Source organism: Pseudoalteromonas sp. L23, assembly GCF_021728455.1.
GTDB lineage: Bacteria > Pseudomonadota > Gammaproteobacteria > Enterobacterales > Alteromonadaceae > Pseudoalteromonas.
Genome location: NZ_JAKKCW010000001.1, coordinates 1 through 57671 on the forward strand (window position 1 = coordinate 1; position 57671 = coordinate 57671).

48 protein-coding genes, 1 other RNA gene and 1 pseudogene (1 of these 50 running past the window's edge) are annotated in these 57671 nt (G+C 41.3%); 12 read left to right on the top strand and 38 right to left on the bottom strand.

Annotation, left to right across the window (positions count from 1 at the left end; genetic code table 11):
- Nucleotides 1-375, top strand: a 375-nt coding sequence (locus tag L3V43_RS00005) for an integrase core domain-containing protein (RefSeq protein ID WP_237123921.1), incomplete at its 5' end; no start/stop codon positions are given.
- A gap of 39 nt (nt 376-414) precedes the next feature.
- Here L3V43_RS00005 and L3V43_RS00010 read toward each other — a convergent pair.
- Nucleotides 415-603, bottom strand: a pseudogene (locus tag L3V43_RS00010) (LysR family transcriptional regulator); the annotation flags it as partial.
- A gap of 105 nt (nt 604-708) precedes the next feature.
- Here L3V43_RS00010 and L3V43_RS00015 point away from each other — a divergent pair.
- Together L3V43_RS00015 and L3V43_RS00020 are read left to right on the top strand one after the other, a co-directional pair.
- Nucleotides 709-1575 carry an MBL fold metallo-hydrolase gene (locus tag L3V43_RS00015; protein WP_237115959.1) on the top strand — a complete coding sequence of 289 codons (867 nt, stop codon included), beginning with the start codon at nt 709-711 and terminating at the stop codon, nt 1573-1575.
- On the top strand, nt 1569-2189 hold the full coding sequence (locus tag L3V43_RS00020) for a DsbA family protein (protein ID WP_237115958.1): 621 nt from the start codon (nt 1569-1571) through the stop codon (nt 2187-2189). Before L3V43_RS00015 ends, L3V43_RS00020 begins: the two co-directional genes overlap by 7 nt.
- A 146-nt stretch (nt 2190-2335) precedes the next feature.
- Here the strand turns inward: L3V43_RS00020 and L3V43_RS00025 are convergent, their stop codons facing one another.
- Nucleotides 2336-3811, bottom strand: a complete 1476-nt coding sequence (locus L3V43_RS00025) for a serine hydrolase (protein WP_237115957.1) — start codon at nt 3809-3811, stop codon at nt 2336-2338.
- Nucleotides 3812-3893: 82 nt separating this feature from the next.
- Here L3V43_RS00025 and L3V43_RS00030 point away from each other — a divergent pair, with 82 nt between their 5' ends.
- Nucleotides 3894-4427: an XRE family transcriptional regulator gene (locus L3V43_RS00030; RefSeq protein ID WP_084204354.1), complete on the top strand. Its 534-nt coding sequence runs from the start codon at nt 3894-3896 to the stop codon at nt 4425-4427.
- Nucleotides 4428-4581: 154 nt separating this feature from the next.
- On the opposite strand, the gene L3V43_RS00035 is transcribed toward L3V43_RS00030, so the two are convergent.
- From L3V43_RS00035 to L3V43_RS00045, 3 genes are all read right to left on the bottom strand, one after another.
- Entirely contained in the window at nt 4582-5355 is a 774-nt protein-coding gene (locus L3V43_RS00035; RefSeq protein WP_237115956.1) for a hypothetical protein, read from the bottom strand.
- A 172-nt stretch (nt 5356-5527) separates the two neighbouring features.
- Complete coding sequence (locus L3V43_RS00040) at nt 5528-5899, bottom strand: hypothetical protein (RefSeq protein ID WP_039497169.1); 372 nt, start codon at nt 5897-5899, stop codon at nt 5528-5530.
- Between the two features lie 316 nt (nt 5900-6215).
- The gene (locus L3V43_RS00045) at nt 6216-7895 is read right to left on the bottom strand and encodes a hypothetical protein (RefSeq protein WP_237115955.1); all 1680 of its coding nucleotides are present in this window, start codon (nt 7893-7895) and stop codon (nt 6216-6218) included.
- 536 nt (nt 7896-8431) lie between these two features.
- Between L3V43_RS00045 and L3V43_RS00050 the strand changes: the two genes are divergently transcribed.
- Entirely contained in the window at nt 8432-9304 is an 873-nt protein-coding gene (locus tag L3V43_RS00050; RefSeq protein WP_174170049.1) for an abortive infection family protein, read from the top strand.
- Between the two features lie 21 nt (nt 9305-9325).
- Entirely contained in the window at nt 9326-10234 is a 909-nt protein-coding gene (locus L3V43_RS00055; protein ID WP_174170048.1) for an ion channel, read from the top strand.
- Between the two features lie 9 nt (nt 10235-10243).
- On the opposite strand, the gene gmtX is transcribed toward L3V43_RS00055, so the two are convergent.
- From gmtX to L3V43_RS00120, 13 genes are all read right to left on the bottom strand, one after another.
- Nucleotides 10244-10606 (bottom strand): gamma-mobile-trio protein GmtX, encoded by a 363-nt coding sequence (gene gmtX / locus L3V43_RS00060; RefSeq protein ID WP_237115954.1) that lies wholly within the window; start codon nt 10604-10606, stop codon nt 10244-10246.
- Nucleotides 10607-11359: 753 nt separating this feature from the next.
- Nucleotides 11360-11782 (bottom strand): hypothetical protein, encoded by a 423-nt coding sequence (locus L3V43_RS00065; RefSeq protein WP_237115953.1) that lies wholly within the window; start codon nt 11780-11782, stop codon nt 11360-11362.
- Between the two features lie 134 nt (nt 11783-11916).
- A complete protein-coding gene (locus L3V43_RS00070; protein WP_237115952.1) occupies nt 11917-12552 on the bottom strand; it encodes a hypothetical protein in 636 nt (211 codons plus the stop codon).
- A 33-nt stretch (nt 12553-12585) separates the two neighbouring features.
- Nucleotides 12586-16584 (bottom strand): hypothetical protein, encoded by a 3999-nt coding sequence (locus L3V43_RS00075; protein WP_237115951.1) that lies wholly within the window; start codon nt 16582-16584, stop codon nt 12586-12588.
- Between the two features lie 117 nt (nt 16585-16701).
- Nucleotides 16702-17496, bottom strand: coding sequence for a hypothetical protein (locus tag L3V43_RS00080; protein ID WP_237115950.1), 795 nt, complete (start codon nt 17494-17496; stop codon nt 16702-16704).
- Between the two features lie 442 nt (nt 17497-17938).
- Nucleotides 17939-18532, bottom strand: a complete 594-nt coding sequence (gene cas6f / locus L3V43_RS00085) for a type I-F CRISPR-associated endoribonuclease Cas6/Csy4 (RefSeq protein WP_237115949.1) — start codon at nt 18530-18532, stop codon at nt 17939-17941.
- Nucleotides 18529-19551, bottom strand: coding sequence for a type I-F CRISPR-associated protein Csy3 (gene csy3 / locus L3V43_RS00090; protein ID WP_237115948.1), 1023 nt, complete (start codon nt 19549-19551; stop codon nt 18529-18531). Before csy3 ends, cas6f begins: the two co-directional genes overlap by 4 nt.
- A complete protein-coding gene (locus tag L3V43_RS00095; RefSeq protein WP_237115947.1) occupies nt 19551-21602 on the bottom strand; it encodes a type I-F CRISPR-associated protein Csy2 in 2052 nt (683 codons plus the stop codon). The genes csy3 and L3V43_RS00095 overlap by 1 nt, the downstream gene beginning before the upstream one ends.
- Nucleotides 21603-21605: 3 nt before the next feature.
- On the bottom strand, nt 21606-22301 hold the full coding sequence (locus L3V43_RS00100) for a hypothetical protein (RefSeq protein WP_237115946.1): 696 nt from the start codon (nt 22299-22301) through the stop codon (nt 21606-21608).
- Nucleotides 22291-22782 (bottom strand): TniQ family protein, encoded by a 492-nt coding sequence (locus L3V43_RS00105; RefSeq protein ID WP_237115945.1) that lies wholly within the window; start codon nt 22780-22782, stop codon nt 22291-22293. The genes L3V43_RS00100 and L3V43_RS00105 overlap by 11 nt, the downstream gene beginning before the upstream one ends.
- Before the next feature lie 90 nt (nt 22783-22872).
- Nucleotides 22873-23163 carry a hypothetical protein gene (locus L3V43_RS00110; protein WP_237115944.1) on the bottom strand — a complete coding sequence of 97 codons (291 nt, stop codon included), beginning with the start codon at nt 23161-23163 and terminating at the stop codon, nt 22873-22875.
- Between the two features lie 20 nt (nt 23164-23183).
- Complete coding sequence (locus tag L3V43_RS00115; RefSeq protein ID WP_237115943.1) at nt 23184-24989, bottom strand: ATP-binding protein; 1806 nt, start codon at nt 24987-24989, stop codon at nt 23184-23186.
- An 18-nt stretch (nt 24990-25007) separates the two neighbouring features.
- Nucleotides 25008-25310, bottom strand: coding sequence for a helix-turn-helix transcriptional regulator (locus tag L3V43_RS00120; RefSeq protein ID WP_237115942.1), 303 nt, complete (start codon nt 25308-25310; stop codon nt 25008-25010).
- A 298-nt stretch (nt 25311-25608) separates the two neighbouring features.
- Between L3V43_RS00120 and L3V43_RS00125 the strand changes: the two genes are divergently transcribed.
- On the top strand, nt 25609-27876 hold the full coding sequence (locus L3V43_RS00125; protein WP_237115941.1) for an ATP-binding protein: 2268 nt from the start codon (nt 25609-25611) through the stop codon (nt 27874-27876).
- Nucleotides 27877-27894: 18 nt separating this feature from the next.
- Here L3V43_RS00125 and L3V43_RS00130 read toward each other — a convergent pair whose 3' ends face one another.
- From L3V43_RS00130 to L3V43_RS00160, 7 genes are all read right to left on the bottom strand, one after another.
- Nucleotides 27895-30231, bottom strand: coding sequence for an AAA family ATPase (locus L3V43_RS00130; RefSeq protein ID WP_099032022.1), 2337 nt, complete (start codon nt 30229-30231; stop codon nt 27895-27897).
- A gap of 171 nt (nt 30232-30402) precedes the next feature.
- Nucleotides 30403-31416 (bottom strand): TniB family NTP-binding protein, encoded by a 1014-nt coding sequence (locus L3V43_RS00135; RefSeq protein WP_237115940.1) that lies wholly within the window; start codon nt 31414-31416, stop codon nt 30403-30405.
- 2 nt (nt 31417-31418) lie between these two features.
- Nucleotides 31419-31952 (bottom strand): Mu transposase C-terminal domain-containing protein, encoded by a 534-nt coding sequence (locus L3V43_RS00140; protein WP_237123922.1) that lies wholly within the window; start codon nt 31950-31952, stop codon nt 31419-31421.
- A complete protein-coding gene (locus L3V43_RS00145; RefSeq protein WP_237115938.1) occupies nt 31859-33259 on the bottom strand; it encodes a DDE-type integrase/transposase/recombinase in 1401 nt (466 codons plus the stop codon). Before L3V43_RS00145 ends, L3V43_RS00140 begins: the two co-directional genes overlap by 94 nt.
- A complete protein-coding gene (locus tag L3V43_RS00150) occupies nt 33249-33878 on the bottom strand; it encodes a TnsA endonuclease N-terminal domain-containing protein (RefSeq protein WP_237115937.1) in 630 nt (209 codons plus the stop codon). Before L3V43_RS00150 ends, L3V43_RS00145 begins: the two co-directional genes overlap by 11 nt.
- Nucleotides 33879-34008: 130 nt before the next feature.
- Nucleotides 34009-34105: signal recognition particle sRNA small type (ffs, locus tag L3V43_RS00155), an RNA gene on the bottom strand.
- A gap of 146 nt (nt 34106-34251) precedes the next feature.
- The gene (locus L3V43_RS00160) at nt 34252-35130 is read right to left on the bottom strand and encodes a DUF3014 domain-containing protein (protein WP_138581350.1); all 879 of its coding nucleotides are present in this window, start codon (nt 35128-35130) and stop codon (nt 34252-34254) included.
- Between the two features lie 554 nt (nt 35131-35684).
- Here L3V43_RS00160 and L3V43_RS00165 point away from each other — a divergent pair.
- The 3 genes from L3V43_RS00165 to L3V43_RS00175 are packed head-to-tail and all read left to right on the top strand — an operon-like array spanning nt 35685 to nt 38624.
- Nucleotides 35685-36824, top strand: a complete 1140-nt coding sequence (locus tag L3V43_RS00165) for a patatin-like phospholipase family protein (RefSeq protein ID WP_045964207.1) — start codon at nt 35685-35687, stop codon at nt 36822-36824.
- Between the two features lie 33 nt (nt 36825-36857).
- A complete protein-coding gene (locus L3V43_RS00170) occupies nt 36858-38036 on the top strand; it encodes a beta-propeller fold lactonase family protein (RefSeq protein WP_237115936.1) in 1179 nt (392 codons plus the stop codon).
- Between the two features lie 6 nt (nt 38037-38042).
- Complete coding sequence (locus L3V43_RS00175; RefSeq protein WP_102057099.1) at nt 38043-38624, top strand: GNAT family protein; 582 nt, start codon at nt 38043-38045, stop codon at nt 38622-38624.
- An 83-nt stretch (nt 38625-38707) separates the two neighbouring features.
- Here the strand turns inward: L3V43_RS00175 and L3V43_RS00180 are convergent, their stop codons facing one another.
- Nucleotides 38708-39919, bottom strand: a complete 1212-nt coding sequence (locus L3V43_RS00180) for an alpha/beta hydrolase-fold protein (protein ID WP_102057100.1) — start codon at nt 39917-39919, stop codon at nt 38708-38710.
- 115 nt (nt 39920-40034) lie between these two features.
- On the opposite strand from L3V43_RS00180, the gene L3V43_RS00185 reads away from it, so the two are divergent.
- Nucleotides 40035-42125: a winged helix-turn-helix domain-containing protein gene (locus L3V43_RS00185; protein WP_237115935.1), complete on the top strand. Its 2091-nt coding sequence runs from the start codon at nt 40035-40037 to the stop codon at nt 42123-42125.
- Between the two features lie 250 nt (nt 42126-42375).
- Here L3V43_RS00185 and L3V43_RS00190 read toward each other — a convergent pair whose 3' ends face one another.
- The gene (locus L3V43_RS00190; RefSeq protein WP_235366689.1) at nt 42376-44346 is read right to left on the bottom strand and encodes a monovalent cation:proton antiporter-2 (CPA2) family protein; all 1971 of its coding nucleotides are present in this window, start codon (nt 44344-44346) and stop codon (nt 42376-42378) included.
- A gap of 153 nt (nt 44347-44499) precedes the next feature.
- Here L3V43_RS00190 and L3V43_RS00195 point away from each other — a divergent pair, with 153 nt between their 5' ends.
- Nucleotides 44500-45396, top strand: coding sequence for a GGDEF domain-containing protein (locus L3V43_RS00195; RefSeq protein ID WP_102057103.1), 897 nt, complete (start codon nt 44500-44502; stop codon nt 45394-45396).
- Nucleotides 45397-45430: 34 nt separating this feature from the next.
- Here the strand turns inward: L3V43_RS00195 and L3V43_RS00200 are convergent, their stop codons facing one another.
- The 11 genes from L3V43_RS00200 to bamA all read right to left on the bottom strand — a co-directional run.
- Nucleotides 45431-45778 (bottom strand): hypothetical protein, encoded by a 348-nt coding sequence (locus L3V43_RS00200; RefSeq protein ID WP_206471036.1) that lies wholly within the window; start codon nt 45776-45778, stop codon nt 45431-45433.
- Nucleotides 45771-47078, bottom strand: coding sequence for a tRNA lysidine(34) synthetase TilS (gene tilS, locus L3V43_RS00205; protein WP_237115934.1), 1308 nt, complete (start codon nt 47076-47078; stop codon nt 45771-45773). Before tilS ends, L3V43_RS00200 begins: the two co-directional genes overlap by 8 nt.
- An 85-nt stretch (nt 47079-47163) precedes the next feature.
- Nucleotides 47164-48120 carry an acetyl-CoA carboxylase carboxyl transferase subunit alpha gene (gene accA / locus L3V43_RS00210; RefSeq protein ID WP_010606782.1) on the bottom strand — a complete coding sequence of 319 codons (957 nt, stop codon included), beginning with the start codon at nt 48118-48120 and terminating at the stop codon, nt 47164-47166.
- 16 nt (nt 48121-48136) lie between these two features.
- Nucleotides 48137-51628, bottom strand: a complete 3492-nt coding sequence (dnaE, locus tag L3V43_RS00215) for a DNA polymerase III subunit alpha (protein WP_237115933.1) — start codon at nt 51626-51628, stop codon at nt 48137-48139.
- Nucleotides 51629-51630: 2 nt separating this feature from the next.
- Nucleotides 51631-52224, bottom strand: a complete 594-nt coding sequence (gene rnhB / locus L3V43_RS00220) for a ribonuclease HII (RefSeq protein ID WP_010606780.1) — start codon at nt 52222-52224, stop codon at nt 51631-51633.
- A complete protein-coding gene (lpxB, locus tag L3V43_RS00225; RefSeq protein WP_010606779.1) occupies nt 52214-53368 on the bottom strand; it encodes a lipid-A-disaccharide synthase in 1155 nt (384 codons plus the stop codon). Before lpxB ends, rnhB begins: the two co-directional genes overlap by 11 nt.
- 72 nt (nt 53369-53440) lie before the next feature.
- Nucleotides 53441-54214, bottom strand: coding sequence for an acyl-ACP--UDP-N-acetylglucosamine O-acyltransferase (lpxA, locus tag L3V43_RS00230; protein ID WP_088530226.1), 774 nt, complete (start codon nt 54212-54214; stop codon nt 53441-53443).
- Entirely contained in the window at nt 54214-54666 is a 453-nt protein-coding gene (fabZ, locus tag L3V43_RS00235; RefSeq protein ID WP_010371351.1) for a 3-hydroxyacyl-ACP dehydratase FabZ, read from the bottom strand. Before fabZ ends, lpxA begins: the two co-directional genes overlap by 1 nt.
- Before the next feature lie 10 nt (nt 54667-54676).
- Nucleotides 54677-55720 (bottom strand): UDP-3-O-(3-hydroxymyristoyl)glucosamine N-acyltransferase, encoded by a 1044-nt coding sequence (gene lpxD / locus L3V43_RS00240; RefSeq protein WP_102057106.1) that lies wholly within the window; start codon nt 55718-55720, stop codon nt 54677-54679.
- A complete protein-coding gene (locus L3V43_RS00245) occupies nt 55720-56238 on the bottom strand; it encodes an OmpH family outer membrane protein (RefSeq protein ID WP_102057107.1) in 519 nt (172 codons plus the stop codon). Before L3V43_RS00245 ends, lpxD begins: the two co-directional genes overlap by 1 nt.
- An 11-nt stretch (nt 56239-56249) precedes the next feature.
- Nucleotides 56250-57671, bottom strand: partial view of an outer membrane protein assembly factor BamA gene (gene bamA, locus L3V43_RS00250; RefSeq protein WP_010606775.1) — the 3' portion only. Its footprint extends 1050 nt past the window's final position; only the last 1422 of its 2472 coding nucleotides appear in the window; its start codon lies off the right edge, out of view; it ends in the stop codon at nt 56250-56252.

Sequence of the window (57671 nt, forward strand, 5' to 3'; positions counted from 1 at the left end):
CTGGCGATTGAGGTCGATACAAGCTTAACTTCTGAACGAGTTATTAGAACACTACAACAAATTATTGCTTGGCGAGGAAAACCAAAGCAGATTAGAGTGGATAATGGTCCAGAATTTACTTCAACGGCACTTGAAGATTGGGCAATGAAAAATGACATCAAGTTGGAATTTATAGAGCCAGGCAGTCCTTACCAAAATGGTTTTGTGGAAAGGTTTAACCGAAGTTACCGTGAAGAAGTGCTCGATTTATACTTGTTTGAGTCACTGCAAGAAGTACGTGAAATCACTGATGAGTGGTTAGATATTTATAATTATGAGCGACCTCATGATTCACTTGGCGATATGACACCAATTGGCTATCTTGAGGCTGCATAAAATTCTATGAAATAGCTGTACTAAATTGGGTGGAGTTACATCCCCAGCTGTCGTTAAAGACACTCTTCTCGTGGTGCGATGTAATAAACGAATGTTTAGCCAGCTCTCCATTGCTTCAATGTACCGAGTTACCATAGGGCGAGACATATCTAGCCTGTCAGCCGTCGCGGTAAAGCTACCCGTGATTGCAACGTCGGCAAAGACCTTAGCAGCGATGAGTTTATCCATTCATTTGCTCGATTTATGAAACAATGATGTTTAGTTTGGCATGTTTTTCTGAGCCTATCAATTTCATATTATCTGCTCCGTACTAAACCTATTGAGGCAAAAGATATGAAACACCTAACGTTGATAGCAGCATCGACTTTATTAGCAAGCAATGCGATGGCAGCAAACACCGCCCCACTTACACTGGATGTTTATAACGCTGACAAAAACAGCTTCCACGTTAACTCAACGCTGGTGATTGGTGAGAGTGAAGTAATGGTCGTAGATACAGGTTTTACCAAAGCGGATGCTCTACGCATAGCAGCCAAAGTACTCGACAGCGGCAAAACCTTAAAGACGATTTTTATCAGCCAAGCTGATCCGGATTATTATTTTGGCGCGGAAGTGCTACACACTTTATTCCCTGAAGCTAAGATCCTAACCACAGCGGCCGTAAAAGCAGTGATTGAAGAAAAACTCGCGGGTAAACTAGCATTTTGGACACCAAAAATGGGGGAAAATGCACCTGTTAAGCCATACATCCCCACAGTTGTAGAGGGAAATACACTCTTTGTAGATGGGCACAAAATAGAGATCCACGGCACGCAATTTGAGCTGGCACACCGCCCCTACTTATGGATCCCGTCAAGTAAAGCGATTCTGGGCAATGTTGCAGTCTACGGTAATGTGCACTTATGGATGGCCGATGCGCAATCCCAACGCAGTCAACAAGCGTGGAGTCGCCAATTAAAAGAGTTAAAAGCATTGAAGCCAGAGGTTGTAATACCTGGCCACATGAAAGCAGGCACCAAACTTGATGCAAGTAGCATAAGCTACTCGCAGCAGTATTTAAGCGACTTTAGTCAGGCAAAAAGCAGCAGCAAAAATAGCGCTGAACTGATTGATAGTATGTCTGCACGCTACCCTGATGCAGGATTACCTATGGCGTTGGGTATTGGTGCTAAGGTACATATGGGAGAGATGAAATGGTAAAAGTGCACTACTTCTTCGACCCCATGTGTGGCTGGTGTTACGGTGCGACTTCACTGTTGGATGCGATTGCAGCCAACAGTGACCTCAAGCTTGAACTGCATCCTGGAGGTATGATTGCCAACCAATCTATAGAGAAAGCGTTCCGCAATCACATTCTCACAAGTGATGCGCGTATAGCCAGCATAACAGGCGCGCAGTTTGGCAAAGGTTACACCCAAAGAGTGAAGAGTAACGATCCGATGATCCTTGACTCATACATCACCGCTCGTGCCATCATAACCGCTGAGCAATTGGGCATAGCGCCACTTAACATGCTTAAAACTATTCAGCATGCCCACTATGTAGAGGGCAAAAAGGTTAACCGAACTGAAGTCATAGAAGGACTCGCGGTAGAGCTTGGGCTAGATAAAAACCACTGGCAACGAGCTATGCTGGCAAACCAAGGGGCTGAGCAAACAAAAATCGTGCAAAGCCGCCTATTAATGCAAAAGCTTCAAGTTACTGGCTACCCAACCCTTATCCTTGAAAAGCATGATACGTTCGTAAAGCTTCCGCATACTGCCTATTACGGTAAGCCCGATGCTTGGCGCCAGCTAATTGATGACTATATATAGTATTTCTATGACAAGCTTTGGGGTTGAAATTAGAGATACTGTTACGCTAATGTGAGCCCCAAAAGGGGCTGCTGGCATATCCGCTACACAACTTTGACGTTGTCACACCAATTTGCATTTAGATTGCCACTAACCTTGCCTCTGAATTACCTAACTTTTTGGAATTGCCAATCCTTTAATTCGATAACGGACATGCTTTTATCAGCGGTTAGTTCGTAGAACTTACCCGGTCTAAGTTCTACTATAAATTCATTATCTGCTTGTCCACTGTAAATCTTGCTCTGTAAATCCCCCCAAGCAAGATGTAAATCGCTGTCTCTCTGTTTAATAGTCAACCGTCCAACTTCCGTGTTTTCGTATACACCTTCAAGTAATGACTTAAGCGAAGGTGATATGCTCCGGCGTTTTGACAAGTCTTCTCTTCTAGCAGCAATTTCTGCCTTTGCTTTCTCGACATAAACAGCAAGATCAGTCATCTCCTCTTGATGGAATTCAATAAGCTTACTCACATCTTGATTAGTTAACATTTTATAAGCGATTTCAGTTATTCTGCCATTTAACTCATTTGCAATGAGCCCACTTTCGTTATGAACAACAACGACACCAAGATTTTTTTCGGGAGCGTAAGATACTTGAACAGAAGCGCCATCAAATCCCCCTGTGTGCATTAACACACTTTCACCAGCGACTTTTGAGTGCATCCATCCCCATCCATAGCCGGAAAAATAGCTATCAATATCACTAACCAGTAGTTGTTGAGACGCTCTTACAACCGACTTGGGAAACGCTGAGCGCTCTACATTTATTGGTAGCAAGTGGGTTATCAACTTACCCCAATCATTTGGTCTGGCAAAGATACCCACTGAATACAAAGTCGCATTGTTTTTATTCATATAAATCTCAGATTGACCACTTCGAAATTTATATGAATATGAGCTTGGAATAGGCCAATTTTGCAATCTCGCTTGGTCAACATCTGCTGTTGAATTTTTCATTCCTGCAGGTGAAAGCACTAGCTCTTTAATCGCGTTGGGCCATCCTCCTTCATAGTTCTCATCAAACCATATTGCTAAAAGATTGTACCCAAGGTTTGTGTAACCAAACTCACCTTTTTTAATTTTCGGGTGCGGTTTTAGCGAGGAAACAAAATGAAGTCGTTGCTTTTTGTCATGGTTTCCTGTGTAAGAAAAAGTCCATGTCATCGCGTCATTTGTTAACCCAGAGCGATGAGACAATAAATCTCTGACTGAGTAGTTGTCAGGATTGATATAAGAAAACTTAACGTTTGGAAATAGCTGCCTCAAGGTAGAGTCCTTAGAAAGCAAACCTTCTTTTTCAGCCTGTAATGTCGCCAGCCCCATTATCGCTTTAGTTGTCGAAGCGAAGTAGTAAACCGAATTTGTATCGACAGGGATCTGCTTTTCAACATTCGCCATACCAACGTGAACTTCGTGAGTAATTTGACCATCCTTAATCAATACAACGGATGTTCCTGAAACCGACTTAGTCATGGATTTGGCTTTAACAATAAAGTTGTCTAAAGGCGTATATTCTGACGCTACACTGACCGAGCTGATGAAACAAAGTAAATAAACTAAGCAAAAAAAAGTTTTACTAGCCATGTAATTCCCTTCTGAATAGATAAGTACTGCATTGTGCGTTATAGTGTACACAATATCACTGTACGCAATAACGCACAACATAATGAAAGTTAAATCGGAAATTTCCAAAAACCTAGGTGTTAGATTAAAAGACATCAGAAAAGAGAGAGGCCTAAGCCTAGATAAATTGGCCAACATGACCGGCATCTCCAAGGCGATGTTAGGACAAATTGAAAGGTTTGAGTCTAGTCCAACAGTTGAATTATTGTGGAAGTTGGCGCAGGGTATTGGCATAGAGTACACAGTGTTACTTGATCCGAGCGACCCGCAGAATTCGAATAACTCTATCAACCAAGAAGGCTCTATATTTGCTCCTGTTTATTCATCTAACGGGTGCAAAAATACCGAGGTGTTTGTCATTTCTCTCATTCCAAATGATGAACACTTAAGAGAGCCGCATGATAATGTTGCCGAAGAACTTGTTCATGTTCTAGAGGGTCAACTTGAAGTTTTTTATGACGGTGTTTGGCATCTCCTTAAAACTGATCAGAAAACCAAGTTTAGTGCTGCGCAAAAGCATGGTTATAGAGCTTTAGATTCTGCTACAAAGTTTATTAACGTCATAGTTTATAAGTGAATTTCATTTTAACGAATTTTTGCCGATTGACTTTAAACAAGCAGTCTCTGATATTTTAGACTCTGAAGTATTGTAGTGTGCGTCCGCTCATCACTATCTTCAACTTTTGAGCGTCATGCAAAATGTGAGACTTACCCACGCTATCAATACTCAATTACACATTTATGTTAATTCTAGGATATATTGCCTCGTTCATTTTCATTGCAAACAGCATTGGGTGGCTATTCACTTTGTCCTCAAGTGTATGATAATCCTGACCAAAGCCCGTATCATGGAATTGGTTTTCGAAGCTTTTACTTAACTCATTCAACCTAATATTGCCATAAAGGTCCTTTGCTTCGATGCCTTGCCGATCTGCACCAGAGAATCGAACAATTTGCGCAAGTCCTTCATGTACCTGTTCATAGGCATTTTTTAGCTTATTGTTTTCGTTAATTATAGATTCAAGATCCTCACGCAATTTACCGTCTACACTTCCACCAACGAGCTTTAGTGTGCCATCTTCCTCTTGCGATAAATCTAAAGAGCTCAAATCAATTCTTGGATTTAAGCTACTTTGTTCTTTTTTAAATTTTTCAAACTCGCTTAAGGTGGTTGCAAACGCCTCTTGCGTCTCTCCCATCACTTTATAATTTTGTTTGCTAATCTCAAAAGTTTCTTGTTTTAATTTTTGGATTTCTTCTTCTGTTAATACTGGCGTATTTTCGGCTGACAATGCCGCAGCGTTCATCTCCTTCTTTGGTGCTTGAGGTTCGATGTTATGCGCCTTAGCCTCCTTTTTAGCGGTTAAGTTACTGGCTAAATTGACCTGCGAATTAACTAGTGGTGAATTAATCTTCACTGTTTCAGTCCTTGATAGTGGTAAATGTCTGATGTAGAAAACATTAACATTTGTGTTGATTTTCTCAAGGAGAAAAGAAAACAACATTTGTAACCGCTTTTAAAAGACTAAAATACTGTATAAGACATGCTGGCATAGAGAAAGTTAACTCTATGCCACTTTAATGAGGAAGTTAAGGTATAGGTCAGCAATGATATTTTCACTACACAAACCAGATTTTGGTGACAAAAAACTGCCTTACTCTTTTCAATATTAACGACTAGACAATTAAGAAATTAATTCTTCGTAATTCGTCATCATTAGGCGAACTTCTATATCCCATTGCTGACACATCTATTTCGCTTTGGTTAGCATTTACTGCAAGGCTCTTTACACCTTCCTGAGGATCTTTAATACTCAAGATTTCCAAAGTACCGAGTACGTTACCGCTGTCTCCGCCAATAAAATCAATATCTAACTCACCATGGTGGCCTGTTTTAGCGACCACCTTAAAGACGCCATGTTCACCTCGAGGGATTACTTTACCATCAATTGAACTGCCATCACCCTCAACCCAAGAGTCTCGAGTGACTTTCGTAGTAATTGATTGGTTTGTTCTATTCTTAATTGTGACATTCGCTGGACTGGACATAAACAAACTCCTTCTTTCGAACTTGTGCTTGAAGGCCTTCCCTCAAGCTGCGTACAAAGTATAGAAACGAAAAATGAGTGAGGCCATTACAGCGCATTACAAAAAATACTGATGGGTTTTGCCATTTTTTTACCCAGTGATAAGCGGATAACAAATTTGTACAACAACGCCACAACGCGAAATACATAAATAGGCTGACTGAAAATTGCCCGAAACAACGACTAGTTAGTCCCATTGAATGCTATATACTCTGGGCCATTGAGTTCTAAATTTACATTGGATATTAGCTAAATGATCCACGACAATGCTTTACTTGTTACAATGAATTCATCATGGTTTCAAGATTACTCCATGTAACTGAACCACTTAGACTAATTTCTCCGACACCATTCAATGAATCTATATTCATTCTTACAATTTTAGATAGTTTTTCTTTTCTATTATTAGAATCAACTACGTCACTAAATTTTAATATTCGTGCAGCTAGTGGTGGCAACTCAAAGCCATATGGGTTAACTGGGTTAGACTTAAATACGGACTTGGCACCAGGTTTCGATGAAAATATCACAGCATTGTTTTGTTGGCGGTACTCAAATCTGCTCCCAATTTGCCGCATGACCTTCCCAATATCTGACAGCTCATTTGTGATCAGCGCACTATCACCAATATAGTAAAGTTCAGTTCCTTCCTTATCCCCTAATAGCATGCTAACCCTAGTAAGGGCATCAGCCATCTCATCATTTGGGTAACATGCATCGATCATTAGTGTGAAAGGTACGTTTGCCATTGACAGCGCATTGTATAGCTGCTCTACAAGAATAAGGCCATCTCCCGACTCACTAAGTGAAGGGCTATAGCTCTGTGCAGCTCGTTCCGCGTAGTCTTTATTTACATTACCTTGAAGTAGTACGATTTCTCCATTAGGTAAAGAAAGGGCATGCCCTGTGTAATATACCACTAGGTGCTCTACAGGATTCTCAAGAAGCTCTAGTGTCAGATCCACCGTCCAATCCAATAACTTATCATCACTGATCGGCATTTGTTTGGTGCTATTCAGTTGCTTTACAAAAACTGGGTCATAAGATTCAAAGAATTGCCGCATCAAAAGAGAAGCTTCTGTAGATTGCGGTATATCTAACGACCGAAAGTTAGCGTAATGTGCATTGGCAATTGTAACCACTCCAAATGAATTGTTCGTTTTTCGTTCTTGAACAGGGTTTTCATTACCGATCTCTGCCACTCTTCTAGAGCTCAACTCATTTAGTACTAACGCACCTTTGTCAGATAAATCAGTAGCAACATAACTTGCTTCCATCACTTCATAGGCAAATACGATAGGCGAATTAATAGAAAATGATATTTCTTTTCTATCTTCAATATTATCTGAAAAGTTAAATGAGCCAAGTCTTGCTTTCTCAACTTTATATCCAGTTTTAGACATATCAACTAGCGTTTTGACACCAGACTCATTTAGCGCGCGAACCACGTACTCAACGACACCAACATACGCGCGACTTACAATAATTGGCTCTATATTATTTTCCATAGCCGCCTGCACTAAAACATTTTTTGCAATTTTCTCCTTCAATGCACCAATTGGTAATTCTGCAATAAATGCATCTTTAATATTAAGAGTTACTTCCAATTGTCCATCATTAGAAAACGTATTATTAAACAAGCTGCTTTTTCCACCAGCCTGAACATTGGACATATCGTTAACAACTGCTTCTATAGTAAATTGTTCACCTCTCAAAATAGATTCATCATCAGCATCACCCGAGCTGTAAACCATAAATGATGAATTGCTTGGGGATAGTATTGAGCCCGGAAAGCGAGCATGTTTTGGAGGGAGATTTAACAATAATTTGCTTGGTTCGACATTTACAGCAGAGGCAATTGCTTCCTTTAATGTTTTCTTTTGTATATCTCCAATAACGAAAACAGCAATGCCAACTACTGCGGTTATAAAAACAACAATTGCGAGTGATTTTTTCATGTTGGTCCCATAAATTCCTATTCACCTGTTGTAGCTCCAAAGCTACTATTGAGAAGTGTTTTTGATTGCATAACAACCGTAATCAACGAGCTATTGGGCTATTATCTATCTTTAAATCGTCTTGTTTCCATCCATCTTATACCTCTACCATTTGCTCTAAATAATTACTTTTACAATGTTTACATTCACTCTACAATCTTATTCTAGGACAAAAACGAGTAAGTGGGAGGAACAACAGCAATTGGCAGAAGAGACCGAGCCGTTATATGACCCAGTTTATGGATTTCAGCAAAACCCACGCTATAAAAGAAAACCGACACGGGCTTTTAGGGATTTTATTGACCTAAACCCCGCGCCAAAACAATACGAAACAAGGTGGTTTAGGTGTCCATTTTGTTTTCATGTTTGGAGCCGTTCAAGTGAAGATGTGCCATACTCCAAGAAACTAACTGAATGCTCTCATTGCACTTCATCTGTCAAAATAGATTAACTTCTGGCAGCCTTAATTACATTACAAACTCAAGGCGTTATACCAAATGAACAAACAGATACCTGCCCCGCTTATCGCTGTATCAGTAGATGCTCTGTCAAACTTAGAAACTCACGCATCTATGGATTCTCTATTCATGTACTCCAACGCTCCTGGAGAACCGCCTGAAGGTAGTAAGTCGGTCAAAGCCCTTGAGTGGTTAAGAAGAGTCAATAACCAGTCCAATGAACCTTTAGATATTCTGGGTAAGCTCATAGAAAATTATATGGAAAACCCTGATTATCAATCAGAATACACCGAGGTAATGCTTCAAAAAGTTGAAAATAAAGCTTACAAGTATGTTCAAAATATTAGGAAATGTTTGTCTAAATATGGACTTGAATATCATCAAGGTGGTCTTATTTTAGATGGGGCTAGTGCTCCGATAAAGTCTTTATCTACCATCATCAGAAACCGAGACTTACCAGCTATCAATGCAGAATTCGACAGGGCTATAGAAAATTTAGTTCGTGACCCAAGAGAAGCAATATTGGCAGCTTGCAACATACTTGAAGCAGTCTGTAAGACTTTTATCGAAGATGCGGGCTTAGCTATGCCTGCTAAAAAAGACCTACAGGGAGTTTGGAAAGTCATAAAAGATGAACTTGGCTTTGATATTAGGCAGATTCAGGACGAGGACCTAATTCGAATCCTGAGTGGGTTATTTTCGACAGTTAGTGGTATCGGAGCCTTACGAACTCATGCAAGTGCCGCGCATGCTGAGGGAAGAACTCGCTACAATATAAAACCTCGTCATGCTCGACTAGCAGTACATGCAGCACATACCGCAGCCGTGTTCATTATAGAAAGCTGGGATGAGAAAAATTCAAAAAAAGCATTAAATCATACAAAAGTTAAAAATATCAAACCCACACTATAATTAGTATTTAAAGGTGTTTAATTGAAAAGTCCTATACGTTGGTTTAGCTACTATCTGATATGTGTACTTCTATTTGCGGTCGTTTACTGGCTGCTGTGGTTGCAAAAGCCAGATAGATTCATCATCAACCCCCAACTAAACGTGCATCCCTTTCAGAATATTGAAAGCTTCCTTTGGGAAGATAGACCACATTACCAAACTAGCTTCCAAGTTGATTTGTATACGTATAAAAGAAATTACGATATTTTCTATACAAAGTTACGAGAAGCTGAACTGCAAATCCTAGATATTGAACATCAACTGAAAATTTTGGAAGACAGCCTAGTTGCTCTAGATAACAAAAGAAACTCTGAAATTGATAACAACTTCAGACTCTATGATGAGAAGAAGCTTAAACCGTTTAGAAATACTGAAGAAGCTATCCAAGTTCAGTTGGATATTCTTGAGAAAAAGCTCCCGAAAGAAATAACTACAGAAGCTGATTTAGATATTTTAAAAGAACTAGGAAAGAAAAGAGTTGAACTCGCACAAGCAAAATCAAAGACGGCGAATCAAGCATACTTAAACTCCGAGAACCTCCTTCAAAATTTGGCAGGCTTTATGTCCAATGAAACTTGGGATGAATATAGAAAAGCATCTGATACCAAAAAGAAGCTTTTTCAGAAACGATATGACTACGAAAATATCATTAGTGAAACTCGTAGAAAAGCAATTGATGCATTAAGGGATGATATTCAATTGGTGAGAAGCAGGGTTAGCTTTGTCGACTTTGCGTTCTTCAGCATAGGGATCTCCACAACGACCACATTTGGTGATCTAGTAGCGAATGATTATTTAACCAAGCTTCTAGTGAGCATTCAGCTACTTACTTGTCTTGTAATTATTTCAATCTTTTTAGGTGCCGTAATTAAAATGTATAAATTGGGATGAAAGCTAAATTCAAAGTATCTTTTTAAGCCTATTCACATACCCACGCTTATAGATCTCGTTTCCCTCAGCATCTTTGACTTGTCCAGTTGGCATAACTTCCCAGTCTTGTTTATTGAAAAACGCATCAGAAATTGCGGCTTTAATAGTTTCAACTTCCAGCGGTACCAGTTGTTTGTTTTCAAGTGTGGTGTTGGTTTTATCGCTTTTGGTTCTGTCTATAAATAAGTCAGAGTTGGCTTTTAATGTATTGAGCTGATCACGGTATTTATTACGTTCGGCAATCAGTGAGCCTACAACAGCTCTAATCACTGGATCGTCGATAGCATCGAGAATATGTTGGTCGTTGCTGTTCAATAACGGCTTTTGGCGCACTGAGAGTGGCTTTTTACACGTCGCGCCTGCTAGCCTCAATTAATTGCTGAAAATGCTTTCCTGTGCGATTACGGATGGTTTGCGTTGATGGACCGCCTTGTTCTTTTGACAACCGCCCGATCGTTGCCATGGAGAAGTCGAGAGGTGTTATTCTACTTTGTTGCTCAAGCTCTAAGTTCTACACAATTAAAGTATTGCCATGGCTTTTGCAAGGCTCTTTGCTGGCATTAACCATCAAGTTAGCTGATAGCCCATTAGCAGCGACATAGTATCGCTCATGTTTGATCTGTGATTAATGGCCGTGATTTTCTTTAAGTCATCTTTTAAGTCTGCAAATACTTCTACGTCATCGCAAATTAGGATCAGCTGCCTAAATTTAGGTTCTGTGTCTAAAAACTAAAAATGGTGATATATCTTGCGCGGAGCCAAGCACAATCACTTTGTCTTTGCGGGCGTGGCTAACACGGCAACTAAACCAACTTGTACGTATGAGTTTTAGAAGATTAGTAGAGAAAGTACCATTTGATCTAGTTAACTGAGATCTAGCATTTAGTTGGATTTATAAAGGAATTAGTATAGTTTTGGTAACTATGAATAAGACTTATACTTCAAACAGCAAATATTGGAGCTTGTAGTATAAGTTTGCATAAAGGCGTCACCTTTACTTCAATGACTTAGCATTTTGATGGAAGTATAACTTTGCATAAAATTGAAGTAAAAGAGTGTAAAAAGTGACCACATCCGTCCAATACGTTAATTAGTAAAGCTTAATAGTCTAGCTATTTTACTGAGCCAGCCTGCTTCTCCATCCTTATTTGTTTGGTTAGGTGCTTGTATTGCTTGACGACGTATAAAGATTGGGGCTTGAATTTCTGCTAGATATTTACGTGCGTCCAAATATTCATTGAACTCTTGAATATCAAAATCACGTACTATCTTCCGTTCCTGCCAAAACACTTTCCAGACATTATTTTCATGGAGGAAATATAGCCCATCATAACCATCCCGAGATGTATTTACGAAGTTACCTATAGGCCTTTTTGACTCCCACTCAACATACTCTTCCATGGATAGATCGAACATAGAAACAAGATTACTTTCTCCATACTTTTCGCATAGCTCGCGATAGCTAAGCTTATCCAAGTATTCATACTGTTTTGACTTGCTCAATTTCATGGAACACCAGGCCGCTAAACAATGAGGGGTTGTAAAATAGCATACCTTGTAAGGTTATTGTTTACCAACATTCACCCGAATAATCGGTCAGAATAAGTATGAGTGACTTTAAATAATTAATACTACATGTCAGCCTACCCTAAAAGCCCTTTATCCAGTTTTTTTACTGCACTTATTGCGTCAAAGACATCCGATTCTAGCAACCTATCCCATATATCCAAACAAATATTTACGGCAGCTTTATCTTCATCTTCAGTCGCTTCATCATAAAGCCTTTGAAGAACTTTAATTAACGAAGAATAATCAATACTTAAACTCTTAAGCTTGCTACCCTCTGTTAAATTAACTACAAGCTTTAATAAGTGATCACTATATTCAGTTATAGAGCCAGCTTGGTTTTCTAATTGATTAAACAGCTCCCATAAACAATGTTTGGCAGCACTTGATTGAGCAAATATTTCAAAGAGATCTCTTGTGTTATGTTTTGTCCAATAGTGTTCTGCGCCTACACAACTTCCTACAGTCTTTAGTATATCCTCGCTATCACAATTTAAAAACGCTGTATAAGCTATTATTACTTTATCTATTATATCGTGATACTTATCCTCTGTTAGAAACTGCCGAATAACTGATGCACAGCCTTCTTTTAGGATGTTTTCACCATTGATAACTAAATCAATTTCTTCTTGAAATAAATCGTCGAAGAACCAACGAGCATAAATCTGACGTGCGGCTTCTTTCTTTACATCACCGTATGGTGATTTAATCATCCGTAAAACCAAATCAACATATTCCGATTGTCTTTATTCCTCGAATCCACTGTTAAAAAAGTTGAATGCACCACGAGCACAAGCCATGCGAAGGTCTTTGTTACACAACTCTAAAAATTTGCCATTTGCATACCCATTATCGTAGTTAAGCATAGACAGTAATAAGTCAATCGCGGTTATATTGACAGCTGGATGAAAATCATTAATAGCTGCCTCTATTAAATTCTTGTTATTGATAGCAAAGCCTTTATCTTCCCAAAAAATATGTGAAATGCCTCTATACGCTATTCCCCTCGTACAGTTGATAGCGTTACTAAATAATGTATCAACATCAGCTTCTGCAGCACTATCGCTTTTCTTTATTTCTCGGACATTAAGCTTATCAAAACAAGGATCTGTAGCAGTTTGAGCAATGTTAACTAATAGAGCTATAGTACTTTCCGACAAACCATCTTCAGATCTGCTTTCAATTAAGCGAGCTAGAGAGCGCTCATTATTACTACTTCCAAAGTGCTCAATCACTCTCTCTATCAGCTCCATGGGACATTGTTGCCAATGTTCACGAAAACCTTCTGATATCTTACTCTGATTTGTTTCAGTCAGACCCCAATAAAAAGCTTCTATGAACTCTTTATCTATTTCACAAGGAAGTGTTAATGCCAGGTTGGCGAATCTAATCGGTTCATTTCTTACAGCATTATCCAGCGTTCTAGCAAACTCTTCAGTACTGGACTCAATTGTACATCTTTTCCCATTTTTGAACCTATACCTATTTTTATTGATACTATCTCGGGGGCTTGTAATTAGGTTAAACCAAGATTTGTCTGATAGATTATTCGGGTGAAAAATAGGTGACGTTACCGCATAAATGGATGAACTTTCTCGTATACAAAAATCGTCTTCCGAATACGAGTCAAATTTACGATTCAATACTGATATGAGTTGTTTTGTTTTATCATTCGTCCTTTGTAAAAATAATTTAGGCAGTAAAAAATATTGGGTTTCACCCCAGTAGTAATAATACAATCCTTCGCGTCTAGCTTCCAACCGCCATTTGATTTTGTCTATCGTTAAGTTTGGTTGAAAATAATAAATTTCATTTTCCAATGCGTTAAACGAAGAATAAGAACAATGTTCTGAAAATTTTTCTACCAACTTACCAGGCAATAGCCACTTTGGTTCTGTGTAGGTATTACCACAACTGAGTCGAGTTTTGGGATACTCCATCAGCCATTCGATAGCTAAGTCTGAATACTCAATAGAAAGGTTTAGCAAAAGGTTGGCTAATAAATAGTTCATTACAGGACTGGTGTTATTCAAATATGGGCGCATAAGATCAAATAATACTTCTGGCTCACGCGCTAACTCCTGTCCAGATAGTTTAACAATTGAAAATACACCATGTGTAAGGCAACTAGCTGGTTCATAGTTTGAGTACCGTTCTTTATGTAGCCACTGATAAACTATATCTCCACCATCTAAGTCACCCACACACTGATTGATTGATGACAATAAAACGCTAAGTGCTGTTTCAGGGATTAGCTTGGCAATATTTGAGATTTCATCAATTTCCATCGATGACCAATTGTCTCGTCTAGAAAATGACTCTAACTTCTTTACTCCTTGAGAGTAACTAGGTAGACAAAGAACATCTTTATAGTGACTTAGCATTAATTCAATTAAATTTAACGCTCGTTCAGGTTCTTTCTTCGATAGAGATTTCCAATCAATAAAGCCGACATTACAACCCAGAGACAAAAGCCGTAATCTCAGATTAAACATTTCACTGGAGTCATCTTCAATGTTCCAGCACAGAGCTCTGTATACTCTGCTGTTCCATGTACGAGATCTACCAACAAAGTGAGAGAGTTCTCCCAAGACCACTTGAGGTTCGTCTTCAGCGATTGAACTTAAAAGGTTTAATGCTCTGTCAATTAGTACTTCGTCAGTACCATTTAACCACTTTGAAATAACACCTTTTTCAGAAAGGTAATTAATAATACATTTATTTTTGTAGCAAGTGTTGTGGAGAAACCTCGAACGCAAATTTGATTGTTCAAGAATTTCGTCAACTAACAATTTCGCAGGCTTTGTAAGCTTATTAATTTCTTTTATCGTATTCAGAGTTAGGTATTTTAAGTGAAATCTAATTTCGTCACTATTTAGAATAGCTGACGAGCACTCGCAAAATGCACGCTGATCCGAATCTAGAAGCATATTCAAAGCGTATTTCAAGTGCTCTCTCTTGGTTAATGTTTGATTACTACTATCACCAATTTCTGTTAGTAAGGCCGATGCAGAGCTTATTCCTGCATTGAACAATTTTAAGCCAACTTGGTAATCAAATAATGCTTGATGGCGGAAGCTTATATTTTGACCTTGCTTAGTCAAAACGCCAACAGACAGTAGCGCATCTAAGGCTCTTTGGGTGCCAATAGTTAAAGTATTTGCAGATATAGCTAACCGAAACTTGCTTGTCATTAAAACTACTATTTCATCTATAAGGCGCATAGCATCGCGTTCATCTATATCGAAGCTTTTGACTATGCTAATTCGGTCTTCCCAATACTTTTTTATTAATTCAAGCTTGTTACTAAATAATGGAGCAGATAGTGTTCTATTAGCGATTGTAAGGTAGATACTTAACCACAATGGAATTTGCAGTATCCTTTTTTTTTCTTCATTTAGGGAGCCATACTTCTCGAATGGCGAGACTAGCCATTCCACGATATTATTGCATAAACGAGGAATGTAAATTATTCCCAAATCACCTTTAAGGCTTGAAACCCAGCTAGATAAAGCAACGTCCTCATTCAAGTCAAAGCTCCGACAAGCGAGCACAATCGAAACGCCTACACCTTCTTTTCTTAACAACAGTACTTGTCTAACGAGTTCTTGACAGACTTGGAGTGCGTTATTGGAGTGTCCCGCGGTCCACCTAATGACGTCAAGCTGATCTAAGATAATGACAACTTTTTTCTCACTAACAAACTTACTAAGACTTAGAACGGGAGAATACGGAAAGCCCAGAGACTTACCAAAGGAATCGGCATTATTCTCTGGTCTTTTTCTGTCCAGCCTTACTGGAACGCTAATTATATCCTGTTTACAAAGCTTTTGATGGAGTTCAAATAGTAAAGCACTTTTTCCCATACCAGCTTCAGCCTGAATTAAAGTAACAGCATGTTGTTTTAAAGATTCAAGCACGTGAACGACTTTATCAAGCCTTGAGACAAGTTGATTAGCTATTAGAAATGGTTTTACTGAGTCTTCAAAATCACTCGATAAACGCTCTATTACGGGGACAATTCTGCTGTCACCTGGAATGATTCTTGTTGAAAATCCACTAGACCTGAGATCATTAAGTAAGTCTTGTGCTGTAATCTTTTGCCTTAGACGATTATTTTCAACGACATAGTTTTTGAGGAAGCTAACTAGCTTTGTTGGATTCCCTAAGAACAAGTTACTGGCTTTGTCTTCTAATTCATTTTTTGTATATTGATTTATGTTGTACGGTATGACTCTAAATCTCTGTAAAAAGTAAATTGCTTTTTGAACATCTGAGTCAATATCAGTGTTTAAATTTAAATAATCGCAGATAGAAGTAAAAGAGTTTTTACGTTCTTTACTCGCGTTGATTTGATGACTAATAAAATCTTTTGGAATTCCGTTACAATTATCTGCGCTGTCATTTAAATCTGAAACTAGTTTGCAGGAAAGCGGGGATACGAGATGGAATTCAGTAGCCCCCCTCTCAATCTGAAATTGTGCGTTACTTAGTATATTCGACTGATTTAGCTGAGATAAAGTCCAATACTCACGGTTTCCACTACCAGCTTTGCATTGGTGATGTTCACACTGACCGTTATGTAAACCAGCGATAACATCAACACCAATTTCGTCTTCTCCTATTGGCTCTACTGTTAACCAGGCAATTTTTTCTTCCAATAAACGCAGTAACTGATAAGCGATCCAATTTGCTTCATATTTATTTCCTAGCTTTTCTGCATAACCGCCAGATTCTAGTGCCATGATAATACCCACTTTCCTTAAAAGTTAATTTACTTCATCTTTTGAACAAATCGCATAAGTAATTTGTGTACCACCGTAGCAAGGTATCGTTGCCAATATTCTATTGATCGTATCACTTTACACACCCAATGAATTAGTGGGCGTTTGGGAGAAGGTTTCGCTCTGTAGGATTTCGGAGTTAATTTTATAAAATACAGGCTCTAAGAAGTCATCTAACTGCTCAAAGTCGACTAGGTTATCTCGATTAGCCCCCTCATCAAGTAGCGCCTTACATTGTTTGAAGTCTTTTTTTGAGCAACTTCTAGCAACTAATAAAATATCAGCTTCAAGTCTTTCAAAAACAATGTCTAGAGCTTCTTCGTTCATCATACTTGAACACTCTTGAACTAGCTGTTTTTCCTGTTCCTGTCCTAAATTTTCATCTGATAGAACATTTAGGTTTTTTAAATATTCATCGACATGAGGAATGAGCAGTTCCAATTGATCATGCCCTTTCAACTTATACGCAAGAATAGGGTTTATAGTAGCAAGTTCACTTAAAGCCTTTTCATATGGCTCCAATAGCCTAACCTTGATATCTAGTTTTTGAGAATTTATTAAATTGGTTAAATATTGAATTATAAGCTTTTCAAATTGCTCATTCAGGCTGTGATCTTCCCAACCGGTTTCGTTGCTAACTTTCCTTAGTTTATTCTGCGAATACACCATGTATTTCTTAGCAATAGTGCGAGGGTTAAAAACGGTCTTTAGTAGTGAATATCTAATTTCTAGTAATAGATACAACACTACTCTAGCGCTCTTTTTCCTATCTTGCATTACTTTGAAAAAATACCCCACAACCCCAAACAAGGTTGTTAGAAAGATCCCAAAGAGTGTTATCAAAGCAGCAATTATTTTCCCATCAACTTCCATTGATTCTCCTGCAACCCCAACCCATATACAAAGCTTCATAACATTGGCGGGCGCTCCTAAAAAACACCATATTTACATAAAAAACAAATATGGCAACCAAAAAGCACGAATTTGTAACGCGCTAGTTGTATGTAAAACAAAAGCCCCAGTAAATTCTGGGGCTTTTAAATTGGCCTCTGCCTTTTCGGCAGTTATATGTCATTCGATGTGGTTGTTTACTTCCTGGCCTAATTTCAGCTGCCTATTCGGCAGGTCACAATACATCACGCAGATGCAGTACCAGGTTACAATTTCCAGCTGCCTATGCGGCAGGTCACTATTAACGTTAGACCAAAACTTTATAAATTCCATACGATTAAACCTACTTTCGGCTAATAACCTTTGCTTTACCAACGGCTCGTAACTCTTTGATATACAGCAGCACTCCTAAAGCTATTGATATTTAAAAGCTTAACAACGGAACACTGCCTTTGTGCTCTTCGTTTGTTGCAAAGCCATAGCTGTTAAAAGTGTTTTGTATTGAGACTGTTGGCCCTAACCTTAGATGCAGTACAAAGTCGTTTTGATTGCTTTTGCTGGCGATAGGGATTTTATGAAATGCACTAATTTCTTTATCGTCCGGTACGTACTGCGGTATGTATTCTTCACCTCTGGCTTCGGCTCTGCGTTTTGCGCGTGCCATTCGGCGGCGTTTTTCGCCCATAAATAACTTATCCAGACTGTGGTCACGGATAATCTGTACTTCAGGGGCATCGACTGGTACTGGCTTTATAGCAGATATTTCAAACAGCTTGTCGTGGGCCATCATTTCAAAATAGTTTTGCTGACTTAGGTTTTTAAGTGCGGCTTTATCTTCACTTACAAAAGCTATCTGATTGCCTAGGTGTTTGTCGGTCCATTTGGGGAAGCTGACACCAATGTGGTTGCAGCTTCGTTTGTTCATAAATCCGTGTAATATGCCAATGCAGCGGCCTGCTAATAGGGTTACATCACAGTTTGTTGGTAGGTAAGTAATGGTGAAATATGCTCGGCTCATTCTTTGGTCCTTTGGAATAATCCACCTTTGATTAAAACGGCTGCTATATAGTGAATATGGCTGGCTTGCTCTTGGTTTTTTAGGCCGTTTTGCTCCATTTCTTTTACGTATAGCGCGACTTTTTGCAGCAGTGAATAAAAGTCTAAACGGTTGCTTGGTGCGCGTCTGGCAATCACGTTTTTGTAATCTGCGCCGTATTCGTGAATTCTTAGCCGCTTGTTTGCGTCTTCATCGTACCAGTCATCAATCATTTGAATGGCAGCCCCCACCTTTTGTGAGTGAAAGCAGGCTGCGTCTTTACCCGCTACTTGGGTGTAAGCGTAAGCTCTTGCTACGTCATCGTTTTCTGCGAACGATTGGCTTGGATAAATCTCCTGCCCAAAGTAGGTGCCGAGCTTGGCGGTTACTTCTAAAAAGCAAAAGCTATATGGGTCTTCTAGCCCTGTTTGGATCACTTCTGTGAGTGTATGCAACGCGTCTTCAGCCTCGCGCCATTTGCCATCCCAGCGCAAACGGTTGGCTTTGCTGATGCTGATAGGTTCAAACCCTTCGCCAACTATCTCTAAATCTACATTAGGTGATGCTTTGTTTCGCCATAGCCACTCGCACATGAGAATATTTTTAGCATAGCGCTTTGCCAACTCCCCAAAGCCACCATGCTGCTTATAGGTGTTCATAAACCGCGTTAGCCAGTAACTTACTTTTGGTTCACCACATACGTTAGGTTCTAGGCTGTTTGCTTCTACTCTGAGTGAAAATCGGCAATAGAGTTGTTGCACCGTGGGCGGCACATAGCAAAGTTCTATGGTGTGTGGATTACCAAAGGCTAAGTCTTGCGGGGCAAGTTCTTTGGGGGTGGCTTCATTTTTATAGGCTTCGGCGAACCCTGACTTTTGACCTCGGATCTTTTGCCGTTCAATTTGTAATGGTTCAAAATCGCTTTCTGGCGTTTTATAAAAAAATACCGCCTTACCTGGCGAGAGCGAGCGGGTGTATGAGAGCTGGCGCGGGAGTTTCATTAGTCGTACTCAAACTTGGCTTTTTTCATAAGCATAGATGCTTTTTTGCAATGCATGGCCCAAAACCCGTGATTTAAAAAATGCCGAGCGCCAGATAGCCGAACTGTGACCGCATCAACACATTCAAGCAACCCAATAACAGGCTCAACATAGCAATGTAACTGGGTGATTGAGCCTTGCCTTGGTTTTGGTTCTTCAAGAGCTAAGTAACCCAGTGCAGCTGGCCGCATAGTAGGTCGCAGCGTTAACTGCTCAGCCAGTTCCTCAAAACTGCTTACCTCGACCGAGGTTGGATAAAGCCACGAACCACCTTTAGGTAACGAGCGGATGCGCTCAAACAATGCCAGTGGTTTTGCATAGACTTGGCACCAATCAACTTGATCATATAACGATGGTGGATGGAGCGTGCCACCCGCATAGCGCGATGGAAATGCCGCTTTCAGCAGGTTTTCAGACAAGTCGTTGGCAACAGCTTGATTGTTGGTTTGCACCCTAAACACCAAGTCAAAACATATATCGCACTTAGGTATTTGCATAATTGCTGAACGCAGCGGCACACGCTTTTGACCGTCTTTTTTGAGTTTGTTGGGCTCTGGCAACTGCTTGTTGTTGTGCAATTGATACGAGCGAATATACACAGCCACACCAATCACATGTACGCCACTGCCTAACAGCTTTTGCAGCTTGCGTTGAAATTGATGCCCCAAACCTTCAAGCGCGGTGATTGACGGCATACCCATTAAGTAAGCATTCGGCATTGCCTCGGCGTTGTAGACTCGCAAATTCTGACAATGCACGTACTGAATATGCCCGGCCTCAAGCTCGTCCTCTTGGTTATTTTGATGCGATAGCACATAGCTAAGTTGCGCTTTTAAAATAGGCATTAGTTCTGGGTGATAAGCGTAACGCTTTAAGTATTTCAGCCCACTCATTTGCCTGTTTAACTCTTGGCTTAAAACAAGCTCTAACAGCTTGTATTCTTGCGTGGCTAAAAGTTTTACTGGTTCAGAGTCTGAGTCATTTACCGTTTCGTTTTGCGCCAACTTTATGAGCTTTTCTAACCAGCCATAAAGTGCTGTTCGTAACGCTTTAGTTGCCGCAATACGTGCCAAGCGCTTTTGCCTCAACGTATTAAACGGCTTTGACTTTGATAGCACCAGCAAAGCCTCACTCACTGTTTTGCTATTAAATGCTGCCACATTAAAAAGCCGTTGCTCATCTTGGCTGTAGTAGTCGTTAACGGTTGCAGAGCTGTAGGTTTTGGCAAAGTATTTAAGCACGTTCACTCTACCGCCCTGTGCGCTTGGCAGCACTCCCACATTTGCAGAGCGATTGTGTTCAATGATCCCACGTTTAAGCAAACCGCTGCGCGTTGCCATTTGCAGCGCAGCTAAAACGGCATGGCTCACAACGGGCGATACGCTCAAATAGTCATGTTCAATTGGAATAAGCAACTGAGGGGTGTAATTACTAATTTGATCTGGGAGCTCTTCACTGGGGAGCAGTGCAGAAATTTCCTCACAAACTGCTACCACATCTCTTTTCAATAACCCTAACTCTCTAAACTGCGCTATCCATAAGCGCTCTTGCTTTGCTAGCATTTGCGCCAAACATACAGGCTCCCCATGCCAAATAAATCCAGTTAAAAACAACTTCGCCTTATTGATTTTACCGCTGTCGTGCGACCAGCCTAATTGCATTGGGTAACTGGCGCTGCTGACTACCCCAAGCCCACCATCAACTACTTGCGCCAATAGCCTTTGGTGGCTGACTCGAATATCAGGGTATTTTAAATTATGAGTGTGATACCATTTTACTTCATCAATACAGGTTTTAAGGTGTTGCTCATCACGCAATGCGGCTTTGGCGGCACTTACACTCATTAAGTCTTTTATGTCTTTTCTCTTGTAGGTGAGGTTAATTAAAATCACCAACGCTTGAGGCTCACTCCCTGTAATATCAACATGTTCAGAGTATGGGGCAAATGCCGCTCGTAGCGTTTGGGTAAGCTCTTTGCTTGAGGTATTTTGAAGTAGTGTGTGCAGTTCCATTGATCACCATGGTGGTACAAATTGTTGTTGATTATTAGGCATGTTCGGTGCAAAAGACTGCTGTAGTTCAATAACCTGCCTGAGGTAAAACACGTTATCGCTCGGCTTTAAAAACGTATTCTTTTTAGGTGGTTGAGCTACTGCCAAAAAGCCCTCTTCGTATAACCTAAATACTTGCTCGGTACTTGTGCCAAGAATTACGGCCGCATCGAGCATTGAGAGTAGTAGATCACCTAAGTTTGGGTGTTTTTTCTTTGGGTTTTGCTCAACGAGCTTGGTTAAAAATGCAATGATGGCCAACTGCACCGTGTTGTAGCCTTGCGAGCCAGCGCAGGCCAGTTTGCTGTCTTTAAGCAAGCTACCAAATACATCATTAAATGGTGTGTGGTTAAACGGTCTAAGCTGCTTTACTTTAGCAAGTTCAGCGGTATTACTTAGTTCATCCTCAAACCCACTGGGCCAGTTAGAAAAGTAGCTTACAAACAACTCGCTAAACTCATCGTCATCATAGCTGATAGATTGCCACTGGCTAAACCAAGCCAGAAGCCCAACGAGCTTTGCAGCAGCATGACTTGCAAGGGCATTTGCCAATTTTAAATCTGCTTGATTTGCCTTTGGGCCTTGCTTGATTGCAGCACCACACTCACACTCTAAAAACGCCTCAGGCGCTCTGTAATCAATTTCAGCATCACATTGCACATATTCTAGTTAATTGCTGATTATGCTTATGACAGGCTTTATAGACTCTTAAATGCCAAAGGTAAGGTATGTGCGCATCTTGCTTTAAACATTCGGTGCAAACAGGAACCCCAGACTTACGAAGCAACTGACGAGGCACCAATAACCCACCACGAGAAACCGCCGTAATAGCACCAAACTGTGTATTACTGCGGAGCCAACACAAGTTAAGCAGCTCAGACGCTTCAACCCCTGCTAGCTGCGCAACCAACCGCAGCGCTCGAACCCGAAAATTACTCGATTGCGATGCCTTATATACATCAACCGATTGCAACTCGTTTGGAAAAGCCCCCTCCAGTTCGTGATCTTGCGTAACCAACCAATCCCACAAAATATCGGCCATATCAGCAAAACCAAGGTAACCATTGTCTTGTGACAAACGAAACAAGTAGCTTTCAATGGTTTCATCAGAGTAAGGAGTTGTTTGAGAAAGGAATTGCATTTAAAACCTAAACTAAGGAAAACTTAGTTTAGGTTTAGCTGAATACTTATTTATTGCAAGTCGAAATGTCACTTTAATTAAGGAAATAAGTTACTTGTGTTCTCGCCACTCTATTAATGCTGATTGAACATCATATGCCTGTCTAAACCCTTTAATACACCGGCTTTCAAAGTACTTAGGGTTGTACCGAATACTATCCGCAAGCTCATCGATATATTTTTTACCATTTTCAGTGTAACGAGCAGCTTCTGCATTTGATAACTTAACTTCCAAGGTAAAAACCCCAACCGTTCCAGCTATAACAGATATAAAGTGCTCATCACCGCACCGAAATAAGAGCCAAGACATATGCTCTTCGTCTAGAACTACCACTTTTTTCATCGTTGTACTCATTATGCCAACTAGCAGTTGTGTGCCTCAATAAACGCCCAGATCTTATCGCAAAGGTCTCTTAATTCTGGAGTCAATTGCCAATCATCAGATTCATTCATCACTTCAATTGCTGTATTGCAAAACTTAACTTTGTCTTTGATAGTCCCCGAATCGTCCTTATAGAACTTTCTTTTGGTACCACTATTGTTAGTAACATACGATTCCAAAATAGCGCCAACCCCACGCGTTTCAGATTTAAGCTTATCTTCTGTCAGGTTTTTGAAGTTATCAATATGGCATCCATCTCTGCCTCTAAATGTTCCCCAACGCCGTTTGGCCGTTTCTACAAATGGGTTAAACGGTATATAGTTTTCAATTTCTTTCCATTCTAATAAAAGGAAATTGTCGCCTAAGCTAGACTCAAGTGCTTTAACTCTATCACCTTTGCCATCAATATCAGCGTCAGCGATTAACAGTATATTTTGCGATAACTTTTTTGCTGGTGTTTGTGCATCACTTCCACTCTTATCTGAGCTAAAATCCCAGTGAGTAATATTGCTTCCCTGATATTCGGTAAACACATAGTGCAGGTTCTCATGCAAACTTTTTAACTTGTTAGCTCGGTCCTTATCGTCAAGCTCTTCAATATATTTTTTAAGGTATGTTCGCAAATAAAGCTTATCTGTAACGCCTTCAACCCAAATTGAGCAATTAGCTAATAGCACGGAGGAAGCTCGCACTCCCAACTCTGACAGTACATCACTTAATTCCAATGCTGGTTGAACTTTCGTTTCTCCGTTGATGCGTGAAACTCGCTGTATTGAAACATCATCACGCTCCTGAGCTAAGTCTAAAAAGTGATTTGAATGAGTAGTCATAAAAAACATATGCTCTTTGTGCTTAGCAAATGTTTCTATCAATGTGCGCTGCAATCCGGCATGAAGATAATGTTCAGGTTCCTCTATAAAGAACATAGTCGGTTCTTCGGCCATAAACACTTTAAACGTCAAGATGATTATCGACTGTATACCATCGCCTAAATCGTAGATTGGTCTATCTTCATCATCACCCTCTTTAACATAAACAACATCCTTATCGACCATAGGTACGAGCGATATGTCGTTACCGAAAAAGAAGTTTTCAGAAAGGTATCTTTCGAAATCACGTACTTTTTGTCGTTTGTCATGAGAACCTAGCAAATGCTCCTTCAAATCCTCATACAAACTATGCCCCGTAAATATCTCTCCACCTTTAGATGATGTTGAAAAATAATCTTTAGCGGTTCGAGCCTCAAAGATGTCCTCCTCTGCTACTTGCCTCAAGCTTCGTAATGTCGGTATATAAACTTTAGGCCAGTTTCTGGTTTGATATTCAACTGTGAATTTTTCCACTGACAAAGCAAAACGTGAGTCAACCCACTTGATGAAATTTGATCGAAATTCCTCTTCATCAACTCTTCGTGTATAGGCTGAATTATGCCTTGATTCTGAATACACAGTAGCAATCAAAGTCTCAAAATTATTTGGCTGGCTTTTAATCTTTTGAAGGCAATGTTTTAACTTGCCTAAATGAATATACTTGAGAGTAAATGGCGTATGAGCTGTAGAAGATTTTTCTAAGTAGTCTAAAAGCTCATCGGCTACATACCTTATGTTTAGTTCTGAGATATCGTAAGTCCAACTTTCTCGAGCTCCTGTAAAAAGCTCTCTCAGTTTTCGGCTTTTACCTGAGTTGTTAGGACCAATAAAGAAGTTAATTTGACGGGTATTTTCCAGTTGCCAAAGCTCTTCATCAACTTTTCCGATTCTCTCTATTAAATTTGTATTGATTTCCATATTCAATTTGATTCACTATTATTTTTTAGAACCTAAAGCTTTGAGTAACTCTTTTTGTTCTTCTTCTGTAAGTTTACCGAGTGCACGTATTAACTCAGCTAAAGTATTATCTTCACAATAAAAATAAGCAACCGGCACGCCTAACTCATCAGCGATTCGCTTCATGGTTGTAAAGTCTGGTGCATGCTTACCTTTTTCGTACTGGTTCATTCTTGCGCTGGCCGTGTTGGGCTCCATACCTAAAGCAATACCTAGCTGCTGTTGCGTGTACCCAGCGGCTTTTCGGGCTTCTTTTAGGCGTAAGGGCGTTGGTGATTCCATGAGTACCTTAGCTACTAACTTCAATAGCTAAGATTCTCTTAGTATAGCGGCCACTTTGGTACTAAGGAATACTTAGTTTAGTTGCAATGTCTCCACGTAAGATTTAGAACAAATCGCTACCAGTAATAAAGTTAGGTTGATTAATGCCAGAAAGAAACCGTGCATATTTGAAAATACAAATTACATCACAGCGTGATTTACTTCCTTCTTTTAACTAGTTTTATTTGTAAAATCATAAGGTCGATGTCATAAAGTTAGTCTGCGGCCGTTTTCTCGAAGACTAAGGGAGTATTACCAGATGACAAACCTTGCTAATTTATCACATATTGATTTTGAGGAATTATGCATCGACATCATCCAAAAAGAGACTCAAGAAAGGTTTTCTTCTTTTGGACCAGGAGCTGATGGTGGCATTGATGGCCGACATTCAAAAGGCGATAACTTAACTATTATACAGTGTAAGCATTACATACGCTCAAACTCGTCCGACCTAATAAGAGCCGCAGCAAAAGAGTTACCAAAAATCCATAAATTGGGAGCTAATAAATATATTTTCTTAACCTCATATTCATTGACTCCCGCCCTAAGTGATAGGCTTCAGGGCTTATTTTCTCCATACATTGAGAATGTCGAAATCTGGGGTGCTGAAGATATTCAGAGTGCTCTTAGAAAGAATCCAGATATCCTTAAATCACATATAAAATTATGGCTCACTGACTCAGCAATATTGGACAAGATCCTTCATTCGGGTTTAGAGAGTTTTACCGCTATCACTAAAGAAGAAATTATCGAAGAGTCAAAAGTCTATGTGGTGAACCCAAGCTACGATGATGCATCTACTATTTTAAACGACAAAAATACCCTCGTGATTTCGGGTCCTCCTGGTGTTGGAAAAACGACCTTGGCAAAAATGGTATGTTACCAATACCTTAAAGACGGCTGGTCCTTTCAAGCAATAAACTCTCTAGAACAAGGATATGCGAGAGTTCATGAAACAGAGCCGACAATTTTCTTCTTTGATGACTTTCTTGGCAAAATTGAACTCAATAGGAAAGCCCTAGTTACCCACGAATCAGCTTTAGCAACTTTTGTCAGAAAAATCCAAAGGTCTAACAACTCAAAATTTGTTCTGACCACAAGGTCACATATTTACGAGGAAGCAAGAACTTTATCTGACAACATAGACAGCCAGAGGTTTGAACTATCAAAGTTTGTTCTCAATGTAGGGCTTTATACAAGAAAGATAAAAGCACATATATTATTCAATCATTTATCTATTTCTGAAGTTAGCTCGGAGCATATTTCTAAGCTGTTAGAGGATGATTGGCTACGCCAAATTATCGATCACGAAAACTATAACCCACGTGTTATTTCTCACATGTCTAGTGAGAACATTGCACTACCTTCACCTCAAAACTATCCACAATCAATCTTGTCAGCACTTGAAAATCCGAGCTTAATTTGGGAAAAGGCTTTCAAACAGCTACCTGTTAACTGTCGACATTTATTGATTACGTTATTTTTTTGTGATGAGTACCTCGGAACTGAAATAGAAGATTTAAAAGGTTGTTACATACCACTGCACAGATTGTTATCTGAGCATTATTCCACTCAACAAAAACCAGGTGACTTTGAAGAAGCAATTAAGGTTCTGGAGTCGGGGTTTATTTCAATCTCAAATACTAAAGTAAGTTTTGTAAATCCGTCAGTTCAAGATTTTTTAAAAGCCCACCTAAAAAACGATGAGCTAATATTTCTCGTTTTAAGCAGCGCTACTCGCGTGAGGTTTGTGCAAAAGGTATGGCACCACATTAATTTCCTCTCTACGCAGAACCTACTAAATCTAAAAGCTAGTACGTTTAAGTATGAAAGCTTGTTCCCACTGTTTCTTTCATCACCTGTTTCCTTAGTAGAACAAGAAAATGAGTACACTACCTATAAAAACTATGATCTCTATCTTTCAGATAGAATTAGCCTACTTCTTAATATATTTTTTGACACCTCAGAGATAAAGATCATCGACGCGATCACATCATTATTACTTTCAGACAGTCTAGCTCTAGATGTTTCCCGTGACTCTAGAAACCTTCCAGAAATACATGCTGACATATTGGAAATGGAAGATATCAGTAGCCAACAGAAAATAGCGTTACTTAACTTAATTGAGAACAAAATATGCCATTTGTTGAGTTTGAACATGGACATAGAAGATCTCGTATCTACTATCGAGTATTTATATGAATTCATGCCCGAGTCTTTCACCAGTAAAGTCCAAGTAACCATTAATAGTTTAATTTCTGATGAAATACTAAACGTAAAAAACGGCCATGCATACTTGGAAGATCTGTACGATGTAGATCTATACCTTGAAAGTTTCAAAAAAATAACTGATATAACAAAATACAATACAGATGATATCATCACGTTTTTAGAATCTATGGCCGTTGAAATGGAAGAAGCTGAGAATACAACGAAGAAATCATCAAACGTCCAACGCTCGGATCATATGCTCAAGAGCTTTTCTGACACTGAAATGAAGAGCTTGTTTAATAGTCTTATAAAGTGAAACTTAATAGCCCCCTGATTACATGCGGTTATAAATTAAATCCATCATATCATTTGCCGTATTGCGCACGTCTTCAATGCTCATTTCCATCAATTCATGCATTGGCGGGTTGAAAGTTGTTCTAAATGAATGGATTTCATTAGCTACTGACTCAGAAATAACACCATTATCTCGAAGAGTGTCAATGCAAAATGAAAAATCGCTTTTCATTGTTGCTCCACTAGCTCTCAGTTGATCTTTATATCGATGGCGTAGTTCAGTTTCCAAGAATGGTCGAAGTATTAAGATTTTGTTCTCTTGGGTTTCATTATTGATAAACGCTGTAATTTCGTTATATGCATCATCATGTTCTGTTGCTGTCATCTCCGCTTCTGTAGTAGAGACAAATTCCGATCCATTCGCTGTTTTAACTATCTTTAAGGCACTTGTATTTGCAAACTTTTTTATAGCTTTTGCAGCCATACCTCTGTAATGAGTGGTTATGAACAACTGCTTTATAGATGGCGAAATTTCATAAAGTTTATTCAAAATGCTAGAAATTCGCTCATTATCAAAGCTAGTCACGGGGTCGTCCATAACTAATATCGCTTTAGCTTTATCCTCGGCTGAAAGCTTGTTGATTTTAGCTAAGTAGATGCATAATGCTAAAGCGCGTCTATCAGACTCGCTGAACAAACAGTTCATCTTGTCTCTAGGAATTGCTGTTTCGTTGAAACTAACCTCTAGGTCATAAACTATTTTCTTACCACCGTTGTTTTGCTTTTTGCTAATGTTGAAGTTTCGAGACCCCAGGCTCCGAAACAGTATGTTAATCTCATCAAAGTAGCTATTCAAAAATGCTTCTTGGGAATCTTCCAACATTGTTTTGTTATTATTATATGCTTCTTGCTCTTGTTTAACTTGAGAGTCGAGAGTTCTATAAATTGCACACGTTGCTTCTAATGTATGTCTCAACTTTTTATTTTCTAACACTTTTTGGTATGTATATTCATTTTCTTTCGCCCTTGATAAAACGACTGAATCAAGGCCATCTTTAAATTCAGTTAGCTTCTCGTTAATCGAATCAATTACAACTTTGTATGATTCTTTAGCTTCATTAAATGATTCAATAGCCAACTGAAGAGGTGAAAAGTCAATTACATCGACAGAGTTATATGCTGCTTCGAGTTTAATGTTTAGCAGTTTTAATATGTGAGGCTTAAGCTCATCATGCCTCTCGATAAGTTGCTCAATAGTCGACTTAATTACTTCGAACATATCATCAATAAGTGAGGTCAACATCTCTATTTCCTCTGTAACGGATTTTTCAGGGTATAATTCGATTATTCTTTTGTTTTCATCATGAAGCTGATAAATGGCTTGCTCATCGATAGAAATCAATTGCATAGTCAGTAGTTTAGTAACGTGTTCTTTGGTGTCTTTTACGAAATTGATAAACACTTCATTGAAAGCAACTTTATAGCTATTGATCAGCTCTAATGAACTCCCTTCAAGCTCTTGGCCACAAAACGGGCAGTTTTCATTTAAATGAGTTAAACCACTTGAAGCCCATCCTTTAAAGCCGCTTTGCACCTTTAGATGTTCCATGTGCTCTTTCACTAAGGCTTTCGCATCTGTATGAACTTCTTCCATACTCGTTGCTAAACATTCATTGATGTCATTGCTTATCGCTTTTATATCAAAACCAATGGAAATCTCTTTTAGATTCTTTCTAGCTTTAGATTGGGTGACACTGCCAATTTGTATTGTTAATGATTCTTGCTCAGCAATAGATGCAGCAATTGCTGCATCCAGCTCTTCGATAGTTTCTGATGGAAGTGTGGATACAACAAATGCTACTACATCTGTGATTCCGCTAGTTTCAAGCTCCGTTTTAGCGTTTTTTAAATTTGTTCTTGTAGTGGCTAGAGCTTCTTTTTGTGTTTTGAGACTTTCAAAAAGTTCGGTACTATCTTCACCTAAAATAAAATTTGAAATATTTTCTGAATTTTCTCGGTTATTGACGGTTCCGCTTATTACATTTCGATGAATGAAGTTATGGTCAAAGATGTAGAGGTCACAATCCGCAGGTAAAGCAGGTCCCCAAGCTTCGTTTGAAAATACAGAGATTGGTGCGTCATCGAATTGAAATTCGACGTTCATAGCATTTGCTACTATGCCAGGACTTGGTATTGCCTTCCGATCTTTGATTAATTCAGGGTTATTTGAAGCTAAGGAATAGAAAATATCGCATAGTGTACTCTTACCATTACGATTTTCACCATATATTATATTGACGTCAGAAAATTGTATACCGCCAGCTCGCGCACTATGATAACTACCAATTCCTTCAATTTTTCGTATTCTTCTTAACATTATAATTTCCGTATAGTAAATAGTGGTAGGTGTCACACTACATATTCATATGGAAAAAGAGTCGTATATTCCATACTTTCAGTTATGACGGGTACGCGTGTAGAGTCATTTATTGCTGAAGTTCTTTAAAATGTAGATCGAAGATTGAAAAAAGCAATTTTCATAAGCGTTTCACTTCTTCAACAACTGCACCAACGGCACTTTCTCACAAAACTGGGTATCTATAAATGGGTCTTCATCTTGAGGCCCGTCGGGTTTAAAAGTGGAATACTGTTCCACCTCACAGCCTTGAATTTCATTAACATTCATCTCAAATACATTGTCGAGTTCTGGCCGCCATGCCTTAAACGCGGAACTTAAACATTGCTTGTTTAGTGTTACAGCATCGCTTATTAGCGCTTCAGTAAGTGCTGAGTCTAAGAAGTTTTTCAGCTTTCGAAGGCAACCATTTGAAATGGCAAAAAGTGATAATGCGATATCCAAATCCTCAAAACGAGGTTTGTCTGAAAATGGCAGTCGATTTGCAAACCCTTTAAGAACACGAATAAATAGTTGAAGCTCTTTTTTCTCTGAAATTTTAAAGTAAGGAATAAAACGGCGAATAAAAATACGTGATGACCACTGAGGCTCATCGGCTATTTGATCTATCCAAGGCATACCGACTAATACAATGGAGATTCCTGCTTTTTCATTGATGTATTTAAACTGGTTCGCAATGTCTCGACGCTTTTTGCCGAGGTTGTTTTCAACAAGCTCTTGAAACTCATCAATAATAATTAACTCTGTACCCGAGCGCTTTAATTGCTCAACTAAACTTTCAGCCAGCGCTATCTCATTGCCGTGTTTAAGTCGTTTGCTAGATTTAGCACCAAACTGTCCTAGGTCGTGTAGCAACTGCTTTAAAGTGGATTCAATTGATGGGTTACTCGGTATGCGGCTCAGCAGTACAGGTACTTTTCGCCTACCATCAGCAAAGTGCGGTGGGTTGTTATCGTAATAGTGTTTAATCAATGCCGATTTACCACACCCAGTATCACCACTTAACATCATGCACGGCTTTTCACCTGCAAGGTCGTGATGCAAACGCAGCTTGTCGAAATCATTTATGATGGTCTTTGGTATAGTGTATTCAATAAACACCGCTTTGAATTGATTGAGTTTTGCCTTTTTAGCTTCGGTCAGCATAACTAAAACGCCTCAAGATCTGAGACAAAATCATCCCAACTATCATCGTCTTTTTTAGGCTTAGTGTCAGCGGGGGTTGGTTCGGCTTGCTTTGTTTCAGGCGTTTTAGCAATGGATTTGACTTGAGTGTTGTCTACGCCCTGTGCCCGAGCAATTGCTTTGGTGCCAGTGACTTTGGTTTTTGACCCTACGTTTTTAAGCTGTCGCGCTTCTTCTTTCACTCGCTCATCAATAAATTGCCGCGCCTTGGCAAGCCCCAATAAATCTACTTTGCCTTGAATATAGTCTCTGTGAAACTTAAGATGGATTTTATGCCTGATCAGAGACAAACCCATTGTATAGCCCTCTGAGTCAATGCTTGGCACTTTTATATAGTGCTCTAACGCATCTAGGTAGACGTATACATACGACAGATCATCTGGGTTTATTTTAACCTTAACCTTTATGCTCTTTTTGGGGCTGTATCGCTTGCGGTATAAAGAGAGTTCGTCACTGTCGTAGTTAATATGTAGATTCTTAATGCCCCCTTTGCGCAATGTTTTCTCTTTCGCCATGCACATAACAACATCAGCTTGTCTGTATCTTGTTCCGTTAACTGTGCAGGAGGCAGTGCAGCAAACCCTTTGTTCCAGTCTTCATGGGGGATATATCTAAATCTCGCGTCAGCGGATTGATGATAAACATCAACAATCCACTTATGAAACAACATGGTAAAGGTACCAAAACGCAATATGGCATCTTTTTTCGGGTTATAATCGTGCCTTGCGAGCATGTTTGAGAATGTTTTACCGGGGAATGGCGAAAGCATCATTTCATTAATGGTTTTAAAAAACTGCTCAACAAAGGGCTTAAGCCAAGGTTTGCCAACAGGGTTATAGCTAATATTTACGCCAACCTCTTCACACGCAAGCTCTAATGACTGACACCAAAATTCGGCACCATTATCAACCACTAAAGTTTCTATCTTTCCACAACACGGCCATTCATTGACGACTTCTGGATAGGTACTTTTAAGATAGCTTTTTGGCTTCATTGCATGACTTATCGCTCTGCGCACAGCATCGTAACCAGGACTCTGAAAACCTAGGTAAAAGCCAACAACGCAGTGGCTATAAACATCAATGAGCAAGGTTAAAGTTGGTCTTCCCAATGGCACATCAAGTTCATCGTCCAATAGAATGAGATCCAGTGGTGTATGGTCTATTTCAACACGCTCAAGCACTCTAGTGGGCCTTTTATGGCTCATCACTTTGTTGTATTCAATGTCGGCTAAGCGTTTACCATAGCGTTCAAGCATCACCTCATACTGAGGTAGGTTATCAATGCGGTTTTTAAACGCTTTATAGGTAAGTGGTTTTAGTGGTTCATCTAACACTTTTTCATTTTCTAAAACGATTTGGTCACAATAAAAACGGTGTGCTGATGCTACATTCGGGATTTCTTTCGTCAGATAACGTGTGAGGGCAATCTCAAAAAATTTGTCTGTATCGGTGCGGGCTTGGCGGTTGCCCTTGCGATGATGCTTTGGGATCAAAGCATGAATGTCTTCTTCGGCTTTGATATAGTCCGCGTGCCAACCAGCAACTGTACGCCACTTTGGCTTTTCTTGTCCTGGAAAATCAGGCATTTCAGCCAGTAGTGGTGCTAAGTTTTTCTGCGTCCAACCACCAACTAAACGCTGTTTAAGCCACTTGATATACTTAAGCCGAGCAAGTGTGGCATCTTGCACTTCCTTGGGTAATGACTCTAAATCACGAGGTTGAGGGTTAGGCTCTTCCGGCTTAGCGGTTTCAGCTAACTTTTTCGGTGCTTCTTCAAAGCTAAACTCGTCTTCAAACTCCATCAGCCCAAATCACCGACTCTAAAGTAAGTTCTGTGTTTAAGTCTGAATTAACACTGCCTAATGACAATAAGCGATAAACCGAGGCAAGCACCTCTCCAATGGAGGCTTTTAGGGTCATCACCAAATCTTGAATAGTGAGTTTTCGCCACTGATTAAGCAACTGAATAATGGAAAGCTGAAGATCGGTTAAAGACTGAAAGCCAGAGTAACGATGAAGCAACTTTAAATTGTCTAAAGCTGGATAAACACGAATTTGCTTGTCGGTAACTAATATCAGCTCAATGCCTAATTGTTCTTTGGCAACCAGCTGTTTTTGCGCAAAGCGAGCTCTAAATTCAGGATTTGATATTTTACTAAAGGGTTTAACTTCAATAAGTTTTTGCGGCTTTTTATGGTGCGTTATCAAAAAATCAGGAGTGTACCCGCAAACCTTGCCATTGAATTCATATCCAAATACTAACGGTTGAGCCTCAAAGGCTTTTATTTCACGAGAGTATTCAAAGTGAAAGCACGCATCGAATTCTAAGGATGATTCAACTAAGCAAGTGGCTTTGTTCTTTTGACTTGCGAACTTGTAGAGGTTTTTGACTCTGGAGCGACTTATTTTGTGCCTTATCATAACCATCACCGAATATGTGAGACGATTTAAAAGTAGGCTATGCAGGGTTATATTTCAATTTTTATGCGGGGTTTTACTACAAATTTGCAGACTTACACTTCAAACAACACTTGGAGTGTTTGGGTGGCAGTCTTACCAGCCACATCCCGGCACACAAGTCATACGCTGTGGCTGCTTCGTTCCCGACCTGACCAGATTCACGTACTATTGTTGCGAGAGGACCAATAAGACTACCATTGAGGGCCTTGTTTGGCGCGGGTAGAATTATCTCGAAGATTGCAGGGGGATGCAAGGGAAAAGTCAAAAAGCTTGGCTAACTGGGTGATGTTTAAACAGTTTGCCAAGCTTTTATGGGTTTTATGAGACTATGCGCTTATTTGTTCAACGCTATTTTGATTTCTTCTAGACGCTTTTTCACTTTTTTCATGTTTTCAGGGCCCATTCTTAAAAACTGTTTTTGCGCCGGAGAAAGTTGCTCCCATTCTGCATAAGCATATTTATAGGTAACTGAGTCTTTTACCAAAGGCAGTGCGGTGTCTGGAATGGGTGTTGCCAACAACTCGTCGATTGCATCAGTTAACGTGCCGTTGAATGCATCTCCTTCGTAGCCTATTTCTTCGTATGCTTCTTCAAACAATGGTTTGTATTGGTCATATAGTCTAACCACTTGCGCGGTACTCATGGTGTCGAACATGGCGACATAAGGTGTGTAACGCTCGTAGCTGTTAGGATCGGTAATAATAATGTCGTCATCAATTACGCTAAAGCTATCTTGCGGCTTCACCACTGGTGCGTGGTTTTCTGCCACTTTACCTTTTGCCAGGTTATCTACATAAACCACCGTACGGCGGATCACATCGTCGTCTGCCAGCAATTTTACCGCTTGATTAGAAAGATAATTCGATACCGCTTCTTTAATTTCAGTATCACTTTGTGAAAGCGGCGGTAGTGTTACTTCAGGTTCAACTGGTTCTACTTGCTCTGGCTCGATTTGCTCTCGTTGCGGTGGCAAGGTTACTTCAGGTTCAACCACTTGCTCAGGTGGTGTTTCTCTTGCGGTATTGACCAGTGGAGTTTCTGTTTGTTCAGGCACAACAATGTCTTGTTTTACCTTTTGGTTTTCCGTCGATGGAGTGTCTTTTTGTGCTAGCACAAACACAGCCACAATAATCAACGCTAGTACAACTACTGCGGCAAATAACAACTGGCTGTTAGAAGGTCTTTTATTACCTTCTTGATGATTCTCTGACATGGGGACTCCCTCTTCGTCATTGTTGATACGCGTTAATGTAAAACTATCACCAAATACTTGACTAATAACTTAATGCGCGCTGAAACCCTAAAAAAATGCGTTGTGGTGCAAACTCTGGCTACACCTTGTTCAAACATTTGATCTTAATAAAAATACTTGAGCACCGAACTTAAGTTCAGTACATTGAAGTTAAGCTAAATTGCCACTTTATTAAATACAAAATCGCGCCAATTAGCGACTAAATTAAACCGCTAGTTTGTTAAAATTTGTTTGTGCCACCATAGCGCTTTAGTGCTTAAATTTCAAAATAATAGCCTGATATGTTGCGCGGGTATGTGCACTCAGACAACTTGGGTTTTAGCTAGGTTCAACTAGAATAAATAATACAACCTATAAGCGGCTTAAGGGCAAAGTGGCACTTTACTACTAAAAATAACGCATTTACTGGAGTTATCAACTCTTTGCACCTAAAGCATTGCAACATCAACAAAGATAAATAACGCATAAAAAGACCAAATTTAAATTAAGCAAATTTAACTGCAGGATGGCCTCTTTTGAGAAAGCATAGAACGAGTGATAAAAAAATTGCCTTACTACTGACTGGAGGTGGTGCAAGGGCCGCTTATCAAGTTGGGGTATTAAAGGCGCTTGCGCAAAGTATGCCTCGTACTTCTCCCCTCCCTTTTGAAATCATTACTGGTACCTCTGCCGGCGCAATTAACTCGGCGGGAATTGCCTGTTACGCATCTTGCTTTCACCTTGCGGTGAAAAAAGTGGAATATATTTGGAAGAACTTTAGCACCGATATGGTGTACAAAAGCTCGTTTACCGGTGCATACGGCCATTTATTTGCCAATATGATGCGCAGCTTTCAAGCGCAATACCTTAATCAGCCACCAGCCAGCTTGTTAAATAACTCGCCGCTTCGAAAGCTGCTGGCCAATGTGCTTGATTTAAATCGCATCGATCATAATCTACACCGCCATTATCTTGATGCCATCGCGATTACGGTTTCGAGCTATTCTACTGGTAAATCAGTGGCGTTTTATCAGGCGAACAATGCTGAGCCTTGGCAGCGCTCAAAGCGCGAAGGTGTTCCGGGCACAATTTCGCTCGACTTACTCATGGCAAGTTCGGCTATACCTATGGTGTTTCCAAGCGTGCGCGTTAAGCATCATTACTATGGTGATGGCTCTATCCACCAGCTCTCCCCACTTAGCCCTGCCATTCACTTAGGTGCGGATAAAATCTTTGTGATTGGTGTTGAGCAGCCTAAACTACCACAGCCGCTCGGTTATGAGCCGCATTTTCCAGGAATGTCTGTGGTCGCCGGTCACCTACTAGACAGTGTGTTTAGCGATACCTTAAATTCAGACATCGAACGGCTCGACCGCGTCAACCGTACGGTAAGCTTGCTACCGGCCAGAGAAAAGCACAAAGAGCTTAGACGAGTAGATCATATGCTCATCAAGCCAACGGTTAATTTTAATGAAGTCGCAGATCATTATTACGAAGATATGCCGTTGGCAATCAAGCTGTTACTCAGAACCATGGGGGTTAAAAAGCATTCTCCGTCGAGTTTAACGAGTTACTTGCTGTTTGAGCGTACTTATACACAAAAACTCATTGAGCTTGGATTTGAAGACGGCATGAACCGCTTGGACGAAATGAGAGAGTTTTTGGAACTCAAATAAGATTTACAATAATAAAAATAGGTAGTGAAAAAGATGTATAAACCTACTATAAGTGCACTTCTGCTTATCGCACTTGGGTCAATTTCATTTAGCGCACACAGCCAAACGTTCGACGTTGTTCAAACCATCCAAAATAACACCGCAGGGTTTAGCGGCTTAGATAATCCAAGGCAGCTGCGTTTTAATCACCTAGGTACGCAGGCCGTTGCAGTAAGTGGCGACGATAACGCAGTGGTTACATTTTCGCTTAATGCAAATAAACAGCTAGTCCAAGATCAACTCTTTCAATCGAGCGGTGCGCACCCGCTTTTACTTACTGGCGCATCCGATGCGGTATTCGTAAATAGCAATCTCATTCTTAACACTAGCTTTTACGATGGTGCATTAAATGTGTTTGCAAAAGATAAAGCGGGTAAGTTTAACCTTGTGCAAACCTTTTCTGACGAAGTGTCTTACAAAGTGGTGTTTGATCCAACCAAAAATGCCTCAGCTCATGACACCCTTGGCTTGTTTGCACCTTGGAAAATTAGTTTAAGTGGCGACAAGCGCTATGCATTTATCCCAAGTTATAAAAGCAATACCATCACTGCTTTTAGGATCACGCCTACAAACAGCGTGACGTGGCTCGGCCCTATTGATAGCGCTGAGCAAACTGATATGGGTGGGCCTGTGGATGTGCTAGTAAGTAAAGAGGCTAACGCGCTTATCGTTGCAGGTTATGAAGGCGATGTCATTACGCTGTGGCAACAGACAAAAGGTACTTATACTGTTAAGCAGCGCATCGTTAAAGACGACACTAACCTGCTCGCACTCAGTAAACCACAAGCCTTGGTTGCAAGCTCAGATTTCACTGTTTTTTATGTTGCTGCGGCGGGCAGTAACAGCATTTTAGCCTTTGAGCGTCAACAAAACGGCCAATATCATTTGCTCCAGACCATTGATGCAAACCAAGTTGGCAAGCCACTTAACGGTGTCTCCTCCTTGTTACTTGCTGCTGATGGCAAAAGGTTGTTCGCAGCCTCTGAGAGTAGCTCTGGTATTGCAGAGTTTAGCGTTACCGCAACAGGCAAGCTCACACATATCGCAACTTTTGATGATTTGACCAATCCCTTAGCCAATATATCGGCCTTGGCTTTTGTAACTGACCCAAATCACTTAGCTGTATCTCTTGCAAAACAAGATACCATCAAAATACTCAAAATAAGGAAGTAGTAACGCATGTGGCCAACTAATAAACCACTGATAGGACACCATGTCACCCTTGAACCATTATCAACAACCCATGTTAATGCGCTGCAACAAGCAGTAAAAGATGGTGAAGCTTGGAAGCTTTGGTATGCCAATGTGCCCAATCCAGACGATATGGAACGCTATGTTAACACTGCGATAAGCCAAGCATCTGAAGGCAACCTTGCGTATGTGGTAAGGCTAAATAGCAGCAACGAAATTGTGGGAACCACCCGCTATTACAATGCAGATATAGCCAATCGCCGTGCCATGCTAGGCTATACTTGGTACAGCGATAAAGTGCGTCGAACAGCGGTTAACACCGAGTGTAAGCTTTTGCTGTTACAGCAACTTTTTGAAGATTTTGACGCCATTGCCGTGGAGTTTAGAACTCACTTTTTCAACCATGCCTCTCGCAGTGCCATTGAGCGACTTGGCGCCAAACTCGATGGTATCTTGCGCAGCCACCAGATCGGTAGAAACAGCGAGCTAAGAGACACTGTTGTGTATTCGATTATCGCCTCAGAATGGCCCACCGTTAAGCAGCATTTATTGAGCAAGCTCGACAGATAGGTAGTAAAAGCATAAAAGATCGCAGGGTGAACCTGCTCCTACTCCGTGTTGTAGGAGACGCTTTACGCGGCGATCTGTATAGCTTACTGCACAATTTTACTTTTTGCTTGAGCTATCATACTTTCAAAATAATCATATACTGACGGGTCGTCGACTTGCTGTGCTTTCGCAAGTTGCAAGGCGTGATTAAAGCTTTTCAGCGCCTTGTTATACGCTTTATTCTCTAAATATCCATGGCCTAGGCTTGCATGCGCATAAGACGAGTCGGGATAACGCGTGACAAATGCATTTAAAGTCGCAAGTGCAGCGTCTAGACGTTTATGGCTGGTTTGCGCGTCAGCAAGTGCTCTGTATATAGACTCTGGCACTAACACATCAAACTCATAGCGCTTAGAGAGCTTTAGATAATAATCTTCAATATCAGGGATATGCGCATATTTTCCTGCTTCTTCATTAAGCTCAAAGTAAAAATCATCAAAAAGTTTCGTTAATCCTTCATAGAGACTTGGGTAAAACGTAGTTTGATGCGTTTCCAATTCTTTGAGGCTAAATTGCCAATTTACTTCTTTTGATCGAAGTGCTTTCAGGTTTGACGCAACTCGCATACCGTTGGTGTAAAAGTCGCCACCTTCCCCAGCGATACTAATATACAGATTGCGACGTAAATCATGAGCTGAGTTGCTAAGTGCTTTAAACTGCTGATCGAGCTCTTCCTCACCCCACCAACCTGGCGGGCTAATAAGCAGATAATTAGTAAATATCTCTGGCTTATTTAGAAAGGTGTGTAGTCCGTAGATCCCACCATTGGAATACCCTACTAACGTACGATTAGGTTTGAGTAAATATTGTGACTCAATGAAAGGAAATAACTCTTGAGTTAAGAAGGCTGTAAACTCGGTTGTCTTGCCAAATTGAGGAAACTTCTCTTTAATCCAGCGCTGTCTATCACTTTGAGCCTCACCGTTAATTGGCGGTAAGTAGTCTCTAGTTCTCACCGTGGTTTTCAACCCAACAACGATGGTAGCTGGTATTTTTCCAGTACTAACCAAAGATTCCACAATGCCCACGGTTTGGGTAAAAAAGAATTCTGCATCGAGTAAGTACAACACTTGATATTGTTTCTTAGGGTCATAATCATTTGGCGTATAAACCATGACCTCCCTATTCTCACTTAATATCTTAGATGCAAAAGTTATTTTAGACCCAATCGTGATGGCTTGTTGTTCTAATGTTTGCCCATACACCTTGCCCAATGCTGCAAGTAGCATTAACAATAGCAAAATAATAAAACGCATGACTTTCCTTTTTAGTTTATTTTTATCAGTGTGTTACATTAGAAAAAAACAGAGCGATAAAACAGCAAAGTTTGCTGATTTTTCGCTGATAATTCGCTGAAAAAAGAATTTAAAAATGGAATTAAAGCAGTTTTTGATTGCGGGGCACCTTGTGGATGTAAACCGCAATCATATTGTTATCGACCAACAAACTTATGCGCTCCCCCCTAAAGCAATAGCGGTGCTTTGTGAATTGGCAAAACAACCAAGAGAAGTGGTGAGCTTTGAGCAACTACTTAACACCGTTTGGCACGGCAGAGTTGTTTCTCCAAATACATTGCAGCGCTGCATTTTCCAAATTCGCCAAGTATTCAAAAATGCAGATAGTGAGTTAGAGTTTATAAAAACGCACAGCAAAAAAGGCTATAGTTTAGAGGCATCCGTTACGTCAACAAGCAATAAGCCGAGCGCGCATAAAGCGACTCAAAAATCTCGCCCACGCGCTGCAAAATTTGGGGTAGCGGCACTAGCGATAGTTATCACGGCTTATCTCTTTACGGTTATAATTCAACCAAAAATCAACCCCAGAGTACCGATTCAACCTACTTTTACTCCAATGACCACAAGTGACGCATGGGATGCAAATGCCAGCTACTCACCCAATGGACAATGGATTGTTTTTCAGCGCTTTAGCGATAATTGCCATAGTCAGCTTTGGGTAAAAAATCTAGCCTCGCACAAAACCTCTCGTTTAACCGCTCGCCAGGGCGTATACGGAAAACCAAGTTGGTCACACGACGCAAAGCAACTAACTTTTACCGAACGGAGTCATTGCAAGGCTCAAGAGACGTCTCCCTTTTGCTGGTCTTTAAACACACTAAATCTCGATACTGCAATCAACTCACCACAAAATCCACATGCCGTTATTGCTTGCCAAGAAAAGCCCATATGGCGTCCAAATTGGATGAAAAATGGCGAGATCAGTTACTTATCTCATTTACGTCCCAAACAAGCAGTGCCCTACCTTTTTGATTTAAAGACAAAAAAAAGCCGCACTACCGAGTATATGCCAAACTTTGAAAACTACACTCTTGACTATATTGCAGATAAAAATGTTTTCGCAATGGTAAGCATTGATGAGCACAACTCTCATCACCTGAATATTTACAATCCCGATAAGACACCAACGATCACGGCAAAGATATTACTACCGCACGAATTGTCACCATTACAGCCAATTGAAGTCAGTTATCATCCAAGCGGCGAGTATTTGCTCGCATCGACGACTAATGGACTTTATAAACTGGAAACCAACGGGAGAATGGTTGCACTTGATACTGGGGGTAGAAAGAATCTAAGGGAGGCTTCTTTTTCAGCTGATGGAAAACAGATTTTAGCGACACAGATAAATGCCGATACCGATATTTTTACATTAAGTCTTGCTCAAATACGAAATCACCAAACCACTGCGGCAGCAAAGATAGCCAGAACAACAATGAAGGAAGACAACCCTCAGTTTCAACCTTATGGTGATCATATTGCTTTTACGTCTACACGTACTGGTTCAAGGCAATTATGGCTTTACAATGACCAAGGTGTTGCACAGCTTACCGATTCACAGCAAGACAATATCAGCAAACGAATTGTGTGGTCTCCTGCGGGTAATGAGATAGCGGGCACAACACAACAAGGACTCACTATTTGGTCTTTAAATGGTGAGAAAACCCTCATTGCTAATTCGCTTGCCATTGATTCTGTCCTGCAGTGGCTAACGCCGAAAACGTTGTTGGTCACAGCAAGAGAGAATGGAAACGCGGGGCTTTACATTATAAACAAAGATACCCAAGAAGCTTCACTCATTGTTTCTGAAAATGTAGTTTGGGCCGCACAAGTAGATAGTGGGCATTTTCTTTATCAAGATATGAGTCAGCGTTTTTGGCTTGTTAACACAAACACTGCTCCTACACCGACTGAGATCCATGCGTTACGCGCTCAGTTAGCGCAGCCATTTGCCGTTTATAAAGATGGTATATTGTACGGCGTAAACAACGACAACCAGCTATGGTCTTATCATCTCAGTACAGGGATATATCAACGCCTTGCAGAGGTACCCAGTAATAGCCGTTACTTGGCAGATTTTAACGGTGAAACCTTTTTGTTTACTCAAATGCATTTGATGCAAAAGCATATCGTGTCATTTAATACACCTGATGATCAAGGCACATAGATAGAGCAAGAACGCAGGCCTACTCCGTGTTGTAGGAGACGCATTATGCGGCGATATGTGACAACAAAGGCAACACTCAGGATCGCAGGATAAACCTGCTCCTACTCCGTGTTGTAGGAGACGCTTTACGCGGCGAGCAGTAGCCACATAACAACACTCAAAATCGCAGAATGAACCTGCTCCTACTCCATGTCGTAGGAGACGCTTTACGCGGCGATCTGTTAAAAAAGCATAAATTTAAGAAACGTTATTACGGTAGGCCATCGAGTAAAAACTGCTCCGCACGTTCAACGCGGCGGGGTTTCCCCTTTAACAGCAAAACATCATTAACGCGTAAAATGGTTTGCTCATCTGGTTGAGCAATTTCTTCGCCGTCACGCCTTAACGCAGTAATATCAACGCGCTTAACGTTGAGCTCAAGCTCAGCAATTGACTTGTTAACAGCAAATGCATGGTCAGGCAAAGCAATGGCATGCAGATATTCTAACCGCTCGCCAGTGACTTCATGCAGATCACTGCTGTCTCCAGCAAAAAAACCATGTAAATACGGATAACGATTTTCTCGCTCTTTACTGACGCGACGAAAAATCCTGCGCATTGGCACGCCAGACATGTACAACACATGAGAAACCAGCATCAAACTTGCTTCTAAAGTTTCTGGCACAACTTCTGCGACGCCCATGGCTTTTAATTGCTCCATGTAGCTGTCATCTTTCATGCGTACCAAGATCTTCACTTCGTGGGTACGCCGACGAATGGCGTCAACAACCACCTGCGTCTGTTCAAAGTCATCAAAGGTAATGATAACCAAGCGCGCTTTATCAATATTTGCTGACTTTAACAGCGTTTTTTGTGCCGCATGACCAAATAACACGGGCTCACCCGCAATTTGTGCGTCTTGTACAATTTGCGGGTTGCGCTCTACCGCAATATATGGAATAGCCTCCGGACGTAAAAATCGTGCGATAGTTTGACCAACACGCGCGTAGCCAAAAATCACAACATGATTTTTTAAATCAGCCGCGTTATAACCACTTGGCGCTTCGGGTTGCCAGTCTTTTTCTATTCCCAAGATATTGAGAATATGCGCGGTTTTACTAATAAGATAAGGCGTTAACGCCATAGACAACACGCCAAGCGTGATCAAGAAGGACACTTCATTCTTGTCTAATAATTGATGTTTACTGGCAAGAGCAACCAATACAAAGCCAAATTCCCCCATTTGCCAGATCAAAATACCAGCGCCCCAAGCGTCTTTTTTACGCTCTCCCATTAACTGCGCAACGCCAACGATGATCAACACTTTGATCACAAGCACAGCGCCAAGTGCTGCAACAATATAAATAAACTGGTCGAGCACATAAGGAATATCTAGTTGCATACCCACTGTGACAAAAAAGAGTCCCATTAGAATATCTCGAAACGGTCTAATTTCTGCCTCAAGCTGATGCCGATATTGGCTTTCCCCTAACATCATGCCCGCTAAAAATGCGCCGAGCGCCATTGAAAGTCCGAATGCATAAGTGAGCGAACCCGCGCACAGGGCAACAACTAAAGTAGATAAAACAAAGAGCTCATCTGTTCTTACTAATGCGATTTCGTTAAATATTTTAGGTAGTAACCACTTACCTACTGCCCATAAAACCAGACACACAACCGCACCCTTAGCAAATGCAAAAAGTAGCGCTGACGCCAGCTCTGAATTACTCGCAGAGGAAATAAGCGGAAACGCGATGAGCAGCGGCACAACGGCAATATCTTGGAATAACAACATGCCAATACCGAGCTGACCATGACGTGTGTTGAGCATCCCCAGCTCTTTTAACAGCTTAACCACAACCGCCGTAGAAGAAAGTGCAATGAGGCTTGCAATCACAAATGCACCCACCCACTCATATTGCATAAAACGCAACACAAACATACCAATGATCGTGGTAACGATGACCTGCAAACTCCCTAAACCGAATACTACGTTTCGCATTGCCATTAATTTTGGCACGGAAAATTCAAGCCCTAAACTGAACAGTAAAAACACGATCCCAAGCTCGGCCATAAAGTGGATTTCTTGGCTGTCACTCATCCATCCAATGCCGTGACTGCCTGCAATGACTCCAGTGAGCAAATAAGCCAGAATAGGCGGCAAGCCAATCCGCTTAAAGGACCAGACTAAAATCACTGCACATAACAGCAAGGCAAAAACCTGCGCGAAGATACTTTGCAATCTGCCTCCTGAGCGAAAAAATTGACGGGGAATAAAGGTGGATTTCTTTTTCTTTCTCTTAAATATAGCAAGCGTTTGTTTTTAAGCCAGTTTAAATTTTTGGCACAAAGTTCGCATATTAATCATGTATTGTTGTATTTAAGGGGAAGAAATATGGAAAATGTCCATATTTTGACACAGAGATTGCCGACCAGAGGCGATTACTTGCCGTTCAATTCTGAACAGTATAGTACGCAAGGCGGTGAACACTACGCGCGATTAGTCGACAAACTTCAGACAACACTCAACATTGAAGAGCTGTTGACTATTTACGCGGAGCATGTGGCAAGAATTTCAAAAATTTCGGGGCTCCAGTTCCATTGTAGCCTTGGTGTCTTTCAGATGAAGGACAGCGATAGCCAATTTCCGGCTAGTACCTTTGATCTTGAGCTAGAAAAAGAGCACTTAGGACAGCTGGTGTATTTCAGTGAGTTTCCATTTAGTGAAGCGATCAAGGCAAAATTGTCAAAATTACACGCCTGTTTAATTTACCCAATGCGTAATGCCTTGATGTACAACCGTGTATTGCAATTAGCAACTAAGGACTCTCTAACAGGACTTTATAATCGCAGTCAATTTACTGACAATTTAGAAGAGAAACTCGAGCGTTGCCGTCGTCAACATCGTAATTTTAGCCTAATGCTTTTAGATTTAGACAACTTTAAGCAGGTGAATGATGTTCATGGTCATAAAGCCGGTGATGAAGTGTTGGTTGAGTTTTCACGTATTTTGCAAACCTCAACGCGCGCAACTGATTCGGTATTTAGATTCGGTGGTGATGAGTTCGCCATTTTAATTGACGATCCTGCGTTTACAACCAACAAGGTAATTGCAGAAAGAATTATGGAAGCCGTAAGAAAGTCGAGCATGTTGGCTAAATATACGGTGACCACGAGCATTGGCTTTACGCTGGCATCGAGCCATGATACTGCCGACAACATATTTGCTCGTTCGGATAGCGGCTTATACCGCGCCAAAGCAGCCGGACGAAACTGCGCTCGCGCAGTATAAAAAAACCACTTCCCCTTTTGCTCAGTGTTATGCGTTAACGCTGAGCACCTTTTCCTAAGTATAGGTAGGCCATCAGGGCAAGTGCCGCGCCGTTAAAAAATCCATTTATTACCCATGCAAGCGCAAGGAAATCGGGTAACACTGAAAACATCACCGCAAGCATTGGCGCAAGTAAGCCAAGAATAAAATACATTCCACCCTTACCATGCCAATACAGAAGTAAAAACACGATACTGATAATGCCTGACGCGGAAGCAAATATTTGATTTAGCCATACCACTTCACTCGACATAAAAAGTACAATAAACACCACCGCAGTGAACACCACCGCATAAGGTGCCTTTTGCGCTAACTGTTGGCCAATCTTTTTACTTTCAGTCATCTTTTACTACCCAAATAATGCCATTGTCTTCTGCGTGATCGGCACTCACAAACAATCCGTTCACCGCAACCGGTGTATCATTGTAATAAACAACCGCAATAGAATCACGCTCCCAGCTTGGAATGTGTAAATCTTTTAGCCAATGTTTCAAGGTATTAGAGCCAGGTTTGCTCTGTGGTTTGATTTTATCTTTAAGTCTGCCGTAGCGAATGCTAACGATTTCATCCGTGAAAGGTTTGCGGATCCCCTTGCCAGTTTGTAAAGCAACAGGTGTACTTTGCCCGCTGAGTTCGTTGAGGTTAACGGTCTCAATGTCATGCTTTTGGCTAGTTTCCGTTACCCAATAAAGTGCATCACGATAGCGCCTCACTGCGCCTTGCTTAAAACGAATTTCAAGTTGACTGTCTTGGCGCGATAAAAACGCCTGTTGTACGATTTCATCTAGCTGTTTGTGACTCGGCATCTCTATGCCCTGCTTTGATAGCCACAGTCTGATAACATTATCTCTTCTTGCATAAGAGAGCCGTTGTAAAGCCGTGATATTTAGCGCCATCCGACAACGACACTTTTGCAAGTCTTCTTCACTCACCTCATCAATTATGGCTTGTTGGCGCTGTAAAATATCAATACTGCGCAGTGTGTTACCTACAAAACCTTTGAATCGAGAGGTAAGTAGCGGGATCACCTGATTGCGTAAAAAGTTACGGTCAAACACATCGTCGGCGTTGGACTCATCAGTAATATGCTCAAGGCCAAACTGCTGTGCAAATGCTTCAATGTCACTGCGACTAACGGCTAGTAACGGACGAATACAATATCGCCCTGATGCCAGCTGAGTTGTCGCTCTCATCGCTCCAAGCCCGAGTAATCCAGAGCCGCGCTTTAATCTCAGTAAGAAAGTTTCTACTTGGTCATCGGCATGTTGCCCAAGTACGATTGCAAAACCGGCTTTGGCCGCGTCATCTAAAGCTTGATAGCGAGCTTCGCGTGCTTGCGCTTCAAGGCTAGTACGGGTTTTCCGAGTAATAGCAACCTGTTTTGCAACAAAGGGAACATTGAGTGTTTCACAAAGCGATTTACAAAACTGCTGCCACTGCGTAGCGTGCTGTGACAAGCCATGATTAACATAAACCGCTTGGAGTATAACGTTATGCTTGTTTGCATATTCTCGACAAAGATGGAGCAACACAACCGAATCCACACCACCAGATAAAGCAATACACAACCCTTTGGCGTCAAGGCTGGAACTCAATACCTTTAAACTTGACTCTACTTGTTGGTAAACCCGACTATTAATCATGTTTTCTACAATCAATAAAAAATGCCGCTCAATAGCGGCTTTTTAACTTAAATTAGCATTGATATCAATACGAGCAAAACCCGTATTAACAATAACCAAATGACATCAGACGCTTATAACGCTGATCTAACATCTCTTCGGTGCTTAGCGCTTCAAGATCAGCCAAGTCACGTTTAAGCTGCACTTTCAGGTTTTTCGCCATCGCATCGTAATTGCGGTGTGCGCCACCTAGCGGCTCTTCGATGATATTATTGATAAGGTCTAACTCTTTTACGCGAGAAGCTGATACACCCATTGCTTCTGCTGCAAGTGAGGCTTTGTCTGCACTCTTCCAAAGAATAGAAGCACACCCTTCAGGTGAAATTACCGAATACGTGCTGTATTGCAGCATGTTTACTCTGTCACCTACCCCAATAGCCAACGCGCCACCAGAGCCGCCTTCACCAATCACAGTACAAATGGTTGGCACTTTAAGCGCTGCCATCACCTTAAGGTTACGTGCAATCGCTTCACTTTGACCGCGCTCTTCAGCGCCTACACCCGGGTAAGCTCCCGGAGTGTCGATAAAGGTAATGATTGGCATCTTAAAGCGTTCAGCCATTTCCATTAAGCGTAATGCTTTACGGTAACCTTCTGGCTTTGGCATACCAAAATTACGTTTGATTTTTTCAGCCGTATCACGACCTTTTTGCTGACCGATAATCATTACTGGCTTGTCGTCAAGACGTGCAACACCACCAAGAATAGCCGGATCGTTAGCAAAAGTACGGTCGCCTGCGAACTCGTCAAACTCGGTAAAAATGCGTTCAATATAATCGCGAGTATATGGACGAAGCGGATGACGCGCTAATTGAGACACTTGCCAAGTACCTAAACCATCGAAAATTTTCTTGGTTAGCTCAACATTTTTGTCTTTTAAGCGGCTTATCTCTTCTTCAAGGCTAAGATCTAAATCGCCAGAGCGGCTTACGTTTTGTAATTCTTTGATTTTTGCTTCCAATTCAGCGATTGGAAGTTCAAATTCAAGATAATTGAGGCTCATGCTCTAAACTACCTGTTTAGTTAAATTCTAATTCTAATTCCTGCGCCGCCAACAGTGATAAACGAGTTAAAAGCTCATCACTTGGCGTCACACACCATTGTGTTCCTAATGTTAACTCTGCTAATGCATCAGGACGCTGATATTTAATTTTTACCGGACACGTTCCAAATTTGTATGGTTCTAGCACTTTTTTGAAATTATCAAAGAAGTTCGCGTCAATTTGAGCCATATTTAGCGTCATTTTTATTGCACTAATACGCTTTTCTCGCGCCTGAGCAATGGTAGAGATTTCTCTTGCGGTCATTGTAATGCCACCAGAGAAGTTATCAAAGCTGACCTGTCCAGATATTACCAAGATTTGGTTAATTTGCAGCATTTCTTGGTACATTTCAAACTGTTCAGGAAATAAGCGTACATCAATTCGGGCACTTTTGTCATCTAAAGTGATAAGCCCCCAACGCGCTCCTTTTTTGTTTATCAAGGTACGAGCATTGATAACCAGTCCCGCCGCGGTTGCTACCGTATCACGATTACCGGGTTGTAAGTCAACTAACTTGCCAGAGGTATAATATTTTAATTCTTTACGATATTGGTTAATTGGGTGGCCTGTTAGATAAAGGCCTAAGGTTTCTTTTTCCCCATTTAACCATTCTTTATCGCTAAGCGGCGTGGCCTTGATAAAGGCTTGCTCAACCTCCTCAGGCTCAACTGCTAGCAAACCAAATAAGTCGCTCTGTCCAAGTGATTCGGCTTTGTGATGCTGCTCTGCCGACTTCATGGCATCTTTTAAGCTTGCCAGTAAAGTCGCGCGCCCTGGCTGATCTCCGTCTGGGCCTAGCTTATCAAGCGCTCCTGCGTAAATGAGCTTTTCAATCACGCGTTTATTTAGACGCTTTAAATCAACTCGCGCACAGAAGTCGAATAAATCTTTAAATTCTCCCCCTTGGGCTCGCGCTTCAAGGATCGCTTCAACGGGGCCTTCACCCACCCCTTTTATCGCACCTAAACCATAGACGATCTCACCTTGAAGATTTACAGCAAATTTGTAGACACCAGCATTCACGTCTGGTGGTAGCAGCGTCAACTTCATGTTTTCGCATTCATCTACCAAGGTTACGATTTTGTCGGTGTTATCCATATCCGCTGACATTACTGCCGCCATAAACTCGGCAGGGAAATGGGTCTTCATCCATAGCGTTTGGTACGACACTAACGCGTAGGCTGCGGAGTGTGATTTGTTAAAGCCGTAACCCGCGAACTTTTCTACCAAGTCGAAGATTTTCATCGCAAGTTCGCCTTCGACGCCATTATCTTTGGCACCATCTTCGAACGTTGCACGTTGCTTCGCCATTTCTTCAGGCTTTTTCTTACCCATCGCACGACGAAGCAAGTCAGCGCCACCTAGACTATAACCGGCAAGCACCTGCGCTATCTGCATTACCTGTTCTTGATATAGGATGATCCCGTAGGTTGGCTCCAGTATGGGTTGTAGACTTTCATGCTGGTATTGTGCGTCTGGATACGATACTTCTTCACGACCATGCTTACGGTCGATAAAGTTATCTACCATGCCTGATTGCAAAGGACCCGGACGGAATAGCGCAACCAGTGCGATCATGTCTTCGAAACAGTCTGGCTTCAAGCGACGGATCAAGTCTTTCATACCACGAGATTCCAGCTGGAATACCGCAGTTGTTTGTGCGTCTAATAACACTTTAAAACTTGCAGGGTCATCCAATGGGATCGCAGCGATATCAATCGGTTCACGACTTTCTCTGCCAAGACGTTCGTTCGCCATGTCGAGCGCCCATTGCAAAATGGTTAGCGTTCTTAGACCGAGGAAGTCAAACTTAACCAGACCAGCGGTTTCTACGTCGTTCTTATCAAACTGGGTAACTGGGAACTTACCTTCTTCATCGCAATACAGCGCTGCAAAGTCGGTAATGGTAGTAGGCGAGATAACAACACCACCGGCGTGTTTACCTGCGTTACGCGTACAGCCTTCAAGAATGCGACACTTATCAATCAGTTCACGAACTTCTTCATCGCTATCGTAAGCTTCAGGCAGGCGAGGTTCAACATCAAACGCTTTGGCAAGTGTCATCCCAGGGTCGCCAGGTACAAGCTTAGAGATCCTATCTACGAAGCCATAAGGGTGACCAAGCACACGACCAACGTCTCGAATTACCGCTTTTGCCGCCATCGTACCAAAGGTGATGATCTGAGATACGGCGTCTCGACCGTACAGTTTAGCAACGTGATCAATTACCTCGTCTCGTCTATCCATACAGAAGTCGACGTCAAAGTCTGGCATCGAAACCCGCTCGGGGTTAAGGAATCGTTCGAATAGAAGATCGAATTCAAGTGGGTCAAGATCTGTGATCTTAAGCGCATATGCCACCAAAGAGCCGGCACCGGAACCACGACCAGGACCTACAGGGATGCCGTTATCCTTACTCCACTGAATGAACTCCATTACGATTAAGAAGTAACCTGGAAATCCCATTTGGTTGATAACGTCGAGTTCAACCTGCAGACGGTCGTCATATTCACCACGCTTTTCTTTGCGATCATTTTCATCGGGAAATAAGAACTGCAACCGTTCTTCTAGGCCATCTCGCGACACTTTTACCAAGAAATCTTCAATCGCCAGATCGCCCGTTGGATAATCTGGTAGGAAGTAGGTGCCAAGCTGTACCGTCACGTTACAGCGTTTGGCGATTTCTACGGTGTTTTCTAAAGCTTCTGGAATGTCACTAAAGAGCGCTTGCATTTGCTCAGAAGTCTTTAAATATTGCTCTTTAGAAAAGCGTTTTGGTCGATTTTTGTCTTCTAATGTATAGCCGTCGTGAATCGCAACACGAATTTCGTGGGCATCAAAGTCTTTTTCGTGTAAAAACACCACTTCATTCGTCGCCACAACGGGTATATTACGCGCAGCCGCGACCTCCACAGCACCATGGAGATATTCTTCTTCTTGTGCACGTGCTGTGCGTTGCAGCTCAATATAAAAATGGTCGCTAAAATGTTGCTCGTAAAACGCCAGCGTTTCTTCAATTAGCTTAGGATTGCCTTTTAAGATGGCTTTACCTAAATCGCCATCTTTCGCGCCGGAGATAAGGATCAGCCCTTCTTTGTATTTTGCGAGCCATTCTTTATCAATAACAGGGCGATGGAATACATGACCGCGAAGATAGGCATCGGAGATCAACAAGGTTAGGTTTTTATACCCTTGATTGTTCTTAGCGAGAACGAGAATTCGGCTTGGTTCATCAGGAAACTGATCTGACTTGAGCCAGAAATCCGCACCAATTATTGGCTTAATCCCTGCCCCGTGTGCGCCACCATAAAAACGCACCAAACCACATAAGTTCATTTGATCGGTGATGGCAAGCGCAGGCATTGCAAGCTCTTCGGCCCTCGCCACAATTGGTTTGGTCTTTGCTAGACCATCCACCATTGAGAAGTCACTGTGTACACGCAAATGGACAAATTGCGGGGCTGGCATGTTTACTCCTTCTCGGCCAAAATTCGTTGCACAGGCTTAAAGCTTGTACGGTGATGCGGAGTAACACCATGTGCTTCGAGTGCGGCAAAATGGGCTTTGGTTGGATAACCTTTGTGGCCTGCAAAACCAAACTCTGGATATTCCGCATCGAGTGCTAACATCTCATTGTCTCGGGTGACTTTCGCCAATATAGATGCCGCACTTATCTCGGCAACTAGGCTATCCCCTTTTACAACTGCGGTTGCCGCAACACTTAGCTTAGGTAAACGATTTCCATCAACAAATACATGATTTGGTTGAATTTCCAACCCTTCAACTGCGCGTGTCATCGCCAACATCGTTGCGTGAAGAATATTCAGATCGTCAATTTCTGCAACTGATGCTCTCGCAATGCAGTAACATAATGCCTTTTCTTTTATTTCTTCTGCCAATGCAATGCGCTTTTTCTCTGACAGTTTTTTTGAGTCGGTTAACCCTACTATTGGTTTGGTTGGGTCTAAAATGACGGCAGCGGTCACAACGTCACCCACCAACGGGCCACGTCCTACCTCGTCAACGCCTGCAATATACTGCACATCAGGACGTTCAATTTGCATCTATTAACTCCATTACAGCCTGAGCCGCTTGTTTGCTGGCATTTAGGCGAATGTTCTCATGTATCTCGTAAAACTTTCTAACAAGCTTACTATTATTGCCCTTTAACATCGGGAAAAGTGCATCAGCGAGTGCGTCAGGATTACACTCTGCCTGTAAAAACTCAGGCACAAGTGGTGCGTCAGCCAATAAATTCGGCAAGGCAAAGTATTTGATGTTAAAGGTAAAAAAGGTATTAAAAATCCAATAACTCTTAGGATTTAGCTTATACCCTACTACCATTGGCTTTTTATATAGCATCGCCTCAAGTGTGGCTGTACCCGAGGCCAGTAAAACGCTATCCGCAGCTTGCATTGCCAGTGCTGACTGGCCGTCAAGCATAATTGGGTTCAATTCCGGCGCGACTTCTTTCAAGGCTTCCAAAAACTGCGCTCTGCGCTTTTCGTTTACCAAAGGCACGACGATTTTTAAGTCGGGAATTTTATCGACTAGTTTTTTTGCAGTGGCAAGGTAAGTGCGACTCAATAAGCCAACTTCAGAGCCCCGGCTACCAGGAAGCAGTGCTAAAACCGTATCATCTTGACTTAAGCTCAGCTGTGCACGCGCACCTGCGGTATCCGGCTCAAGTGGAATTTCATCCGCTAGCGTGTGACCCACAAATGTACAAGGCACTTCATGTTTATCATAAAAGGCTTTTTCGAACGGCAGCAAAGACAGCACTAGGTTAGTCGCTTCAGCAATCTTATGGATGCGTTTTTGACGCCACGCCCACACACTTGGGCTTACATACTGAATGGTTTTAACCCCAGCCGCTTTCAACGGTTTTTCAACACGCAAATTAAAATCCGGCGCATCGATACCGATGAATACATCGGGTGGATTATCAATAAAGTAATTCACCAATTGCTTTTTAATTTTTAGCAAGCGAGGTAAGCGACCAAGCACTTCGACTAGTCCCATAACAGCCAGTTCATCCATGTCAAACAGGCTTTTACAACCAGCTTGTTGCATTTTAGGACCACCGATCCCGACAAAATTGGCATTGGGGTAATGAAGTTTTAGCGCGTTTATGAGGCCTGCTCCGAGTATATCGCCCGATAACTCTCCTGCGACCACGCCAATGGTGATATTTTTTTCGTTAGCCATTGTTATTTTTCAGTATAAAAAAACGCCATACAAAATGTATGGCGTAAGTATAACCTGTATTGCGGTTCAAGTTTAGCGGATCAAACCACGATTAGAAGTCGCAATAAAATCAATCATTTGTTGAACTGCTGCGAACTCAGAAGCCTCTTCTTTTAGCGCTTCTAACGCATCTTCTAAACGCAGCCCCTTACGGAACAACGTTTTGTATGCGCGTCTTGTTGCCATGATTTCATCAGACTCAAAGCCGCGACGCTTTAAGCCTTCAGTATTAATTGCAACGGGTCTCGCTGGCGTGCCAGTCGTTGTAACAAATGGCGGCACGTCTTGGTTCACACCCGAGTACATACCAATAAAGGCATGTGAACCCACTTTACAAAATTGATGTACACCAGAATTACCCGCAAGGATAACCCAGTCACCAATATGTACGTGTCCGGCTACACTCGCATTGTTAGCGAAAATCACATTGCTGCCAATGACTGCGTCGTGTGCTACATGGGTGTAAGCCATAAATAAGTTGTTGCTACCAATTCGCGTGATCCCTTCGTCTTGAATTGTGCCACGATGGATAGTCGCACACTCACGAATAACGTTGTTATCACCAATAATTAGCTTAGTTGGTTCATCCTTGTACTTTTTATCTTGGCAGGCTTCTCCTACTGACGCGAATTGGAAAATGTGATTGCCTGAACCAATCTCAGATGGGCCTTTGATCACTACATGTGATTCAATCTTACAGTTATCACCAATGACTACGTCATTGCCAATATAACTATAAGGGCCTACAGAAACATTCTCGCCTAGACGCGCGCCTGATTCGATAATTGCGGTAGGATGAATAGCCATTAAAACTCTCTTCTAGCACACATAATTTCAGCTGAACACACAGTTTTGCCTTCTACTTTAGCTTCAGCACTGAATTTCCAGATATTACGGCGTTCTTTTTCGAACTTAACGTGCAAATGCATCGTGTCACCCGGTAGAACAGGTTGTTTGAAACGTGCATTGTCAATCGCTGCAAATAAGTATAGTTCATTCTCGCTGCGATTCTCGACCGTTTTAAAACCAAGTAAACCAGTTGCCTGTGCCATCGCTTCTAGGATCAACACTCCTGGGAAAATAGGTTGCTCTGGGAAGTGACCCGTGAAAATAGGCTCATTAATCGTCACGTTTTTAATCGCGTGAAGATATTCGCCAGGCTTAAAGTCTACCACTTTGTCAACAAGCAACATTGGGTAGCGGTGCGGAAGAAGTTTTAAAATCTCTTGGATATCAAAGCTGTTTAATTCGTTAGCCAAAATAGCTTCCTTATTCTACATCAGTATCTTTAAGCTGTGCTGTCAGCAGCTCAAGTGCCTTCAGGCGCGACTTAAAGTCAGATAAATTGCGTAAGTGTGCAATAGACTTACGCCACTCTTTATTCGTTTGGTGAGGTAAACCAGAAGAATAGATCCCTGGCTCAGTAATTCCTTTAGTAACCATGCTCATACCAGTAATGACAACCCCATCACAAATTTCGTTGTGACCATTGATTGCTGTCATGCCGCCAATTTGGCAGTACTTGCCGATCTTAACACTGCCCGCTAATACCGTGCAGCCTGCGATGGCTGTACCGTAACCAACTTCGACGTTATGGGCAATTTGGATCTGGTTATCTAAAATGACGTTGCTATGAATAATGGTGTCTTCTAGCGCACCTCTATCAATAGAGGTACTCGCGCCAACTTCGACACGGTCGCCAATAATTACGGTGCCAACTTGAGGGATTTTAACCCACTCGCCTTTCTCGTTGGCGTAGCCAAAACCATCACTTCCTATTACGGCACCAGACTGGAATAGACATTGCTCGCCTATCTGTACTTCATGATAGATAGTCACGTTTGCCCAGAGTTTAGTCTTTGCGCCTATTTTGGCATGTTTTCCAATGAAACAGCCAGGCCCTATCTCAACATCATCACCAATCACAGCGCCATCTTCAATTACAGCATTCGCACCCACACTGACATTTTCGCCAAGCGTCGCGGTATCAGAGATAACTGCTGTACGATGAACTCCTGATGCTGCGCTAGGTGTTGAGTCTAGCTTCTGTGCAAGTTTTGCATAGGCTACATAGGGATCTGCGATAATGAGTTTATTACCCGCAAAATAATCCGCGTCTTTTTCACTCAAGATCACGGCCCCCGCAGTCGTGCTTTCAAGCTGACCACGGTATTTGCTGTTGGCTAAAAACGCGATTTGGTCGTCTTTTGCCTGTGCGAGAGTGGCGATATTTCGAATTGATTTATCGCCATCACCTTGCAGCTGAGCACCTAGAAACTCAGCAAGTTGAGATAAGGTGTGAAGTTTTGTCATTACTTATTGCTAACCGCTTTTACCACTTCTTCAGAAAGGTCGGCTACTTTATCAGGATTGAAGTAAATTGTCGTATCTTTTACTTTAACTTCATCAAACTTACCTTTTTTAGCAACAGACTCAATCGCATCTACGATTAGCTTTTGTACTTTAGCAAGCTCTTGGTTTTGACGAACTTTAATTTCTTGCTCTAGTGGACGACCTTTTTCAGCAAGTGTCTTTTGCATTCCTTGGATTTTTTCACGAAGCGCTTCTTTTTGCTCTTCACTCATAGTCGTCGCTTCGCGCTTAAATTTTTCAGCTTCGAAACGAATGTCACCTTGAATTTTTTCAAGCTCTTGACGACGCTCAGCAAACTCAGCTTGTAGCGTTTGTTCAATTTTCGCCATTTGTGGAATTTGCTTATACACTTCCTGCATGTCTACGATGCCGACTTTGTGTGCAAGCGCGCTACCTGAAGCACCCATCATTAGTGCTGCTGTCATGGCTAGTGTTGATGATTTAATAAATTTTTTCACAATAAAACTCCTTAGAATGTATTACTGATATTGAAGCTGATCGTCTTCGTATCGTCTTCTTCTTCTTTTTTGAGTGGGTAAGCGAAACTGATCAGCATTGGACCCATTGGCGAGATCCACTGAATCGATAAACCCGTTGATACTCTGAATCTTGATGGATCAGAGAAATCAGAAAGTAGATTGTATTGATCTTCCGTCAAGTTGTTATAGCGATCTACATCAAACTCGGTATCCCAAACGTTTGCCGCATCAACGAAGAAGCTGGTTCTTACAGAACTGGTATTATCTTCGTCTAGGAATGGCGTTGGTACAATAAGCTCTAAACCTGCTAGTGCTTTTGCGTTACCACCGATACGGCCACCTAGGTTTAGCGTATCAAATTGCTGATCGCCGCCAATACAGCTACCTGATGTACCATCTGGTTTAGGTGTACCCGGAATACACTTAGGCGCACGCTGTACCGCTCGAGGTAGGATCGTGTTTCGGTCAAAGCCTCGCAGCTCTTGCTCTGAAATACGGAAGAACTCTTGGAATGGCAATACTTGCTCAAAGCCATTGGTCTCGCCATAACCGTTACCATAACCTAAGCCCGCTCTCGCTGAGAATACCCAACGATGGTCGTTACTGATTGGCCAGTAAAAACGTGAATCGTAATTAATCTTGAAGAAATTAAGATCTGAGTTTGGTGTAGTAATACTTAAGTTCAAGCTTTGACGAGAACCTGCGGTTGGGAACATACCACGGTTAACCGTTACACGTGACCAACCTGCGCTTAACTCATATTTGGTAAAGTCGTAATCTGCGTTTGGATCGCTTTCGTTTAAGAAGCTCTCACGAAGTACGCGTGTTTGCTCAAAGTCTGAAATTTGCGAAAGGCTTTCTTCAATCCAACGAATACCAAAGTTAACACGGTTAATCGCATTGATTGGGAAACCAAAGTTAGTGCCGATACCGTAGCTCGTCGATTTATAATCTACAATCCCAAACTCACTTGCATCGAACTTACTATAGAAGATACTGCTGCCTTGCGACACACCATCAGGTGTAAAGTACGGATCGGTATAAGATACACTATAACGCTCTGAACCACGCGAAGTGTTAATATTGAAAGCAACTTGGTTACCAGAACCAAGGAAGTTAGACTCACTGACACCGATGTTAAACTGAAGGCCCGCATATGAACCATAAGCAACACCCGCTTGGAAACTGCCTGCAGGCTGTTCTTTTACTTTAAAGTCCACATCAACCTGATCTTCAACCCCTGGAATTGGCTTGACTTCAAACTCTACCGATTCCATATATGGCAAACGTTGAATTTGAAGCTTAGAACGCTCTAAATTTTGGTTAGACAACCATGCACCTTCAAGCTGCGTCATTTCGCGACGTAACACTTCATCCGCTGTATTCTGGTTACCATTCACTACGATTCGACG

Bases quoted from the DNA above. Each gene is read 5' to 3' on its own strand.
- L3V43_RS00015 (WP_237115959.1), top strand. From the start codon at position 709: ATGAAACACCTAACGTTGATAGCAGCATCGACTTTATTAGCAAGCAAT.
- L3V43_RS00020 (WP_237115958.1), top strand. From the start codon at position 1,569: ATGGTAAAAGTGCACTACTTCTTCGACCCCATGTGTGGCTGGTGTTAC.
- L3V43_RS00025 (WP_237115957.1), bottom strand. From the start codon at position 3,811: ATGGCTAGTAAAACTTTTTTTTGCTTAGTTTATTTACTTTGTTTCATC.
- L3V43_RS00030 (WP_084204354.1), top strand. From the start codon at position 3,894: ATGAAAGTTAAATCGGAAATTTCCAAAAACCTAGGTGTTAGATTAAAA.
- L3V43_RS00035 (WP_237115956.1), bottom strand. From the start codon at position 5,355: ATGTTGTTTTCTTTTCTCCTTGAGAAAATCAACACAAATGTTAATGTT.
- L3V43_RS00040 (WP_039497169.1), bottom strand. From the start codon at position 5,899: ATGTCCAGTCCAGCGAATGTCACAATTAAGAATAGAACAAACCAATCA.
- L3V43_RS00045 (WP_237115955.1), bottom strand. From the start codon at position 7,895: ATGAAAAAATCACTCGCAATTGTTGTTTTTATAACCGCAGTAGTTGGC.
- L3V43_RS00050 (WP_174170049.1), top strand. From the start codon at position 8,432: ATGAACAAACAGATACCTGCCCCGCTTATCGCTGTATCAGTAGATGCT.
- L3V43_RS00065 (WP_237115953.1), bottom strand. From the start codon at position 11,782: ATGAAATTGAGCAAGTCAAAACAGTATGAATACTTGGATAAGCTTAGC.
- L3V43_RS00070 (WP_237115952.1), bottom strand. From the start codon at position 12,552: ATGATTAAATCACCATACGGTGATGTAAAGAAAGAAGCCGCACGTCAG.
- L3V43_RS00075 (WP_237115951.1), bottom strand. From the start codon at position 16,584: ATGGCACTAGAATCTGGCGGTTATGCAGAAAAGCTAGGAAATAAATAT.
- L3V43_RS00080 (WP_237115950.1), bottom strand. From the start codon at position 17,496: ATGGAAGTTGATGGGAAAATAATTGCTGCTTTGATAACACTCTTTGGG.
- cas6f (WP_237115949.1), bottom strand. From the start codon at position 18,532: ATGAGCCGAGCATATTTCACCATTACTTACCTACCAACAAACTGTGAT.
- csy3 (WP_237115948.1), bottom strand. From the start codon at position 19,551: ATGAAACTCCCGCGCCAGCTCTCATACACCCGCTCGCTCTCGCCAGGT.
- L3V43_RS00095 (WP_237115947.1), bottom strand. From the start codon at position 21,602: ATGGAACTGCACACACTACTTCAAAATACCTCAAGCAAAGAGCTTACC.
- L3V43_RS00105 (WP_237115945.1), bottom strand. From the start codon at position 22,782: ATGCAATTCCTTTCTCAAACAACTCCTTACTCTGATGAAACCATTGAA.
- L3V43_RS00110 (WP_237115944.1), bottom strand. From the start codon at position 23,163: ATGAAAAAAGTGGTAGTTCTAGACGAAGAGCATATGTCTTGGCTCTTA.
- L3V43_RS00115 (WP_237115943.1), bottom strand. From the start codon at position 24,989: ATGGAAATCAATACAAATTTAATAGAGAGAATCGGAAAAGTTGATGAA.
- L3V43_RS00120 (WP_237115942.1), bottom strand. From the start codon at position 25,310: ATGGAATCACCAACGCCCTTACGCCTAAAAGAAGCCCGAAAAGCCGCT.
- L3V43_RS00125 (WP_237115941.1), top strand. From the start codon at position 25,609: ATGACAAACCTTGCTAATTTATCACATATTGATTTTGAGGAATTATGC.
- L3V43_RS00130 (WP_099032022.1), bottom strand. From the start codon at position 30,231: ATGTTAAGAAGAATACGAAAAATTGAAGGAATTGGTAGTTATCATAGT.
- L3V43_RS00135 (WP_237115940.1), bottom strand. From the start codon at position 31,416: ATGCTGACCGAAGCTAAAAAGGCAAAACTCAATCAATTCAAAGCGGTG.
- L3V43_RS00145 (WP_237115938.1), bottom strand. From the start codon at position 33,259: ATGGAGTTTGAAGACGAGTTTAGCTTTGAAGAAGCACCGAAAAAGTTA.
- L3V43_RS00150 (WP_237115937.1), bottom strand. From the start codon at position 33,878: ATGATAAGGCACAAAATAAGTCGCTCCAGAGTCAAAAACCTCTACAAG.
- L3V43_RS00160 (WP_138581350.1), bottom strand. From the start codon at position 35,130: ATGTCAGAGAATCATCAAGAAGGTAATAAAAGACCTTCTAACAGCCAG.
- L3V43_RS00170 (WP_237115936.1), top strand. From the start codon at position 36,858: ATGTATAAACCTACTATAAGTGCACTTCTGCTTATCGCACTTGGGTCA.
- L3V43_RS00175 (WP_102057099.1), top strand. From the start codon at position 38,043: ATGTGGCCAACTAATAAACCACTGATAGGACACCATGTCACCCTTGAA.
- L3V43_RS00180 (WP_102057100.1), bottom strand. From the start codon at position 39,919: ATGCGTTTTATTATTTTGCTATTGTTAATGCTACTTGCAGCATTGGGC.
- L3V43_RS00185 (WP_237115935.1), top strand. From the start codon at position 40,035: ATGGAATTAAAGCAGTTTTTGATTGCGGGGCACCTTGTGGATGTAAAC.
- L3V43_RS00195 (WP_102057103.1), top strand. From the start codon at position 44,500: ATGGAAAATGTCCATATTTTGACACAGAGATTGCCGACCAGAGGCGAT.
- L3V43_RS00200 (WP_206471036.1), bottom strand. From the start codon at position 45,778: ATGACTGAAAGTAAAAAGATTGGCCAACAGTTAGCGCAAAAGGCACCT.
- tilS (WP_237115934.1), bottom strand. From the start codon at position 47,078: ATGATTAATAGTCGGGTTTACCAACAAGTAGAGTCAAGTTTAAAGGTA.
- accA (WP_010606782.1), bottom strand. From the start codon at position 48,120: ATGAGCCTCAATTATCTTGAATTTGAACTTCCAATCGCTGAATTGGAA.
- dnaE (WP_237115933.1), bottom strand. From the start codon at position 51,628: ATGCCAGCCCCGCAATTTGTCCATTTGCGTGTACACAGTGACTTCTCA.
- rnhB (WP_010606780.1), bottom strand. From the start codon at position 52,224: ATGCAAATTGAACGTCCTGATGTGCAGTATATTGCAGGCGTTGACGAG.
- lpxB (WP_010606779.1), bottom strand. From the start codon at position 53,368: ATGGCTAACGAAAAAAATATCACCATTGGCGTGGTCGCAGGAGAGTTA.
- lpxA (WP_088530226.1), bottom strand. From the start codon at position 54,214: ATGGCTATTCATCCTACCGCAATTATCGAATCAGGCGCGCGTCTAGGC.
- lpxD (WP_102057106.1), bottom strand. From the start codon at position 55,720: ATGACAAAACTTCACACCTTATCTCAACTTGCTGAGTTTCTAGGTGCT.